This is a genomic window from Nocardiopsis sp. CNS-639, from assembly GCF_000381685.1.
Lineage (GTDB): Bacteria > Actinomycetota > Actinomycetes > Streptosporangiales > Streptosporangiaceae > Nocardiopsis > Nocardiopsis dassonvillei.
Genome location: NZ_KB906882.1, coordinates 1 through 52,443 on the forward strand (window position 1 = coordinate 1; position 52,443 = coordinate 52,443).

Annotated in this window: 44 protein-coding genes and 1 pseudogene; 29 read left to right on the top strand and 16 right to left on the bottom strand. The window is 72.6% G+C overall.

Annotation, left to right across the window (positions count from 1 at the left end; genetic code table 11):
- A partial coding sequence (locus G011_RS0126780) for an HNH endonuclease signature motif containing protein (protein ID WP_019611154.1) occupies nucleotides 1-741 on the top strand: 741 nt, incomplete at its 5' end.
- Between the two features lie 655 nt (nucleotides 742-1,396).
- On the opposite strand, the gene G011_RS0126785 is transcribed toward G011_RS0126780, so the two are convergent.
- Nucleotides 1,397-2,332 (bottom strand): serine aminopeptidase domain-containing protein, encoded by a 936-nt coding sequence (locus G011_RS0126785; RefSeq protein ID WP_026338696.1) that lies wholly within the window; start codon nucleotides 2,330-2,332, stop codon nucleotides 1,397-1,399.
- 453 nt (nucleotides 2,333-2,785) lie between these two features.
- On the opposite strand from G011_RS0126785, the gene G011_RS0126790 reads away from it, so the two are divergent.
- Nucleotides 2,786-3,196, top strand: a complete 411-nt coding sequence (locus tag G011_RS0126790; RefSeq protein WP_026338697.1) for a ChaB family protein — start codon at nucleotides 2,786-2,788, stop codon at nucleotides 3,194-3,196.
- Between the two features lie 268 nt (nucleotides 3,197-3,464).
- On the opposite strand, the gene G011_RS0126795 is transcribed toward G011_RS0126790, so the two are convergent.
- Nucleotides 3,465-4,319, bottom strand: coding sequence for an SDR family oxidoreductase (locus G011_RS0126795; RefSeq protein WP_019611157.1), 855 nt, complete (start codon nucleotides 4,317-4,319; stop codon nucleotides 3,465-3,467).
- Nucleotides 4,320-4,605: 286 nt separating this feature from the next.
- On the opposite strand from G011_RS0126795, the gene G011_RS0126800 reads away from it, so the two are divergent.
- The gene (locus G011_RS0126800; protein WP_019611158.1) at nucleotides 4,606-6,714 is read left to right on the top strand and encodes a catalase; all 2,109 of its coding nucleotides are present in this window, start codon (nucleotides 4,606-4,608) and stop codon (nucleotides 6,712-6,714) included.
- 55 nt (nucleotides 6,715-6,769) lie between these two features.
- Nucleotides 6,770-7,735: a TIGR03557 family F420-dependent LLM class oxidoreductase gene (locus tag G011_RS0126805; protein WP_019611159.1), complete on the top strand. Its 966-nt coding sequence runs from the start codon at nucleotides 6,770-6,772 to the stop codon at nucleotides 7,733-7,735.
- A 237-nt stretch (nucleotides 7,736-7,972) separates the two neighbouring features.
- Here the strand turns inward: G011_RS0126805 and G011_RS0126810 are convergent, their stop codons facing one another.
- Nucleotides 7,973-9,316 carry a cytochrome P450 gene (locus tag G011_RS0126810; RefSeq protein ID WP_019611160.1) on the bottom strand — a complete coding sequence of 448 codons (1,344 nt, stop codon included), beginning with the start codon at nucleotides 9,314-9,316 and terminating at the stop codon, nucleotides 7,973-7,975.
- A gap of 387 nt (nucleotides 9,317-9,703) precedes the next feature.
- Between G011_RS0126810 and G011_RS0126815 the strand changes: the two genes are divergently transcribed.
- The 11 genes from G011_RS0126815 (at nucleotide 9,704) to G011_RS31430 (ending at nucleotide 23,370) form a co-directional block, all read left to right on the top strand.
- The gene (locus G011_RS0126815; RefSeq protein WP_026338698.1) at nucleotides 9,704-10,951 is read left to right on the top strand and encodes an SWIM zinc finger family protein; all 1,248 of its coding nucleotides are present in this window, start codon (nucleotides 9,704-9,706) and stop codon (nucleotides 10,949-10,951) included.
- Nucleotides 10,948-12,450, top strand: coding sequence for a DUF5691 domain-containing protein (locus tag G011_RS0126820; RefSeq protein WP_019611162.1), 1,503 nt, complete (start codon nucleotides 10,948-10,950; stop codon nucleotides 12,448-12,450). Before G011_RS0126815 ends, G011_RS0126820 begins: the two co-directional genes overlap by 4 nt.
- Nucleotides 12,447-13,562, top strand: coding sequence for an AAA family ATPase (locus G011_RS0126825; protein ID WP_013155574.1), 1,116 nt, complete (start codon nucleotides 12,447-12,449; stop codon nucleotides 13,560-13,562). The genes G011_RS0126820 and G011_RS0126825 overlap by 4 nt, the downstream gene beginning before the upstream one ends.
- The gene (locus G011_RS30330; protein ID WP_019611163.1) at nucleotides 13,562-16,234 is read left to right on the top strand and encodes a DUF5682 family protein; all 2,673 of its coding nucleotides are present in this window, start codon (nucleotides 13,562-13,564) and stop codon (nucleotides 16,232-16,234) included. The genes G011_RS0126825 and G011_RS30330 overlap by 1 nt, the downstream gene beginning before the upstream one ends.
- Complete coding sequence (locus G011_RS0126835; protein WP_019611164.1) at nucleotides 16,231-17,403, top strand: VWA domain-containing protein; 1,173 nt, start codon at nucleotides 16,231-16,233, stop codon at nucleotides 17,401-17,403. Before G011_RS30330 ends, G011_RS0126835 begins: the two co-directional genes overlap by 4 nt.
- 61 nt (nucleotides 17,404-17,464) lie before the next feature.
- Nucleotides 17,465-18,886: a DUF6177 family protein gene (locus tag G011_RS0126840; RefSeq protein WP_019611165.1), complete on the top strand. Its 1,422-nt coding sequence runs from the start codon at nucleotides 17,465-17,467 to the stop codon at nucleotides 18,884-18,886.
- 170 nt (nucleotides 18,887-19,056) lie between these two features.
- A complete protein-coding gene (locus tag G011_RS0126845; protein ID WP_019611166.1) occupies nucleotides 19,057-19,461 on the top strand; it encodes a hypothetical protein in 405 nt (134 codons plus the stop codon).
- Nucleotides 19,458-19,793: a DUF6507 family protein gene (locus tag G011_RS0126850; RefSeq protein WP_019611167.1), complete on the top strand. Its 336-nt coding sequence runs from the start codon at nucleotides 19,458-19,460 to the stop codon at nucleotides 19,791-19,793. Before G011_RS0126845 ends, G011_RS0126850 begins: the two co-directional genes overlap by 4 nt.
- A gap of 47 nt (nucleotides 19,794-19,840) precedes the next feature.
- Entirely contained in the window at nucleotides 19,841-22,432 is a 2,592-nt protein-coding gene (locus G011_RS31925; RefSeq protein ID WP_019611168.1) for a hypothetical protein, read from the top strand.
- Nucleotides 22,429-22,572 carry a hypothetical protein gene (locus G011_RS32240; RefSeq protein WP_013155566.1) on the top strand — a complete coding sequence of 48 codons (144 nt, stop codon included), beginning with the start codon at nucleotides 22,429-22,431 and terminating at the stop codon, nucleotides 22,570-22,572. The genes G011_RS31925 and G011_RS32240 overlap by 4 nt, the downstream gene beginning before the upstream one ends.
- Before the next feature lie 255 nt (nucleotides 22,573-22,827).
- Nucleotides 22,828-23,370 carry a pentapeptide repeat-containing protein gene (locus G011_RS31430; RefSeq protein ID WP_081643043.1) on the top strand — a complete coding sequence of 181 codons (543 nt, stop codon included), beginning with the start codon at nucleotides 22,828-22,830 and terminating at the stop codon, nucleotides 23,368-23,370.
- Between the two features lie 62 nt (nucleotides 23,371-23,432).
- Here G011_RS31430 and G011_RS31435 read toward each other — a convergent pair whose 3' ends face one another.
- Complete coding sequence (locus G011_RS31435) at nucleotides 23,433-23,612, bottom strand: DUF397 domain-containing protein (RefSeq protein ID WP_081643041.1); 180 nt, start codon at nucleotides 23,610-23,612, stop codon at nucleotides 23,433-23,435.
- Between the two features lie 388 nt (nucleotides 23,613-24,000).
- Between G011_RS31435 and G011_RS30335 the strand changes: the two genes are divergently transcribed.
- Nucleotides 24,001-25,386 carry an MFS transporter gene (locus tag G011_RS30335; protein ID WP_019611170.1) on the top strand — a complete coding sequence of 462 codons (1,386 nt, stop codon included), beginning with the start codon at nucleotides 24,001-24,003 and terminating at the stop codon, nucleotides 25,384-25,386.
- Between the two features lie 94 nt (nucleotides 25,387-25,480).
- Here the strand turns inward: G011_RS30335 and G011_RS0126875 are convergent, their stop codons facing one another.
- Nucleotides 25,481-25,846: a DUF3140 domain-containing protein gene (locus tag G011_RS0126875; RefSeq protein ID WP_019611171.1), complete on the bottom strand. Its 366-nt coding sequence runs from the start codon at nucleotides 25,844-25,846 to the stop codon at nucleotides 25,481-25,483.
- Between the two features lie 33 nt (nucleotides 25,847-25,879).
- Nucleotides 25,880-26,932: an SDR family oxidoreductase gene (locus G011_RS0126880; RefSeq protein WP_019611172.1), complete on the bottom strand. Its 1,053-nt coding sequence runs from the start codon at nucleotides 26,930-26,932 to the stop codon at nucleotides 25,880-25,882.
- A 155-nt stretch (nucleotides 26,933-27,087) separates the two neighbouring features.
- On the opposite strand from G011_RS0126880, the gene G011_RS0126885 reads away from it, so the two are divergent.
- Nucleotides 27,088-28,959 (top strand): glycoside hydrolase family 15 protein, encoded by a 1,872-nt coding sequence (locus G011_RS0126885; RefSeq protein WP_019611173.1) that lies wholly within the window; start codon nucleotides 27,088-27,090, stop codon nucleotides 28,957-28,959.
- Nucleotides 28,952-29,482 carry a DUF1360 domain-containing protein gene (locus G011_RS0126890; protein ID WP_013155558.1) on the top strand — a complete coding sequence of 177 codons (531 nt, stop codon included), beginning with the start codon at nucleotides 28,952-28,954 and terminating at the stop codon, nucleotides 29,480-29,482. Before G011_RS0126885 ends, G011_RS0126890 begins: the two co-directional genes overlap by 8 nt.
- Before the next feature lie 338 nt (nucleotides 29,483-29,820).
- Here G011_RS0126890 and G011_RS33055 read toward each other — a convergent pair whose 3' ends face one another.
- Nucleotides 29,821-30,474 (bottom strand): DUF1440 domain-containing protein, encoded by a 654-nt coding sequence (locus G011_RS33055; RefSeq protein ID WP_231391602.1) that lies wholly within the window; start codon nucleotides 30,472-30,474, stop codon nucleotides 29,821-29,823.
- Nucleotides 30,475-30,751: 277 nt separating this feature from the next.
- Between G011_RS33055 and G011_RS31445 the strand changes: the two are divergent.
- The 4 genes and pseudogenes from G011_RS31445 to G011_RS0126910 form a co-directional block, all read left to right on the top strand.
- Nucleotides 30,752-31,333: pseudogene (locus G011_RS31445) on the top strand (alpha/beta fold hydrolase); the annotation flags it as partial.
- Nucleotides 31,334-31,472: 139 nt separating this feature from the next.
- Nucleotides 31,473-32,648, top strand: a complete 1,176-nt coding sequence (locus tag G011_RS0126900; protein ID WP_019611174.1) for an aromatic acid exporter family protein — start codon at nucleotides 31,473-31,475, stop codon at nucleotides 32,646-32,648.
- 29 nt (nucleotides 32,649-32,677) lie between these two features.
- Nucleotides 32,678-33,823, top strand: coding sequence for a sorbosone dehydrogenase family protein (locus tag G011_RS0126905; RefSeq protein WP_019611175.1), 1,146 nt, complete (start codon nucleotides 32,678-32,680; stop codon nucleotides 33,821-33,823).
- 291 nt (nucleotides 33,824-34,114) lie between these two features.
- The gene (locus G011_RS0126910; RefSeq protein WP_231391603.1) at nucleotides 34,115-34,966 is read left to right on the top strand and encodes a DUF1206 domain-containing protein; all 852 of its coding nucleotides are present in this window, start codon (nucleotides 34,115-34,117) and stop codon (nucleotides 34,964-34,966) included.
- A gap of 146 nt (nucleotides 34,967-35,112) precedes the next feature.
- On the opposite strand, the gene G011_RS0126915 is transcribed toward G011_RS0126910, so the two are convergent.
- Both G011_RS0126915 and G011_RS0126920 read right to left on the bottom strand, forming a co-directional pair.
- Entirely contained in the window at nucleotides 35,113-37,707 is a 2,595-nt protein-coding gene (locus tag G011_RS0126915; protein ID WP_019611177.1) for a glycoside hydrolase family 9 protein, read from the bottom strand.
- 205 nt (nucleotides 37,708-37,912) lie between these two features.
- A complete protein-coding gene (locus tag G011_RS0126920) occupies nucleotides 37,913-38,662 on the bottom strand; it encodes a hypothetical protein (protein ID WP_013155551.1) in 750 nt (249 codons plus the stop codon).
- Nucleotides 38,663-38,921: 259 nt separating this feature from the next.
- On the opposite strand from G011_RS0126920, the gene G011_RS0126925 reads away from it, so the two are divergent.
- Together G011_RS0126925 and G011_RS0126930 are read left to right on the top strand one after the other, a co-directional pair.
- The gene (locus tag G011_RS0126925; RefSeq protein WP_019611178.1) at nucleotides 38,922-40,250 is read left to right on the top strand and encodes a cytochrome P450; all 1,329 of its coding nucleotides are present in this window, start codon (nucleotides 38,922-38,924) and stop codon (nucleotides 40,248-40,250) included.
- Nucleotides 40,232-41,332: a cytochrome P450 gene (locus tag G011_RS0126930; RefSeq protein WP_019611179.1), complete on the top strand. Its 1,101-nt coding sequence runs from the start codon at nucleotides 40,232-40,234 to the stop codon at nucleotides 41,330-41,332. Before G011_RS0126925 ends, G011_RS0126930 begins: the two co-directional genes overlap by 19 nt.
- 199 nt (nucleotides 41,333-41,531) lie before the next feature.
- Here G011_RS0126930 and G011_RS0126935 read toward each other — a convergent pair whose 3' ends face one another.
- Nucleotides 41,532-42,602: an AraC family transcriptional regulator gene (locus G011_RS0126935; RefSeq protein WP_026338699.1), complete on the bottom strand. Its 1,071-nt coding sequence runs from the start codon at nucleotides 42,600-42,602 to the stop codon at nucleotides 41,532-41,534.
- 81 nt (nucleotides 42,603-42,683) lie between these two features.
- On the opposite strand from G011_RS0126935, the gene G011_RS0126940 reads away from it, so the two are divergent.
- Nucleotides 42,684-43,340, top strand: a complete 657-nt coding sequence (locus G011_RS0126940) for an NAD(P)H oxidoreductase (RefSeq protein WP_019611181.1) — start codon at nucleotides 42,684-42,686, stop codon at nucleotides 43,338-43,340.
- A 175-nt stretch (nucleotides 43,341-43,515) separates the two neighbouring features.
- On the opposite strand, the gene G011_RS0126945 is transcribed toward G011_RS0126940, so the two are convergent.
- The 4 genes from G011_RS0126945 to G011_RS0126960 all read right to left on the bottom strand — a co-directional run bounded on the left by G011_RS0126945 (nucleotide 43,516) and on the right by G011_RS0126960 (nucleotide 47,248).
- On the bottom strand, nucleotides 43,516-44,097 hold the full coding sequence (locus G011_RS0126945) for a hypothetical protein (RefSeq protein WP_019611182.1): 582 nt from the start codon (nucleotides 44,095-44,097) through the stop codon (nucleotides 43,516-43,518).
- Nucleotides 44,098-44,147: 50 nt separating this feature from the next.
- On the bottom strand, nucleotides 44,148-44,855 hold the full coding sequence (locus tag G011_RS0126950) for a hypothetical protein (protein ID WP_026338700.1): 708 nt from the start codon (nucleotides 44,853-44,855) through the stop codon (nucleotides 44,148-44,150).
- 357 nt (nucleotides 44,856-45,212) lie between these two features.
- On the bottom strand, nucleotides 45,213-46,586 hold the full coding sequence (locus G011_RS0126955; protein ID WP_019611184.1) for a HAMP domain-containing sensor histidine kinase: 1,374 nt from the start codon (nucleotides 46,584-46,586) through the stop codon (nucleotides 45,213-45,215).
- Complete coding sequence (locus tag G011_RS0126960; protein WP_013155543.1) at nucleotides 46,583-47,248, bottom strand: response regulator transcription factor; 666 nt, start codon at nucleotides 47,246-47,248, stop codon at nucleotides 46,583-46,585. The genes G011_RS0126955 and G011_RS0126960 overlap by 4 nt, the downstream gene beginning before the upstream one ends.
- A 172-nt stretch (nucleotides 47,249-47,420) precedes the next feature.
- Between G011_RS0126960 and G011_RS0126965 the strand changes: the two genes are divergently transcribed.
- From G011_RS0126965 to G011_RS0126975, 3 genes are all read left to right on the top strand, one after another.
- Complete coding sequence (locus tag G011_RS0126965; RefSeq protein ID WP_019611185.1) at nucleotides 47,421-48,143, top strand: PepSY domain-containing protein; 723 nt, start codon at nucleotides 47,421-47,423, stop codon at nucleotides 48,141-48,143.
- Between the two features lie 273 nt (nucleotides 48,144-48,416).
- Nucleotides 48,417-49,382 carry a LuxR C-terminal-related transcriptional regulator gene (locus tag G011_RS0126970; RefSeq protein WP_019611186.1) on the top strand — a complete coding sequence of 322 codons (966 nt, stop codon included), beginning with the start codon at nucleotides 48,417-48,419 and terminating at the stop codon, nucleotides 49,380-49,382.
- Between the two features lie 146 nt (nucleotides 49,383-49,528).
- Entirely contained in the window at nucleotides 49,529-50,515 is a 987-nt protein-coding gene (locus G011_RS0126975; protein ID WP_019611187.1) for a hypothetical protein, read from the top strand.
- A gap of 359 nt (nucleotides 50,516-50,874) precedes the next feature.
- Here the strand turns inward: G011_RS0126975 and G011_RS0126980 are convergent, their stop codons facing one another.
- On the bottom strand, nucleotides 50,875-51,108 hold the full coding sequence (locus G011_RS0126980) for a hypothetical protein (RefSeq protein WP_026338701.1): 234 nt from the start codon (nucleotides 51,106-51,108) through the stop codon (nucleotides 50,875-50,877).
- Nucleotides 51,109-51,377: 269 nt separating this feature from the next.
- On the opposite strand from G011_RS0126980, the gene G011_RS30345 reads away from it, so the two are divergent.
- Nucleotides 51,378-51,761, top strand: a complete 384-nt coding sequence (locus G011_RS30345) for a tyrosine-type recombinase/integrase (RefSeq protein ID WP_369757423.1) — start codon at nucleotides 51,378-51,380, stop codon at nucleotides 51,759-51,761.
- Nucleotides 51,762-52,098: 337 nt separating this feature from the next.
- On the opposite strand, the gene G011_RS0126990 is transcribed toward G011_RS30345, so the two are convergent.
- Nucleotides 52,099-52,443: IS5/IS1182 family transposase (locus G011_RS0126990; RefSeq protein ID WP_019611190.1), on the bottom strand; the 345-nt coding region annotated here is incomplete at its 5' end.

Below are 52,443 nucleotides of genomic sequence, written 5' to 3' on the forward strand. Positions count from 1 at the left end.
TACCGTTTGGACCCCCACCGCCTGGACCGCGACCACGAGGCTGCTCACGCCGCCCGTGGCCTGGTCGTGCATGACACGTTCCAGGGCAGCTACCAGTTGCAGGCCTGGGGTGGGTCTGGGGATGCGTTGATCGTGCGCGCGGCCATCGACACCTTCACCACCCCACCCTCGGACGAGGACACCCGGTCCCGGTCGCAGCGCGAGCACGACGCGCTCATCGCCGCGCTGCGCTTTGCCACCACCCACACTGGATGTACTCGTGCCCCCGCTCCGTTGGCGCAGATCCGCATCGTCGTGCCGGTACAGACCTACCTGGACGCTCAGGGTCAGGAAAGGCCCGCGCTCGATGAGAACGGTCGGGTGATCCCGGTCGGGCTGGTCCACGAACTGGCCGCCGATGCTGAGGTGGTGCGGATGCTCACCGCCCCACCCACCGGCCAGGTGCTGGATGTGGGCCACAGCCGCCGCCTGGCCTCAACCCGCCAACGCACAGCAGCGTTCCACGGACACGCCACTTGCGCCCACCCGGGCGGGTGTGAGGTGCCGGTGGCGTTGTGCCAGGCCGACCACGTGCGGTCGTTCTCCCGAGGAGGGCGCACGGTGGTGGCCAACCTGCAACCGTTGTGCGGGCCGCACAACCGGGCCAAGTACCAACGCGAACTGCGCACACACCACCAAGGACGAGCACGGGAGTGGGGCCACCCGCCCAGCAGGGACCCAGATCCCCCACCCCGGAAATGACCCCCGAGTCATGCCGAGCCCCGGCATGCCCGTGCCCGGCAATCGGCCCGGGCCCCGCACCACCGTGGTCGCTGCCACCGTCGCCCACCCCCACCCCAGGGGCCGGGACCGCTGCCCGAAGCCGGAGGGCCTGCTCGCCTTTGGTGCCAACGCAGCAGAGGCCGATCACCCTCCGACCTCAGGCGTTGGTCGCCCTTCCAGGCCACTTCGCGGCAGCTGGCGACGCAGCCACCGGCCACCACCCGCAACCAGGGCGTTGAACGGAGCCCCCGGACACCCGCCGCCTTCGCTGCCAACGCAGCAAAGCCCCACCACCCCCGAACACCAACCGTTGGTCACCCTCCCGCACCACTACGCGGCAGCTGGCGACGCAGCCACCGGCCACCACCCGCAACCAGGGCGTTGAACGGAGCCCTCAGACCCCCGCCGCCTTCGCTGCCGACGCCGCCACCGCCACCACCCCCGGCTTGGGCGTTGACCGGAGCCCGTGGACGGTGTTCCCGTCCGTGCTCGTCGGTGAGGACGGCCTTCCCTGTCCGGACACACGGGCGGCGGCCCGGGGGAGCGTCCGCCGGGCCACCGCCGTGTCGCTGTTCCGGAGGCTGCCGTTCCGGACGACGCGGGACCGGAGGGGCCCCGCGGCGCCGGTGCGGGGTCAGGTGATGTGCGGGCAGGAGTCTCGGTAGTCCGAGAAGTCGGAGAAGAACCCGGTGTCGGGCGGCGGGCACAGGAACTGCTCGTAGCGCTCGTCCTCGTCGACGAAGCGCTTGAGCCAGGAGATGCTGTACCTGGCGATGATCGTGTTGGAGAGGTTGGGCGCGAAGTGGCTCGCTCCCTCCAGCTCCAGGTAGGCGCGCTCCAGGTCGCCGTCCAGGCTCTCGTAGAACGGGATGGAGTGCGACCTGACCGACGCGATGCTGTCGTTCTCCGCGCCGATGATCATCGTGGGCACCTCGACGTCCGACCAGTCCTTCTGGAGGTGCCAGGGGGTCAGCGGAATCGCCGCGCGCAGCTCCGGCCGGTCCTCGGCGGCCGCGAGCGTGCCGCCGCCGCCCATCGAGTGGCCCATGACGGCCAGGCGGTCGCCGTCCACCCGGTCGGACACGTCGCTGTCGTCGACCAGGTAGTCCAGGGCGGCCTCGATCTGGGCGCCCCGGCTGTCGGGCTGGTCGTAGCGGGTGTTGGTGTCGATCGTGAACACCACGAAGCCCTGCGAGGCGATCCGGTGGCCCATCCACGCCATCGAGGACTGGCTCGCCGTGTAGCCGGGCGCGATGACGACGCCGCCGAACGTTCCCTCGCTGGTGTCGGTGGGGTAGTAGATCGTGCCGCCGCCGAACCCGCTCACCAGCGAGGACACGCTGTCTTCGTCGGTGTCGAAGTAGCCCTCCTCGGCGGTGACGCTCGACTCGGTCGGCGCGGGGCCGCGCTCGTACGGGTTGGCGGCCTGGGCCGGGGAGACGACGACGCCGGTCAGCCCGGCGGTGAGCGCCAGGGTCATACCCGCGCGGGCGGCGAACCGGGCCACGCGGGAGCGGGGGCCGTGTTGTGCGCCGTCGGTCTCTTCGGGGGAAAGGGGGTATGTTCGCACGGTTTTTCCTTTTTCTCGTGCAGCGGGAATCCGCACACCTCGCGGTGTTCGCGGACCAAGGGTCTCCCGTGGGGGGAAAGCCGACATTACCGTAAGGTAACCGCATGGGTACCCGCAGTGGTCGGCGGTGGCCGCCCCGCCTCTCGGTGGCGGAGGAGGGGGCCGGGTGACCGGCTCCCTTCGGCCGTGGACTCACTATGGTGTCGTTTCGGTAAACGTGCATCCGTTGAATCACCAGTAGTGACGGAGCCCAGCTCGCGGGGGGAGAGGGGGACGTGCGGCCACCCGGTGACCCGGGTGCGCTCGTGGTGCCCTCGGGGCGCCGGTTCCCGTAGCACTGGCTCCCATAGCACCGGCGTCCCGACCCCTCCCCGCACCGGCGGGCCGCGGTGTTTCGGCGGTCCCTCCCCGGGCAGGCGGACCGTGTAGGCGCACGACGAGGGAGTGATGACCATGCCCGGTGCAAGCGAACTTCCGTCGACCCTCCAGCGGTCTCCGAAGAAGGCCCAACGCACCTGGATCAAGGCGCACGACTCCGCTGTGGAGGAGTACGGGGAGGGCGAGCGCGCACACCGCGTCGCCTTCGCGGCGGTCAAGCACGAATTCGAGAAACAGGGCGACCGCTGGGTGCCCAAGCAGCGCTCGGGCCCCTCGGACGAGCAGGCGTCCAACCCCAAGGCCGCGCGCGGACGCGGTGAGGACAAGAAGACCGCCGGGGGAGTGGACGCCAACGCCAGCAAGGAACACCTCTACGAGCAGGCGAAGAAGCTCGGCGTCCAGGGGCGCTCGAACATGAACAAGGACCAGTTGGTCGAGGCGCTGCGCAAGGAGAACGACCGGCGCACCGCCAAGGCGCGCTCCTGACACCACCCCGGCCGCACGCGCCGTCGGCTCATCCCAGGCAGCCCCTCCCGAGCTCCGTCCGGGAGGGGCTTCTTCCTGCGTTGGGGAGGCACCCGTCGCGAAGGCACGCGCGGGGAGGGCGGGCGAGCCGGGCGGGCCAGCCGGGCGCCCGCGACCTCCCGGGCGCCCGCGTCTCCCCTGGCCGCCGGCGCGGAGAGGCCGCGCGTTCCGCCCCGTGCCGCCGGGCGCGGGAGGGGACGGGAACCGCGGCCCCGCCCCCTCCCCCGGCTCAGCTCGCCTGGATCTCCCCGCCGGTCGGGGCCAGGGTCTCGCCGGTGTAGTACGACGACAGCCGTTCGCTGGCGAAGAAGACGTAGGAGGGCGCGATCTCGTCCGGGTCCGCGGCCCGTCCCATGGGCGACTGCTGGCCGAAGCCCTCCGCGCCCTTCTCCCCGAGCGTGGAGGGGATGAGCGGCGTCCACACCGGACCGGGGGCCACGCAGTTGACCCGGATGCCCCGGTCCATGAGCGTCTGCGCCAGCGAGTGCGACAGGTTCATCACCGCGGCCTTGCTGGACGCGTAGTCGATCAGCGACTTGTTGCCGCGCAGGCCGTTGATGGAGCCCGTGATGATGATCGACCCGCCCTCGGGGATGTGCTCCAGCGCCTCGCGGACGGTCCAGAACACCCCCATCACGTTGACGTCGAACGTGCGGCGCAGCTGCTCGGTGCTCAGGTCGGTGAAGTCGTCCACCGGCGCCTGGGTCGCGGCGTGCTCGACCAGGATGTCGATCCCGCCCAGCTCCTCGACCGCGCGGTTCACCAGGTGGGAGCAGAAGGACTCGTCGGCCAGGTCGCCGCGTACGCCCACCGCCTTGCGCCCCTGCTCCTGGACCAGCCCCACCGTGTGCTGGGCGTCGGCGTCCTCGCTGAGGTAGCCGAAGACGATGTCGGCCCCCTCCTTGGCGAAGGCCACGGCGACGGCGCGGCCGATCCCGGAGTCGGCCCCGGTGATCAGCGCCCGCTTCCCCTTCAGCAGGCCGCGGCCCTCGTAGCCGCGCATCTCGTCCCTGGGCTGCGGATCCATCGGCTCGGTCCGGCCGGGGTAGGGCTGGCTCTGCGCCGGAGGCGAAGTCTCGGACATGGTCGTCTCCCCCTGTCGTTTCGGTTCCGCGGGCCCGGCCCGGAATCCGTCCGGGCGTCCCGCGCTGTGCGCCCGGGCGTGCCCGGGCGGTCCTTCCGCGTGCCCGCCCCTACCCCGTTCGCCTCCGCTGACTCGGGCCCGGCGCGGGTCGCCCCGGCCCGGACGGCACCGCGGTGAACGCCGCTCCAAAAGGCGGTCAACGACGTTTGCCCCGAACGGACGTCGGTCAGGTGGAACCGGGGGGAGACCCCGGCACGTGGTACCCGCAGATCGACGGAGGCCTGCTGTGAGCACTGAAGGACGTGGGGGAAGCGAGGGGCGCGACGCCAAGGACCGCCAGCTCGACGCGGTCAGGACCGACTCCGACCAGCCCCTGACCACCGAGACCGGCGTCCGGGTGGGCGACACCGACAACTCGCTCCGGGCCGGGGCGCGCGGCCCCACACTGCTGGAGGACTTCCACGCCCGGGAGAAGATCACCCACTTCGACCACGAGCGGATCCCCGAACGGGTGGTGCACGCGCGCGGCGCGGGCGCCTACGGCCACTTCCGCCCCTACGAGGGGCTCTCCGAGCTGACCGCGGCCCACTTCCTGAGCGGCCCCGACGTCACCACGCCGGTCTTCGTCCGCTTCTCCACGGTCGCCGGGTCGCGCGGATCCGCCGACACGGTGCGCGACGTGCGCGGGTTCGCGGTGAAGTTCTACACCGAGGAGGGCAACTACGACCTCGTCGGCAACAACATGCCGGTCTTCTTCATCCAGGACGGCATCAAGTTCCCCGACTTCGTCCACGCGGTCAAGCCCGAGCCCCACAACGAGATCCCCCAGGCGCAGTCCGCGCACGACACCCTCTGGGACTTCGTGGGCCTGCAGCCCGAGACCACGCACATGATGATGTGGCTGATGTCGGACCGGGCGATCCCGCGCAGCTACCGGACGATGCAGGGCTTCGGCGTCCACACGTTCCGGTTCGTCAACGCCGAGGGCCGCGGCACCTTCGTCAAGTTCCACTGGAGGCCCCTGCTCGGCACGCACTCGCTGGTCTGGGACGAGGCGCAGCGCGTCCAGGGCAAGGACCCCGACTTCAACCGGCGCGACCTGTGGGAGGCCATCGAGCGCGGCCAGTACCCCGAGTGGGAGCTGGGCGTGCAGCTGGTACCGGAGGAGGACGAGCACGCCTTCGACTTCGACCTGCTGGACGCCACCAAGATCATCCCCGAGGAGCAGGTTCCGGTCCGTCCGATCGGAAAGCTGACCCTGAACCGGAACCCGGACAACTTCTTCGCGGAGACGGAGCAGGTGGCCTTCCACACCGCAAACGTGGTCCCGGGCATCGACTTCACCAACGATCCGCTGCTCCAGGCCCGCAACTTCTCCTACCTGGACACCCAGCTGCTGCGCCTCGGCGGCTCCAACTTCCAGCAGATCCCGATCAACCGTCCGGTGGCCCCGGTGAGCAACAACCAGCGGGACGGCTTCGCCCAGCACCGCGTGCACCGGGGCGGGACCTCCTACCACCCCAACAGCCTGGGCGGCGGCTGCCCGGCCCTGGCGCACGGGGAGGGCGTCTACCGCCACTACACGGAGAAGGTCGAGGGCGACAAGATCCGGGTCCGCAGCGAGAGCTTCGCCGACCACTACTCCCAGGCCACGCTCTTCTACAACAGCCTCGCCGACTGGGAGCGCGAGCACGTGGTGGAGGCCTTCCGCTTCGAGCTGGGCAAGTGCGAGGAGCTGGAGGTGCGCCAGCGGGTGGTGGCCAACCTCAACCACGTGGACCACGGGTTGTCCGTCCGGGTCGCGGAGGGGATCGGCGTCGAGCCGCCGGAGCGGGAGGCCACGCCCAACCACGGCCGCTCCTCGCCCGCCCTGAGCCAGCTCAACACCGCGTTCGGCTCCGTCGTCGGCCGCAAGGTGGCCGTCCTGGTCGCGGACGGCGTGGACGAGGCCGCCGTCGAGGCGTTCCGCGAGCCCCTGATCGGGGCCGGTGCCGTGGTCGAACTCCTCGCGGCCGCCGACGGCGCGGTCCGCACCTCGCGGGGCGGCGTCGTCACCGTCGACCGGGCCTACCCGACGGTCTCCTCGGTGCTCTACGACGCGGTCGTGGTGACCGGCGGTCCCGACGCCGCACGGACGCTGGCGGGCGACGGGCTCGCGCGGCACTTCGTGCTGGAGGCGTACAAGCACCACAAGCCGGTGGCCGCGGTCGGCGCGGGGACGGAGCTGCTCGCCCCGCCGCTGCCGGAGGAGCTGACCGGGCCCGTGGACGCCCTGCGGGTGGAACTGGGCGTGGTGGCCTCGCCGGACGCGGGTGAGGACGGCGTCGCCGAGTTCACGAGGCTGCTGGGCGGGCACCGGTTCTGGGACCGGCCGACGGCGTCCGTGCCCGCCTGACGGCGGGGGAGCGACCGACACGGAGCGAAGACGGAGTGAAGGGAGAACAGACGCGATGAAGGTGGGCTACAAGCTCTTCGCCGAGGGTTTCGGCCCCCGCGAGATCGTGGAGCAGGCGGTCCGCGCCGAACAGGCCGGGTTCGACTTCGTGGAGATCAGCGACCACTTCCACCCTTGGCTGTACAGCCACGGCCACTCCGGGTTCGTGTGGTCGATGCTCGCCGCCATCGCCGAACGCACCGACAGCGTCGAGCTGGCCACCGGTGTCACCTGCCCGATCCTGCGGGTGCACCCGGCGATCGTCGCGCAGGCGGCGGCCACCACGGCCATCCTGTCCGAGGGGCGGTTCACGCTCGGGCTGGGGTCGGGGGAGCGCCTCAACGAGCACGTGGTGGGCCAGGGGTGGCCCAACGCCACCCGGCGCCACGAGATGCTGCGCGAGGCGATCCAGATCATCCGCCTGCTGTGGTCGGGCGGCTACCACTCCTACGACGGCAAGTACCTGACCCTGGAGGACGCCCGGGTCTTCGACCTGCCCGAGGAGGCGCCGCCGATCGTCGTGGCCGCGGGCGGCGAGGAGGCCGCCCTGCTGGCCGCCGAGTCGGGTGACGGCCTGTTCTGCACCGAGCCGAGCAAGGCGCTCAACCGGGTCTACGAGGACAACGGCGGCTCCGGCCCCCGCTACGCCGAGGTGCCGCTGGCGTGGGCGACCAACGAGGGCGACGCCCTGGAGTCGGCGCGCGAGCTGTTCCGCTTCGCGCTCACCGGGTGGAAGGTGCAGGCCGAACTGCCCAACCCGGTGAACTTCGAGGCGGCCACCGCCCTGATCGACAGGGACGCGATGCGCGACGTCTTCGCGTACGGGCCGGACCCGGACCGGCACCTTGAGGTGGTGCGGGAGTTCGCCTCCGCGGGGTTCGACCACCTGTGCCTGATCAACGCCGGACCCGACCCGGAGGGGTTCTTCGGCTTCTTCGAGCGGGAGCTGGCCGGACCGATCCGGGCGATGGGCGCCGGTTAGCCCCGGCGGTGCCCGCTGGACGGGCGCCGTCCGGGGCCGGGACCCTCACACGGACCGGGCGTACCCGCGGAGGGAGTCGTGGACGAACACGGCTCCCTCCGCGCTTCCGCGGAGGCCCTCGTGGTCCGGACCCCACGTGGACGCGGCCCGGGTCGCGCACGGGCTCGACGGAGCGCCGCGCGGGGCGCGGCGCTCACCCCCGCGCCGCCGACGCCGGGACCCGACGCCGCGGCGGGGTCAACTCCGTCCGCGCCACCAGGCGAGCAGACGGCTGAGGAGGTCGTCCTCGTGGCCCTCGTCGCTGTCGTCCCGGTCCCCCCCGCGCGCCCCGGCCTCCGGCTGTCCGCCCCCTCCGGAGCCGCCCCTTCCCGCGCCCTCCCGGGGGCCGAGGGCGAGGGGCTCGCCCGGGGTGAAGACCACCGGGAGTTCGCGCAACCCCCGCAGGAACGGCGACGGGACCCAGCGCAGGTCCTCCGGCTCCACGGCTAGCCGTAGCCCGCCCAGGCGCTCCTGGAGCGTGGTGACCGCGATCGTGGCGGTCAGCCGGGCCAGCTCGCGGGCCGGACAGGCGTGCGGCCCGGCGCCGAACATCAGGTGGGCCCGACTGCCCCCCGCCTGGTCGGAGTGGACGGCCGGATCGCGGTGGGCGGCGTCGAAGCCGATCAGCAGGGCGTCGCCCGCGCGGATGTCGACGCCGCCGATGCGCATGTCCTGGAGGGCGATCCGGGCGGGCAGGATCTGGAAGGGCGTGTCGGTCCACATCACGTGGTCGAGCAGCTCGTGGACGGTCATCTGCGCGTCCGTGTAGGCGGCGCGGACCGCCTCGTCGGTGAACAGGGTGCGCATCGTGTTGCCGATGAGGTGTGTGGTGGTCTGGTGGCTCGAATTGTTGATGAGCGCGGCCTGGTGCGCGACCTCGTGGTCGCTCAGCCCCGCGGGGTGCTCCAGCATCCACGACACCAGGTCCTGGCCGGGGATCCTGCGCTTGCGGGCCACCAGTTCGGAGAAGTACTGGTGGATGCGGCCGACGGCGTCCTCGGCGCGTTCGGCGTTCTCGCTGAAGACGATGGACGTGAGGTCGCCCAGCATGTACCCGTAGCTGTCGGAGAGCCCGTACAGGCTGTTGACCACGAGCACGGGCAGGGGGTTGGCGTACTCGGAGATGAGGTCGGCCCTGCCGTCGGCGACGAAGGAGTCGACGAGTTCGTCGGCGATCCGCCGGATCGTGCGGGCGGTGGCGTTCATGTCCACCTTGGCCAGGCTGTCCGCGATGGCCGAGCGCAGCCGGGTGTGCTCGGCCCCGTCGGCGTACAGGGCGTTGGGGCGCCAGGACAGCGCGGGCCGGGCGCAGGCGAGGTCGACGCGCCCCTCGACCACCTCGCGCCAGCGGCGGGTGTCGCGCGAGAAGAGGTGCTGGTTCTGTAACACGGCGAGGTTCTCGTGGTAGCCCAGCAGAAGCCAGGCCCGTACGCCGGTCTCCAGTTCGACCGGGGCCACGGGTCCGTGGCGTTCGCGCAGCGCGGCCCAGAGGCCGTCGCGTCCGGTGGCGGGTGTGGTGCCGTACAGCCGTGTGGTCGTCAACGAACCGAGTCCTTCTCTTCGGGGAGATGGTGTGCCGGTGCGGTGACGGAGGGGAGAAGCGGGATCGCTCATTGTAGAAGGGGCCGCGCTCTTTTTTCAACACGGCGGAGAAAGGGCGCTCGCGTATTAGTGATAAATGGTATTAATGCGCACTTTTTCTGGGGCTCCCGAGCGCCGGAACCCGGGGTCGCGCGCCGCGCGGAGCCGCTCCGCGGCCGGAGTCTGCCACGGGGATGCGACAGTTCCACGGGTGTTCGCAAGCAGGTTCGAAAAGGCCGCTTTTTGTCATAGGGAGTCCGTAGTGTTCTCTGTGTGAGCGATCGATGGAGTACCGACGACGTATGGGCTCTGGCTCCGGACGCCTCCTCCCGCAAGGCCGCCCTGAAGGTGGCCAAGGAGTCGTCCTGGCCCGAGCGCGGAGCGGTCGCCGCCCCCTCCGGCGGCACCTCCGCCGTCTGGGGCGAGTGCAAGGGCAGCGGTTCCAAGCCCTACCTGGCCGCCGTCCACCTGGACGGCGCTGGCGGGACCGCCTACAAGTGCAGCTGCCCCAGCCGCAAGATTCCCTGCAAGCACGTCCTGGGCCTGCTGGCCCTGTGGACCCAGGACAGCGTGGCCGACCGGGAGGAGCGGCCCGAGTGGGTGGCCAAGTGGCTCTCCGGAAGGGCCGCCCGCCAGGAGAAGGCCAACAGCCCGGCGGCCCCCGCCGACCCCGAACGGGCGGCCGCGACCCTGCGCAGGAGGGAGGAGGCGGTCCGGGCCGGGGTCGACGAACTCGGCCTCTGGCTGCGCGACCAGATCGACACCGGGCTGGCCGAGGTGCCCAAGCACGGCTACGACCACTGGGACCGCATGGCCAAGCGGCTCGTGGACGCCAAGGCGGGCGGCGCGGCCTCCCTCGTCTCCCAGCTGCCCTCCGCGGCGCGCGGGGACAGCTGGCCCGAGCGGATGCTCGAACGGCTCGGCCTCCTCCACCTGCTGGTCAACGGCTACCGCGCGGGCGACGCCCTCGACGAGCGCGTACGCGGCGCCGTCCGCTCCCGGGTGGGCATCACCGTCAAGGCCGAGGACGTCCTCGCCGGCGGTGAGCGCGTCCGCGACACCTGGCGGGTCCTGGGCTGGCACGACGCCCCCACCCTCGAAGCCGACATGCGCGTGCGCCGCCTGTGGCTGCGCGGCACCGCGACCGGGCGCGTGGCCCTGTACCTGGCCTTCGCCCGACCCGGCCAGGCGCCCACCACCCCCTTCCGGGCCGGCACCGACGTGGAGGCCGAGTTCGCCTTCTACCCCGACGGCCACCGGGTCGCCCCCGTCGGCGACGGCACCACGACCGAGGCGGCCCCGCCCGAGGGCGGCACGGTCACGCAGGCCCTCGACGCCTTCGCCGCCTCCCTCGCCGAGGACCCCTGGCGCGACACCTGGCCGGTCGTGCTCGACCGCGCCGCCCCCGCCCACGACGGCCGGTGGTACCTCACCGACACCGAGGGCCACGCGCTGCCCCTGGCCTCCCCCGAGCCCTGGCGCCTCCTCGCGGTCACCGGCGGCCACCCCTCCACCGTCGCCGCCGAGTGGTCGCCCGCGACGGGACTCACCCCCATCACCGTGTGGGACCGGAACGGAAAGGCGGTCTCCCTGTGACCCCCGACCCCCTCGCCGCCGTGGACTCCTGGGACCGCCTGGTCTCCACGGCCCTGGTCGGCACCTCCAAGCGCTCCGTCCCCGACACCCCCGACCTGCCCCCCACCCCCGAGGACGAGGACTCCGTCGCCCTCCTGGACCGGGCGGCCCTGATCGCCGTCCGCCGCGCCGCCGGGTACACCCCCGTCACCGGCGTCGAGCCCGTCGAGCCCGGCGCCGAGGACGAGCGCCCCGAGACCGGACAGGCCGCCGCCAACCGGCTGGAGGACATCCTCACGGGACGGACCGAACTCCTCCCGGAGTGGCTGGAGCTGGTGGCCGCCTCGGGGCGGCGCGTCGCGCACTCCAGCGTTCCCGCCCTCCTCGACCAGGGCGCCCGCGACAGCGAGCTGCGCCCCGCGCTCGCGGCCGCGGTCGGCACGCGCGGCCACTGGCTGGCCGGGCTCAACCCCGCCTGGTCCTGCATGCTGGCCGAGTCGGTCCACGCCGACCGCTTCAGCGAGCGCGACTGGGGCTGCGGCACCCCGGGAGAGCGCCGCCGCGCGCTCGCCGCGCTGCGCGTCACCGACCCCGACCGCGCCCGCGAGCTGCTGGCCGCCGTCTGGACCAACCTGGCCAAGGCGGACCTGCGCCGCCGCCTGCTGGAGACCTTCGCCACCGGGCTCGGCCCGGCGGACGCGGACTTCCTCGACCGGGCGCTGGACGACCGCAGCGCCAACGTGCGCGGGATCGCGCTGTCCCTGCTCACCCGGCTGCCCGACAGCGCGCACGCCGAGCGGCTGCGCGGTCACGTCCGCGCGCACGCCTCGCTCAGGGAGGACGGCGCCCTGTGGGTGGACCCCGTCCGCACCCGCGACGCCGCCGTCCACCGCGACCTGGCGCTGGCCGCGCCCTCCAAGGACGACGAGAACGTGCACGAGCGGGCCGAGCGGTTGTGGGCGCTGCTCACCCACGCGCCGCTGGACGTGTGGCCCGGGCTGCTGGGCACCGACCCCGCCAGCGTCTTCGAGGCGGCGAACCGGGAGGCCGTGCAGAACGCCCGTCTGGTGGGCGCCCTGGTCAACGCCGTCGTCGTCCAGCGGAACGTGGAGTGGGCCAGGGCCGTCCTGGAGTTCCTCGGTTCGCGGGGCACGGGACCGGGGTTCCAGACGAGCAGGCTGCTGGAACTGCTGCCGGTCGAGGAGCGCTGCGCGTACGCCGAAGGCGTCCTGACCGACAAGGCCTCCCTCAACCGCTGGGGCGAGCAGCTCCGCGACACGCCTGGCCCCTGGACCCCCGAGCTGAGCGCGCGGGTCATCGCGCGCCTGCACGCCAAGGACCGCAAGAAGGACTACCACGGCTACCGGCTGCTCTGCGAGGCCGCGGCCGTGCACATGCCCCCCGGGCACCTCACCGACCTCCACCAGACCCCTCCGTACAACGACGCCTCCGGCGACGCCTACCTCCGGCTCCGGGACACCCTCCGGTTCCGACTCGACATGCACAGGGAGCTCAGTTGACCACCTCCACCCCCTCCATCGGCACCGACGCCGCCCAGGCCCTGCGCCCGCACGCGGAGCAGACCTACGCCGCCGAGCTGGAGGCGCTGGCCAAGGCCGACGACCGGCAGCGGCCCCCGGGCTGGAAGCTCTCCCCGTGGGCGGTCACCCAGTACCTGCTGGGCACCACCCTGTCCGACGGCACCGAGATCAGCGCCAAGTACATCGGCGCCCGCCGCGTCGTCGAGGTCGCCGTGGCCACCCTGGCCACCGACCGCGCCCTGCTGCTCATCGGCGTCCCCGGCACCGCCAAGACCTGGCTGTCCGAACACCTGGCCGCCGCGATCTCCGGTGACTCCACGCTGCTCGTCCAGGGCACCGCCGGAACCTCCGAGGAGGCCGTCCGCTACGGCTGGAACTACGCCCGGCTGCTCGCCGAGGGCCCCTCCGAGGCGGCCCTCGTGCCCAGCCCGGTGATGACCGCCATGTCGCGCGGCTCCATCGGTCGCATCGAGGAGCTCACCCGCATGCCCTCCGACGTGCAGGACGGCCTCATCACCGTGCTGTCGGAGAAGGCCCTGCCGGTGGCCGAGCTGGGCGTCGAGGTGCAGGCCCAGCGCGGCTTCAACATCATCGCCACCGCCAACGACCGCGACCGCGGTGTCAACGACCTGTCCAGCGCGCTGCGCCGCCGGTTCAACACCGTGGTGCTGCCCGTCCCCGACAGCGCCGAGGACGAGGTCCGCATCGTCACCCAGCGAGTGGAGCAGCTCGGCCGCGCCCTGGACCTGCCCGAGGTGCCCACCAGCCTCACCGAGATCCGGCGGGTGGTCACCGTCTTCCGCGAGCTGCGCTCGGGGGTGACCGAGGACAACGGCACCAAGGTCAAGTCGCCCAGCGGCACGCTGAGCACCGCCGAGGCGATCTCGGTGATCACCAACGGCATCGCGCTGGCCGCCCACTTCGGCGACGGGCAGCTGCGCCCGGCCGACGTGGCCGCGGGCATCCAGGGCGCCGTCGTCCAGGACCGGGTGTCCGACGGCGTGGTGTGGCGCGAGTACCTGGAGACCGTCGCGCGCGGGCGCGACGGCTGGGGCGAGTTCTACCGCGCCTGCCGCGAGGTGGGCGCCTGATGGGTCGGCCCCGACTGGACACGAGCGGGCTGCACGTCCTGGGCGTGCGGCACCACGGCCCGGGGTCGGCCCGGGCCGTCCGGGCGGCGCTGGAGGAGATCAAACCCGACGCCGTGCTGATCGAGGGACCGCCGGAGGCGGACGCCCTCACCTCGCTGGTGGGCGAGCTGGAGCCGCCGGTGGCGCTGCTGGCCTACCTCGCCGACACCCCCAAGGGGGACGAGCCGAGAGCGGGTGACGGTAAGGAAAAGACTGCGCGCGGAGCGCGACCGTTGAGGGTGGCGGAGGGCGACGGGTGGGCGTTCTGGCCCTTCGCCAGCTTCTCCCCCGAGTGGGAGGCCCTGCGCTACGCGGTGGAGAACGACGTGCGGGTGCGCTTTTGCGACCTGCCCGCCGCGAACACCCTGGCCGAGCGCGTCGCCGAGGCCGAGGAGAGGCGCCGGGCCGAGGAGGAGAGCGCCCGCACGGAGGGGGACTCCGAGGACCCGGGGGTCGAGGAGGCTCCCGGGAACCCCGAGGCGGCCGGATCCGGTGGGAACACCGGGCCCCAGGATGGCACCGAGGCATCTGAGAACGGTGTGACCTCCACGAACGGTGGTGGACAAACCTCCGGGAACGACGGGAACACCGGGACCGGAAGCGGCGATGAGACCCTCGGGGCCGCTGGGAGCACGGCGGCTTCCGGGGACACCGAGGCGGCTGGATCCGGTGCGGCTGTCACGGCGGAAGGAAGCGGCGGGACCGACGGGGCCGGGACCCCGGAGGCCGCTGACGGGACGGACGGCGGCGAGGTCGGCGAGCCGGAGCGGATCCGGCTGGACCCCCTGGGGGTGCTCGCCGAGGCGGCGGGCTACGACGACGCCGAGCGCTGGTGGGACGACGTCGTCGAGCAGCGCCGGGACGGGGAGCCCTCCCCGTTCCCGGCGATCGCCGACGCCATGGCCGCCGTCCGCGCCGAGTCCGGCCCCGAGACGGAGCGCGACGCGCGCCGGGAGGCGTACATGCGCCAGACCCTGCGCGCCACCCTCAAGGAGGGCCACGAGCGGATCGCCGTGGTCTGCGGCGCCTGGCACGCCCCCGCCCTGCGCGACCTGGCCGACTACTCGATCAAGGACGACACCGCCCTGCTCAAGGGCCTGCCCAAGGCGAAGGTCACCGCCACCTGGGTGCCCTGGACCCACGGGCGCCTGGCCGCCTCCAGCGGTTACGGCGCCGGGGTCGCCGCCCCCGGCTGGTACCACCACCTGTTCACCGCGCCCGACCTCCCGGTGCACCGGTGGCTGACCGACGCCGCCCGCATGCTCCGCGAGGAGGGGCTGGCGGTGTCCTCGTCCCACGTCATCGAGGGCGTGCGGCTGGCCGAGAGCCTCGCCGTGCTGCGCGGGCGGCCGCTCGCCGGACTCGACGAGGTGGCCGAGGCGCTCACGGCCGTCCTGTGCGAGGGCGAGCCCACCCGGGCCGCCCTCGTCCACCGCCGGATGTCCGTCGGCGAGCGGATGGGCTCGGTGCCCCCGTCCACGCCCATGGTCCCGCTCCAGCGCGACCTCATCGCGATCCGCAAACGCCTGCGGCTCAAGGCCGAGCCCTTCGACAGCGACCTCGACCTGGACCTGCGCAAGGACAGCCAGCGCGAACGCAGCGTGCTGCTGCACCGGCTGCGGCTGCTCGGCGTCGAGTGGGGCGTTCCGCGCACCCCCGACGGCGGGCAGAAGGGCACCTTCCGGGAGTCGTGGCGGCTGCGCTGGGACCCCGACATGGACGTGGCGCTGATCGAGGCCAGCCGGTGGGGCACCACCGTCGCCTCGGCGGCCACGGCCAGGGTGGCCGACCTCGCCGAGGACGCGGCCCTGCCCGCGCTGACCTCCCTCACCGAGCAGTGTCTGTTCGCGGACCTGGGTGGGGCCCTGCCCCGCGTGCTGTCCCTGCTCACCGACCGCGCGGCCACCGACAGCGACGTCACCCACCTGATGGAGGCGCTGCCGCCGCTGGCCCGCTCCGCCCGCTACGGGGACGTGCGCGGCACCGACAGCGCCTACCTGAGCACGGTGGCCGAGCAGATCCTGCGGCGTGTGTGCGTCGGGCTGGCACCGGCCGTGCACGGCCTGGACGACGACGCGGCGGAGCGGTTCGTCCGGCAGATCGACGCCACGCAGGGCGCCGCCACCCTCCTCGGCGGGGAGGGCGCCCGGGCCTGGACGGCGGCCCTGACCGCCCTGGCCGTACGCGACACCCTGCCCGGCCGCATCGCCGGCCGGGTCAACCGGATCCTGTCCGACTCCGGGCTCGTGGACGCCGACGAGCTGCGCCGCCGCCTCGGCCTGGCGATGTCCCCGGGCGCCGAACCCGCCTCGGCCGCGGCCTGGCTGGAGGGGTTCCTCCAGGGCAGCGGGCTGATCCTGGTGCACGACGACCGGCTGCTCGGGCTGATCGACACCTGGCTGCTCTCCCTGCCCGAGGAGCGCTTCACCGCGGTGCTGCCGCTGCTGCGGCGCACCTTCGGGGCCTTCAACGGCCCCGAGCGCCAGGAGATCGGCTCGGCCGCCCTGCGGCTCGGGACGGCGCCCGCCGCCGACCGGGCCGCCCCGGCCCGCGTGGACGTGGACGTCCGGCGCGCGGCCCCGGCCCTGGCCACCGCGCTGGCCATCCTCACCGACGGAAAGGTGCGCACATGAACGCCGTGGACGAGCGGGAGCGCCGCTGGAGGCTCGTGCTGGGCCGGGAGGCGCAGTGCTCCGGCGGAGTCGGCGCCTCCGGACTCAGCGCCGCCGACCAGGGGATGGACGGGGCTCTGGAGGCGCTCTACGACAGCGCCGGACCCGGCAGGACCAGCGCCCAGCGCTCCGCCGGGCTCGGCGGTTCGGCGCCCCGCGTGGCGCGCTGGCTGGGCGACATCCGCGAGTACTTCCCGTCCTCCGTGGTGCAGGTGATGCAGAAGGACGCCATGGACCGGCTGGGGCTGCACCAGCTGCTCCTGGAGCCGGAGATGATGGAGGCCGTCGAGCCGGACGTGCACCTGGTGGGGACCCTGCTGTCCCTCAACCGGGTGATGCCCGACCAGGCCCGCGAGTCGGCCCGCGCGGTGGTGCGCCGTGTGGTGGACGACCTGGAGCGCCGCGTGGCGCAGAAGACGCGGTCCCTGGTGCAGGGGGCGATCGACCGGTCGTCCCGCACCCACCGGCCGCGCCGGGTGGCCGACATCGACTGGAACGCCACCATCCGCCGCAACCTGGCCCACTACCTGCCCGAGCACAACACGATCGTGCCGCAGACCCTGGTGGGGTACGGCCGCCGCAGCCGGGGCGTGCAGAAGGACGTGGTGCTGGCGATCGACCAGAGCGGTTCGATGGCCTCCTCGGTGGTCTACGCGAGCGTGTTCGGCGCGGTGCTGGCCTCGATGAAGACCCTGCGCACGTCGCTGGTCGTGTTCGACACCGCGGTGGTGGACCTGACCGAGCAGCTGACCGACCCGGTCGAGGTGCTGTTCGGCACGCAGCTGGGCGGCGGCACGCACATCAACAAGGCCATCGCCTACTGCCAGGGGCTCATCACCAAGCCGAACGACTCGGTCTTCGTGCTGATCAGCGACCTGTACGAGGGCGGTGTCCGAGCGGAGATGCTGAGGAGGGTGGCCGCGATGCAGGCGGCCGGGGTCCAGGTGGTGGTGCTGCTGGCGCTGTCGGACGAGGGCGCGCCGTTCTACGATCGACAGAACGCGTCCGCGCTCGCCGAGATGGGGGTGCCCGCGTTCGCCTGCACCCCCGACATGTTCCCCGAGCTGATGGCGGCGGCCATCCAGGGGCAACCCCTCACGTCCTGGGTCGAGAAGCACCAGGACGCCTGATCCGGGCGGGCGGGGCCGTGGCGGTCCCCGCCCGCCCCCCCGACCCCCCTCAGGAGAGCCGTTGAGCTACGACGTGGTGGCCCTGGTCGCCGACGAGCCCGACGAGAAGGCGGTCGTTCACGCCCTGGGAGGCGTGGACCCCGAGCTGCGGCTGCACTGGCACGGCGACACCCGTGTCCTGCAGATCCGCGACGGGGACGCCCACCTGCTGGCCACCCTCGAACCCGGGCAGCCGGTGGAGCGTTCGGACGCGGTCGTGCGCCTGCTGGGGCCGGAGGTCGTGGCGGGTCTGCCGGAGACCTTCTGGTGGGTGGAGACGCGCGCCCGCCCCGACGAGCGGGGGCGGGAGGTGGCGCACCGGTTCGCCGACGGGCTCGCGCTGCGGCTCGGCGGGGCGGTGTGGACCTCGGGGCAGGCCGACTTCGGGCTGTGGGAGGAGTCGGAGCACCCGGCGGTCGAACGCACCGCGACCAAGGCGCTCCTGGTCGCCCAGGACCGGGCGGTGGTGCCGTTCTCGTCCTGGCTCAGCGACGCGATGGCCACGCACGTGGGGGAGAGGACGCTCCAGGTGCTCACCCCGCCCACCGCCCGTCTGACCTACGCGGTACGCACCTTCGCGGCCGGGACGCTGGGACGCTGGGTGGTGCGGGGCGAGGACGGCGGCCACTACGACGGCATCACCGGCCTGCCCGTGCGCTGGGACGACGAGCAGGGGTTCCGCGCGGACAGGGAACCGGCCGGGCTGGCGTGGGCGGCCGGGCATCCGGACGCCGAGCCGGTTTCGGGGTTCCTCGCGGACCACGCCGAGAGCGCCGGAACGCAGATCGTGGTGGACGTGTCCGTGCTCCACGGCGACCCCTTCACCCCGGACCTGGGCCGCGTGGCGGAGGTCGTCTCCGAGCACGTGGCGGGGACCGCGCCGTCGGCGTGGGGTCCGCACGAGCCCGCGCTCATGGCCTGGGACCGCGACCGGATGGCCGGTTACGTGCGTGAACGCGGATCCAGGCCCTCGATCCTGTACCTGTCGGGTCCGCTGGGAGAGGGGCGCCCCTTCTCCGGACAGCTCCACCTGGCCCGGCGCGGGAGCAGGGTCCTGGAGCGGGTGTCGGTGGTGACCGGGTTCGAGAACGGGGACGCCGTGCCCTCCGACGCGTTCACGGCCCTGGTGGAGGCGTTGGCGGCCGAGGGACTGCTGGACGGGTTGCGCGTACGCCGCGTCCCCGGGCGCGCCGATGTCACCTACGCGCCGGTGTGGGCGGGGCCCGTGGTCCCGGTCGGACTCGCGGTCGGGCCGGACCGGCTGCGCCGGATCGGTACCGGCCGCGCCCAGGCGGGGCCGATCCCGGGCACGCTCGTCGGCGAGGACGGGGCCCGGGCGGTCTGGTACCCGGTGGTGGAGGACGCGGCGGCGCCCCTGCGCGCCCTGGACCTCATGAGGAGGCAGACGGAGTACCTGTCCGCGGCCTCCGCGAAGAGGGCCTGAGCCTTTCCCGGGGGAGTCCCGTCGCCCTTTTCCGGAGTAGGAGTGACGCACGTCACTTCCACTGTTCCCATCTGGGTGTTCCGCTCGGCTCGACCGCTGACCCCGCGCCTGACCACCGCCGGAGCGGGGTCTCCCGCGGAACCGGGACCGATCGTGGAACGTCACTCCATATGCGCATACTGCTGTTGGAGTCCGCCAGGCGGACCGCGGAGTCGACGAGGGAGGGCAGCGACCGGATGAAGTTCGAACTGGTGGAGCCGTCGGACGAGTCGGACGGGAACGCCGCTGTCGCCGAACCGCGGGACCCGGCGCCCACCGACGGGATCGTGGTCCTCAAGGAGTCGGACGCGGCCTTCCCTAGGCCCGTGCGGGAACGCAGGGCCAGGGCGGTCGAGGGCGTGCGCGCCTCGCTGGAGCTGCTGCGGGCCCGCGTCGCGGAGCAGAGCATGGCCGAGGCCCGTGTCCGTGCCGCCGATGCCCGTGTCCACGCCGCCGAAGCCCCGGAGGCCGGGGCCGGGGCGCTGTTCCACGCGCACCGGTTCGCCGCCGACACCCCCGGAAAGGAGAACCGATGAGCCGGTGGAACATCGACGTCTACGGGGTCTCGCTGGTCCTGGGTGACCTGGGTGACCAGCTCGGTCTCGAAGGAGGCGGGTTCTCCGACACCATCGACTCCACCGCCGACGGGATCGAGATGGCGCTGACCAACGCCAAGAGCCCGCCCGTGGAGGCCGCCCTGTCCGGGTTCTTCGAGCACTTCACCGGCGAGACCGACGCCATGTTCACCCGCACCCTGTCGTGCCTGCAGGGCGCCAACGACGCCACGCTGGCCTACAACCAGGGCCAGGAGGAGATGGCCGCCGAAGCCCAGAGCCAGGCGGGCACCGGCGAGAACCTCGACCTCTGACGTCACCCCCCCGCCCCCCGTACCCCGCCCCCACGGAAGGCCCCCTGGTGAGTTTCGAGCCCACCGAGCCCCAGAACGGCGTGGATCCCAACCCGTTCACGCTCATCGACCCCGACACCATCCCCTACCCCCTCACCGACGTCTGGTCCCTCAACTACGCGGCCGAGACCCTGCGCACCGGCGGGGAGGACCTCTTCGGCGGGGCCGAGGACATGTCCTCCACCTGGCATGGTGTGCAGGCCCACTACAGCGCACCGGAGAGCGAGACGCTCTTCGCCGCGATGGACCCCGTGGTCACCCGGGGAGAGGGCATCCAGGGCGACCTCGCCACCGTCGCCAGCGCGCTGGAGGACCTGGCCGAGGCGGCCACGACCGCGCGCGGCTCGCTCAACACCCTGCGGATCGACGCCCAGAGCCTGTGGAACGCCAACCACGACAAGAAGGTGTGGTGGCTGAACAAGGACGACGAGACCGACGAGTGGGCGCTGGCGGAGAACATCCGCATCAAGGACGCGGTCAACACGGCCTGGTCCACGTTCAACGAGGCCGAGAACGCGTGCGCCACCCGGATCTCGGCGGTGTTCGGCGGCCCCGCCTACGTCTCCCCGGACCAGGCCGCCGGGGACGGCGCGCTGGTCTACGGGCTGCCCACCGACGCCGGTGAGCGCGATGTGTCCCTGGAGAACGCCCTGAGTTTCGAGGGCGTCAACAGCAACATCAACGACTTCACCGCGTGGGCGGGGAGCGAGTTCCACCCCTCCCTGATGGACTGGGGCAATCCCATCGGTCAGGCGCTGTGGGACACGGGGGCCACCGACCTCCTGTGGGGCTCGGCGGTGGGGCTGACGTCCAAGCTCGGGTTCTGGCACCCCGACAACGGGTGGCGGTTCGATCCGCGGGGCCGCTGGGATAACGCCACGGCGGCCTGGAGCGACGCGTGGATGGACACGGTCACCCTGGTCGGTGTCCACGACGAGCACGGGTGGCTGTGGGAGCCGGGGGAGGGCGGCCAGGAGGGCTGGGGCGCCGGATGGGACCGGTGGACCGGCAACGCCTGGGGCAGCCTCACCGAGATTTGGGAGGGGCACACCGCCTGGTCCACGCGGGACGACGGCGTCGCCTACTCCAACACCACCATCGGTGCCAACGCCGCGCTGATGACCGTCGGGTTGCCCCTCAAGGCCCTCAAGATCATCGCCGGGGCGGGGGTGGTCAGCTCCATGGACGCCCCCGGGGGTCCGGGCGACGCGGAGTTCGACGGCTCCGGCTCGGGTTCCGGAGGGGGTTCGGGCTCGGCCTCGGGCTCGGACAGCTTCACGTCGAGGGGCGGAGCGGGAACGCGGGGCTGGCCCAGCAGTCCGCTGCCGGGTGCCGGGGAGGGGCAGCGCCCCACGGGGGAGCGCTTCGAGAACCCGCTCACCATGCTGAACAACTCACTGCTGGACCCCGACCGGTACCGCCCGCCCGCCTCCACCCCGACCACCCCCGTGCCAGACGGCGGCGGGGACCGGCCCTCGCAGAACCCGCCCGCGCCCCAGCCCCAGGACAGCGGCACAACGCCTAACTACCCTCGCGACGATGATTCCTTGGACCACTTCAGTGAGGACGTTCATAACGGCGCTCACCTGGAACGAGAGAACTGGCCCGAAACGACTACGGGAAGTAGCGATGAACTCGGCACCTCTGCCTCGTACACGCGGCCGGACACAGAACTCCAGCGCGGTAACAACCAGGGCGGTGCCTCCCCGATAGTCGACGCTGACTTGACTATCGGCACGGGTGATCTCAGAGGGGAACGGATTGCCGTAAACCCTGACGATGAGAATGTTGACCTTGGAATGCACAGTGAAGGGGGTGCCTCCAGGTCGGCGTATGGAAGCGGCGCAGATGGTATTGCTGATGATGCTTCCGATTCATCGATGAACGCGGACCCAAGGTCAGGTCTCGAATTCGATTCTGACGCGAACAACACGCCTCTTGACGGTCATCGCGACCATTCTGTGCTGGTGGGTGGAGAATCGGATGATTTCACTTTGGAAAGTCGAACCGATTTCCCTAGTGATATTTCTGGCGACATGCCGAGGGAAATCCTTGTCGAGATTGACGAGGCGATTGAACTTGTTGGTCAAGTGCATAGATTTCCTGCGGCGATGGAAACGGTCACTTTCGAGCTTCGGGAATTGGGTGCTGGGCGTGCCGGTAGATATGAACCGGGAAGCCGTACCATTTTGTTGAACCCAGTGAACCCTAATCTCCGAGAAACCTTGGTGCATGAGATTGGGCATGCGATTGACCATGCCATAACAGGATCGCCAAGGCGACTGGCATCAATCATGCCATCGACGCCAGCGTTGAGGGCTTGGGCGTCTACAGTGAGAAGCTCGCCGCAGTATAAAGCACTGTACGCGGAGCCTTCCACTGACTATGTAGACTACATGATTGGTCAGCCGGAGCTGTTCGCGCGCTCGTATGCTCAGTGGGTTGCCGAGCGGACAGGGGATCGTCGTCTCCAGGAGGAGATCCGTAGTCACCTTGACAGGGGAGGGGTTGATCAGTACCGACAGTGGAGGGATGATGACTTCAGGCCGATAGCCCAGGCGCTCGACGAGGTTTTTGCTAATGATTGGAATCTACGATGATCGCTGTTGTTGATGACCCGGAAAACTACACGCTCGAAGAGCTAATCCAGATGTATCTCGATGATGGGTACGACGAACGAACGGCGCGGGCATACGCCAAGATTTTGAAGGACCCCGAGGTGGAGGGTTTCATTAATTAAATTTACTTTGGGGAACTTGGTTCTCTTTGGCTGCCTACTGCTTTCCTGTATTGAGGGCGAGTGATCAAGGGGCTCCATTTTCGAGCCCTTTCCCTGTTTCGGAGAGATTTGGCTACTTGTTCGGGGGCTTCGTGCGAAGGGGGCATGTTTCATCTGTCGCCGCGCCGCCCGAGAGTTGGTGCGTGTCGGACATTCTGTCGCATTGTTGTCGGTCTGAACGCGCCTTGGGGGTAGGGCGAGGGGTTGGGGGTGTCCATGGTGGATTTGCGAGGGGCTGACCTGTCAGGAATGTCCATGGCATACCTTCATTTTATTCAGGCTGATCTCAGTGAGTGCGTATTTAACGAATGTGACTTCTCCAAGTCGGAGCTCAGTGCGGCTGTACTGAACAATTCTCGTTTCGTCGGATCAAATTTCCGCAAGGCTGACCTCTCGGAGTGTGAGGCGCGGGGATCTGACTTCAGTAGGGCCTCGTTCGTTGGTGCCAAATTCTACCGTTCTGGAATCGTTGGATCATGTCTCAGAGGGGCATACCTCAACGCGGCATGGATGCACGAGACGGACCTGCGTGAATCAGATTTGTCGGGCGTGTGGTTCGGTCCGGGTGAAGCTTCCGGAACCACTGTCTTCAAGGAGGCCAAGGTCCTCGGGTGCACAGTGACCGGAGCCGGTGGCTGGGTCAGGGGGACCGTGGACGTCGGCACGGAAAGGGAACCCCGCGTCATCGGTGGGCCAGAGCTTGCCGAGTGGTTCCGGGACAACGGGGCGCCGGATGTGAGAGTCGCGGACGAGGCCTGACCGGGCGGGCTGGTGGTGGCGCCCGCCCACTCTTTCCGTGCGTCGGGGGCCAAGGCGGAGGTTCAGCGGGTGCCGCGAGCGGTGGTGCTGAGGAAGACGCGCCACTCGCCGGGGCCGAAGGTCGGCGTGCCCGGGCCGCGGTCCCAGGTGTCGCGGACTGCGGAGAATGCGGGAGTATCGGTCGCCTTCACGCAGTTGCCGTTGCCGCCGCTGTAGGACGACTCGCGGAATGACGTCGGCATGTGCCCGCCCCCTGCACGGGCGGTCTCGCCCCGTGAGCGGCCGAACTCGGATCAGCTCGCCGAGCGGTCGCCGACGAACATCGCGTTCGTTCCTTCCTGCTCCTGTGCGCCGACTGTCTGGCGGAGCGCCGCCTCGGCCAGGGGCGGCCCGGGCCCGAGGCTCTGCGCTTTCACTCCAGGTGCCGGCACTGAGGCGAGTCCGGCAGCGGCGCGGAAAACCGCTGGCCCGGACCGCCGGGAACCGGTTAGGCTCCCGCCCGTGCCCGAATCGGATGACGTGGCCGCCTAGCGGCGGCCGACCCCAGAGTCCTCCCGCCGCATCAGCGACCACGCCGGTGCGGTACCGCGTGCTGCCCGGCTCCGCCTTTCCGATGCCACGGAGCCCCTCTTGTCCACACGCGACCGCGGCGGGATACTCCTCCTCGCCGTCCTGCTCTCCACGCTCACCTTCCCGCTGGCCATCACCGGCGCCTCGGTGGCCCTGCCCGCCGTCCGGGCCGAACTCGGCGCCACGCTGACCGCCGCCCAGTGGGTCGTCAACTCCTACAATGCCTGTTTCGCCGCCTTCCTCGTGTGCGCGGGGTCGGTCGCCGACGCGGTCGGCCGCCGCCGGGTATACGCCTTCGGCCTCGCCCTGTTCTGCGTCAGCGGTCTGCTGTGCCTGTTCGTACGGGACGTCGCCGCCCTGAACCTGCTGCGCGCGGCGGGCGGCGTCGGCGCCGCGGCGGCGGTCGCCGGGGGCAGCTCGATGATCGCCGCGGCCTTCGAGGGCCCCGCGCGGGCCCGGGCCTTCGGCCTGCTGGGCACGGTGCTGGGCGCCGGTACCGCCTTCGGCCCGGCCGTGGCCGGACTGCTCGTCGAGAACTTCGGCTGGCGGGCCGCGTTCGCCTCCCCGGCCGCCGTGGCCGGGCTCGTCCTCCTCCTCGTGCCCCTGCTGCCCGCCGCGCGCGGCACGGGCAGGCCCGTGGACCGGCTCGGAGCCGTCCTGTTCACCTCGGCGCTGCTCGCCTCGATCGCCGTCCTGGTGGAAGGACCCGCGCGCGGCCTGCCGACGGCGCTCGCGGGACTGGTCCTGGTCGTGGCTCTGGCGATCGCCTTCGTACTCGTCGAACGCCGGGCCGGCGACCCCCTGGTGGACCTGGTCCTGCTGGCCAACCGTCGGTTCGTCGCCCACACCCTGGCCGCCGCCGCGTTCATGGCGGTGCTCGTGCCCCTGCTCGTGTACCTGCCGTCGTACCTGATCGCCGTGGTCGGGCTGGGCGCGGGCCAAGCCGGGCTGTGGCTGATGATGCTCACGCTGCCCACCCTTCTGCTGCCCGCCCTGGGCGCGGAACTGGCCGCGCGCCTGCCCCACACCGCGGTCGTGGTCGGCGCCCTGCTGCTGTGCGCCGCCGGGGCCACGGGGCTGCTCGCGCTGGGCCCCGACGCCACCCCGTGGCGGCTGCTCCTGCCGTTCCTGCTGGTCGGAGCCGGGGTGGGTCTCACCAACGGCGTCGTGGACGGAATGGCGATGGGCGCGGTGCCCGCCGAGCAGACGGGCGTCGCGGCCGGGGTGTTCAACGCCTCCCGGATCACCGTGGAGACGGTCGCCCTCGCCGCGGCCGGGACGCTCCTGGCGGTGCTCACCGGTGGACGCCTGGAGGGCGAGCGGTTCACGGACGCGTTCCACGTCGTGGGCCCGGCCCTGGGCGGGTTCGCCCTCCTGACGGCGGTCGCGGCCTGGTATCTCGGAAGAAGGAGGACAACGGAACCGCACGGCCCGTCCCTTCGTTGAGCCGTCCCGTCCGCGGCTGACCGGCGGGTTCGCGGTCGGGCGCCGACGCGTGCCGGGGCGGGCATCCGCGCCCGCCCCGGCCTCACGGTGACCGCTACCCCGCGAGGTCCTCCTCGTCGGGGCGCGCCGAGTCGGGGCTGAGCGGGTCGTGTCCCACCGACATCAGCCGGTGCCGCCACCGCGCGTCCTCGCGGTGCGGGTCCGCGAGCTGGCCGCGGACGTACTCGGTCACCTCGCGCATCAGCTCGACGTCGGCCTCCGTCACGTCCACGCGGCGTTTGTTCAGCAGGTTCACGACCGCCTCGCCCCTCCGGGACACCGTGTGCCCCGGCTCGGTGCGGAAGGCGTCCTCGCCCGAGGCGTTCGTGAGCAGCCACTCGCGCAGCTGCTCCCCGGTCATGTTCACCACCGCGTGGAACTCCTCCCACGCCTCGTCCACGGCGGGATCGTGCTCAGCCATGCTCTTCCCCCTCGGTTTCGGCTTCGTCGCTGTTCAGGGCCGCCGGTGCGCTCCCCGTGCGACCGCGTAGCCCGCGGCCCCCACCGCGAACCCCGCGGCGCCCAGCAGGGCCACGGTGCTCCGCCGCTGACTCAGTTCCTGGAGCAGGCTGGACTCGCGCGACTCGTCGTCGAACTCGCCGTGCGCGCCGAAGTCGTGCTCGCCGTCCAGGGGACGGAACAGGTTGTCGCGCGCGGGCGGGTGGGCGTCGCGCACCTGGCTCCTACGTCCGGTGAGTCCCAGCTGCCAGTCGAGCACCCTCGGTGCGAACCGCTGGCCCAGGACGGTGGCCACCGTCGAGACCCCCACCCAGTACCGGCGCCGCCTCGGGTGCTCGGCACCCCAGACGATCGCCCGGGCCGCGACCTCGGGCTGGTACACGGGGGCCACGGGGCGCGGGCGGCGGCCGTCCAGGTGCGCGCGCGTCCAGGTGAACTGCGGGGTGTTCACCGCGGGCAGGTGCACCTCCGTCACCCGGACGCCCGATCCGCGGTGGATCAGCTCGGCGCGGACGGAGTCGGTGAACCCGCGTATCGCGTGCTTGGCACCGCAGTACGCCGCCTGTAGGGGAATGCCGCGGTAGGCCAGGGCCGACCCGACCTGCACGATCACCCCCCTGTCCCGGGGCAGCATGCGCTCCAGGGCGGCCTGGGTGCCGTAGACGTAACCGTGGTAGCAGACGTCGGTGACCCGGCGGTACTCCTCCGGCTCCACCTCCATGAACGGCGAGATGACCGTGGCGAGCACGCAGTTGACCCACACGTCCACCGGCCCCAGCTCCGACTCGACCTGGGCCAGGGCCCCGCGCACCGCCTCGGCGTCGCTCACGTCCACCCGCAGCGGCAACGCGGCCACGCCCTCGGCGCGGGCCTCCTCCGCGGCGGCCTCCAGCCCCGCCTGCCCCCGCGCGAGCAGCGCGACGGTGTACCCCCGCCGGGCGAACTCGCGAGCGGTCGCCCTTCCGACGCCCGCGCTGGCTCCGCTGACCACCGCGATCCGGCCGTTCGGTCTCCCGGCCACCTCGGCCACCCCCACACGGGTCGACACGGCCGCTTCCGGCCCTTCGCACCCTCCGCTACCCGGGAGCGCCGCCCGGTATGTGCGTGCCGCGGCAAGCTTCTGAGCTGTCGTTTCGCCGGGGGCGCCCCGGGGCAGTCGCACATGAGGGGTTCCCGGGAACACGACACGACTCGGAGGTGCGGATGGCACAGGGCACCGCGAGCATCGGCGACCACGGCTTCCTCTCGGACTGCCACACCGCCGCGCTCACCACACCCGACGGCACCGTCGACTGGCTGTGCGTTCCCCGGTTCGACGGGCCCGCCCTCGTCTCGGGGATCCTGGACCCGCGCGGAGGCGGATGGACCCTGGAGGTCGAGGGGGCGAGCCCGGCCGGACGCGCCTACGTCGACGACACGCTCGTCCTGGAGACGCTCTGGCGGGGCACGGACACGGAGGTGGCCGTCCGCGACCTGCTCGCGGTGCGAAGGCCGGAGGAGGGCGGGGCGGGCCTGTACCGGCAGGGTTTCCTCCTGCGGGTCGTCGAGTGCCGCTCCGGGAGCACGTCCGTGCGCTCGCGGCTCGACGCCAGACCCGACTTCGCGCGTGCCGAACCCGTGTGGGAGCGGGTGGACGGCGGACTGCGCGAGGCCTCGGGGCCCATGCTGTCGGGTTCCCCCGCGCCCGTGCTCGCACGGGACGGCGTGCCGGAGTACCGCGTGGAGCTGGCCGAGGGGGACACCGCCGTGTTCGCCCTGGACTACCTGGAGGGCGGACGCCGCGTCGGCCTGGGGGAGGGCCGGGCGCTGCTGCGGGAGACCCTGGACGCCTGGCGGGAGTGGTCCGGGCGGACCGACTACGACGGGGTCGGCGCCACGCACGTGCGCCGCAGCGCCCTCACCCTGCGCGGTCTGCTCCACGAGGAGAGCGGCGCCCTGATCGCCGCACCCACCACGTCCCTGCCCGAGTGGCCGGGAGGCCCGCGCAACTGGGACTACCGCTACGTCTGGCACCGCGACGCCGCGCTCGTCGTCCTGGCCTTCCTGCGGCTCGGGCACGCCGAGGAGGCGGGGCACTACCTGCGCTTCCTGCTGCGGATGTGCGGCCAGCCGATCGACTGGGTCCCCCCGGTGCAGGCGGTCGACGAACAGCCGCCGCCTGAGGAGGAGACCCTGGACCACCTCGCCGGACACGCCGGGTCCAGACCGGTCCGCGTCGGCAACGACGCCTACTCACAGCACCAGCTGGACGTGTACGGGCACGTGCTCGACGCCGCGCTGTCCTACGAGGAGGCCACCGGCGGGCTCGGGCGCGGGGACGTCGAACAGCTCTCCTCGATGGTCGACGCGGCGTGCCGGGTCTGGCGCGAGCCGGACGAGGGCATGTGGGAGGTGCGGTCGCGGCCGCGGCACTGGACGAGTTCCAAGGTCTACGCCTGGGTGTGCCTGGACCGCGGGATCCAGCTGGCCACCGAGTCCGGCAAGGCGGGCGGGGACGTCCCGCTGGACAAGTGGCGCAAGGAGCTGGACGCCGTGCGCCAGGAGGTCCTGGACCGGGGCTACGACGCGGAGGCCGGGACCTTCACGCAGTCCTACTGCTCGTCCCACGTGGACGGGTCGCTGCTGCGGATCCCGCTCCTGGGCTTCCTGGAGGGGACCGACCCGCGCGTGCTCGCGACCCTGGAACGGGTGGACGCGGAGCTGGGCGGGGAGGGCGGACTCGTCCACAGGTACGACCCCGAGACGACCGACGACGGACTGGGCACCCCGGAGGGCGCCTTCCTCCTCTGCTCCTTCGACATGGTCTCCGCCCTGGTGCTCGCCGGGCGGGCCGAGGAGGCGCGGCGGAGGTTCGAGGAACTGTGCGGGAGCTCGGGAGAGCTCGGCCTGCACGCGGAGGAGATGGCCGCCGACGGCACCATGCTGGGCAACTTCCCCCAGGCCTTCACCCACCTCGCGCTGATCGAGGCGGCGGTCAACCTCGACCAGGCGGGGGACGGGGAGGCGCTGCACTCGTGGGTGCGCGACAGGTCGAGCGGCGCGACACGACGAAGGAGGACTGGAGCAGATGGCTGACCACAACACCACCGGGGACATCAAGGAGACGATCCAGGAGGAGGCGGAGGCCTACCGGGGCGACAGCGACCAGCCCCTCTTCGGGTACACGGCCGTGGCCTCGGGCTACCTGGCCCTGGTGGGAGTCGGGCTGCTCGCCGCGCGCCGGTTCCGGGGCAGACGCAGGGCCGAGAGCGTGGGGCCGTGGGACCTGGCGCTGATGGGACTGACCACGCACAAGCTGTCCCGGATGCTGGCCAAGGACGCGGTCACCAGCCCGCTCCGGGCGTTCTTCACCCGCTTCCAAGGGGTCTCGGCCCCGGCCGAGCTGGCCGAGGAGGTACGCGGCCAGGGCGCCCGCCGGGCGGTCGGCGAGCTGATCACCTGCCCCTTCTGCACCGCGCAGTGGATCGCCACGGCCTACGCCTTCGGCCTGGTGTTCGCGCCCGGTGTGACCCGGGGGACCGGGGCGGTGTTCAGCGCCGTGGCGGTGTCCGACTGGCTCCAGCTGGCGTACGTGCGCCTCCAGAAGGCCCAGGAGTAGCGCCTCCGTGTCCTTGTCGGCGTCGCCACGCCTCGGCGGTCGATGGGCACCGGTACCGCCCGGCCGTGGCGCCGTCGCGCCCGGGTTCCCGCGTCAGGTCCGGCCGGGAGGGTCCGCCGGGGCCTCTTCCCCCTCCGCGGTGGTCTTGCGGCGTGTCCCAACCGTCCGAGCCCGCCGAGTCGCGGGTCAGAACCCTCGCGCCGCAACGGTGACGCTTCCTGCCAGTCCGTGGGGGCGCCGTGGCCGTCCCGGACACCGCCTCGGACCGGACCGCGGAGAGCACGCAGCGGAGGCGGGGCCGGGCGACCGACCGGTCGCCCGCCCCCGCCTCCCCGCCGTCAGGGCCGGTGGCGCTTTCCCCGTCTCCCGTGCTTCCCGCGGTCGCCGTGCTTCGCGTGATCACCGTGCTTCCCGCGGTCACCGTGAACCTCAGAGCCGTGGTCGTCCCCGTGGTCGCCGTGACCGCAGTGGTTCCCGTGTCCCCCGTGCTCCCGGCGGCTCCGACGGCCCCCGCGCCCTCGGCGTCCCCGGTGGTCCCCACGGCCCCCGGCGCTCCCGTGGCCCCCGCAGCAGCACCCCTCCTGCGCGTCGTCCCCGGAGCCCCCGGTTCCGGCCACCACGCTCTCGGGCGCCTCCCCGACCATGAGCCCGAAGACCACGTGGTCGAACAGGAACGCCCACCGCTCCCGGGGCCGGTGCCCGCGCGCGTGGGCGAGGCCGAGCGCGGGGGCGACGGCCAGCTCGTACGCGCTCCAGACCGCCACCCCGAAGACCGGACCGGCCAGCCGCCACCGCCTCACCCGGCGCGGCAGCAGCGCGAAGACGGTACCCGCCGCCGCCCCGTACCCCCAGTGCGCCAGCTCGATCGCGGCCTTCCTCCGCTCCGGGGGGACGCTCTCCAGCAGGGCGGGCACGCCCTCCGCCAGGACGGCCTCGGGCGGTGTGCGCCGCACGAACCCCGCTCCGACCTCCACCTGCCGCATACCGCTCATGGCCATCGCACCCGCGACACCCCGCACGGCCCCCCTCAACCACGGGTGCTTCGGAGGCGAATCCGACTTCCTGCCCATCTCCTGGCTCCCTTCGCGCGCACACCCTTGCGTGTACCTCCCTGACCGCCCCGCGCCGTCTCCACACGCCTCGACGGGGGAGTGGGTTGAAGGCAGGGGCCCTGGGTAGTTGTGGCGACCACATGACCGGTGCCGAGGAGGCCGTTCGGGGGTAGGCATGGAGGCCCGCAGGGGCACGGACGGGGTCGGACGCGCGTCGATGGCCTGGTGGCACGTACCCGGACAGGGGCCTCCGGTGGTCTGCGTGCACGGCGCGGGGATCTCCTCGCGCCAGACGCTGCCCGTGGTCAGGGCCCTGGAGGGAAGGACGCCCGCCTGGGCCGTCGACCTGCCGGGGTTCGGCGCGAGCACCGCACCCGACCACGCGCCCACGGTCACCGGACTCGCGGACTCCCTCCTCGCGTGGCTCCGCGTCCGCGGGATCGAGCGGCCCTGCCTGCTCGGGCTCTCCCTCGGAACGCAGGTGGTCGCCGAGGCCGCGGTGCGCGCGCCCGACGAGGTGGGGTCGCTCGTGCTGGCCGGGCCCACGACGGACCCCGGTGCGCGCTCGCTGCCCGAACTGGCCGCACGCCTGCTGCGCGACGCCACGCGCGAGGACCTCTCGGTGATCCGCTCCGTCGTCGCCGACTACTGGGACGCGGGAGTGCGCAGGGACGTCTGCAGTCTTCTGGCCAGCCGCGAGCACCGGATCGAGACGGTCCTGCCGAGGGTGGGGCAGCCGACCCTGGTCCTGCGCGGGGGCAGGGACCCCCTCTGCCCCGCTCCCTGGGCGCGGGAGGCCGCCCGGCTGCTGCCCCGGGGACGGCTCGTGACCCTGCCCGGACAGCCCCACGCGCTCACCGCCGCCGCCCCGACCGGGTCGCCGACCTGGTCGGGGAGTTCGTTCGGGAGACGGCACGGGACCGGAGGGCGGAGGCCGAGTGGTCGCCGAACGTGTGAGGAGGACCGCGGCCAACGCCCGCGAGGTGCTGCGCCGGATCGTCGAGCGGCGCGGCTACGAGCGCGAGACCGCGGTCATCATCGCCAAGTGCGTCATCGCCTCCACCGGAGCTTGGGCCCTGGGCGCGTTCATGGTGGACTCCGCCCAGGTCGGCTTCGCCCCCTTCTCCGCCCTCCTGGTGGTGCGGCCCAGCGTGTACGGGTCGGTGCTCCAGTCCCTGCGCTACGTCCCCGCGGTCTTCCTGGGCGCCCTGATCGCGGGCCTGACCGGGCTCACCGTCGGGCTCAACGTGTGGTTCTTCGCCCTGGCCGTGCTCCTCGCGGTGACGGTGGGGCAGTTCACGGTCTTCGGGGACCAGGGCAAGCAGATACCCGTGGTGGCGTCCTTCGCGCTCGCGGGAGGTACCGCGGGCAGCCCCGTGGACCTCGGAACCCTGCTGCTCATGGTGCTGGTGGGGGCTGGGACCGCCGTCGTGACGAACACGGTCTTCGCGCCCGCCATCCGCTTCCGCGACGCCGAGAGTGCTGTGCTCGACTTCGCCGACGGCCTGCGCGATCTCACCCGTGAGATGGCCGAGGCGCTCCGCGAGGGCGGCGGGGGGCTCAAGGACACCGGCTACTGGGCCCGGGTCGCGCAGGGGTTCGACAACACCGAGCGCAACGCCCGGGAGTCGGTCTCCCAGCAGGAGTACCGGGCGCGCCTGAACCCGCGGCGGCTCCTGGCCGGTCCCTCGCCGAAGAGGGCGCCGAAGGCCTACTACGGCTGGATCCTCGCCCTGGGCCGGTCCGCGCACCACCTCCAGTCCCTCGTCCGCACCCTCCGCGCCGCCGACAGCGGCCGGTCGCGCTTCCCCGAGCCGAGTGACGCCTTCCTCCGCGAGTTCTCCCCCCTCCTGGACGCGGCGGCGGACGCCTTCGACGCCGTCCACCAGGCCGGGGAACCCGAGCGCGACACCGTCTCCGCCGACCTGGACTCCCGCCTGGAGGAGGGGCTCCGGCGCATCGACCGGGCGCGGGAGCACATGAGCGAGGACTGGGACTCCGAACGCTGGCCCGTGCACAGCGCACTCCTCACCGACCTGGAACGACTGTTCGAGGAGTTGCGGGAGGGGCACGAGAACAGCGAGGAGGGGACGCCGGGCGCTACGGCGGGGTGACAACGGCGGTGCCGGGGAAGGGAAGCGGCATGGAACCTTCAACGCGCGCGAGCGCGGCGCTCCGCGCCGCCGCCGTCCTCGGCTCCCTCGTCCTCCTCGCCGGGTGCGGCGCCCAGGGGACCACCGGCGCGGAGGGGGACGGGACGGGCGGAACGGACGGCCAGCGGGAGCCGGACGGACAGGACGGCTCCGCCGGTGCCGACCCCGGCCGGCCCGAGGAGGTCGCCGCGGGCCTGGAGGCGCCGTGGGGGCTGGCCTTCCTCCCCGACGGCTCGGCCCTGGTCGCCCAGCGCGATTCGGCGGAGGTCGTGCGCGTGTCCCCCGACGGCTCGGTCACCGGCGTCGGCACCGTCGAGGGGGCCGCACCGAACGGTGAGGGCGGTCTGCTGGGGCTCGCCGTGGACCCGGACTTCCCCGGGGAACCGTACGTGTACGCCTACCACACCGCGGCCTCCGACAACCGGATCAGCCGTCTGGAGTACGACCCCGACGGCGGGGGCTTCGGGGACACCGAGGTCGTCCTCGACGGCATCCCCTCCGCCTCCTACCACAACGGCGGACGGATCGAGTTCGGCCCCGACGGCCTGCTGTACGTGGGCACCGGGGACGCGGGCCGACAGGGACTGTCCCAGGACACCGGCTCGCTGGGCGGCAAGATCCTGCGGATCACCGCCGACGGGGACCCGGCGCCGGACAACCCCTTCGGCAACCCGGTCTACAGCTACGGCCACCGCAACGTCCAGGGGCTGGCGTGGGACGACGAGGGGAACCTGTACGCCACCGAGTTCGGGCAGAACGAGTTCGACGAGGTCAACCTGATCGAACCGGGCGGCAACTACGGCTGGCCCGAGGTGGAGGGCACCGGGGGAGGCGACGAGTACGTCGACCCCCTGCTGACGTGGAGGCCCGCGGAGGCCTCGCCCAGCGGCGCGGCGGTCGCGGGCGGTTCCCTGTGGGTGGCGGCGCTGCGCGGCGAACGCCTGTGGGAGGTGCCGCTCGCCGGTGACGGCGGCGTGGGCGAGCCCGTGGACCGCCACCAGGGGGAGTACGGCCGCCTGCGCACGGTGGTGACCGCCCCCGGCGGCGACGCGCTGTGGCTGGCCACCAGCAACCTCGACGGGGTCGGGGAACCGACCGAGGGAGGCGACAGGATCCTGCGGGTGCCGCTGGAGTAGGCGCTGCGTCCGCCCCGCCCACCCGGTGTGCGTGCCCGCGCGCCCGGGCGGGACCCGGTGTTCCACGCGGGACCCGGCGTCCGTGCCGTCCCGGGCCGGTCCGCGCTGTTCCACGCTGTCTCTCCCGGACCCCGGCGTTCCGCGTTCGTGTCGGCGCACCCGGAACACCGCGCGTCAACCCGTCGTCCCGCACGGGCGTCCCGGAGGGATTCCACGTCGCTGAACAGCACAAAAGGGAGTATTAACGGTAAACATCCGTTTTCCCGCCCTCCTCGCGGGCACGGGCCGGACATGTCCTCCTCAGACTTACCAGGTAAGGCGCGGCGCTCCGCGAAGGACGCCCGGGCGGCGGGCCGACGTGCGGGACGCCAGGCGGCCCACAGCACCTGGCTGCGCAGGCTCGCGGGCGTGGGCTTCGCCGCCACGGGCCTGCTCTACCTCATCATCGGCTACCTCGCCCTGCGCATCGCCTTCGGCGACAGCGGCGGCCAGGAGGCGGACAACAGCGGCGCCCTCCAACTCGTCGCCCAGAACACCGGCGGCATGCTGCTGCTCTGGGTCGCGGCGGCGGGGCTGGTGGGACTCACCGTGTGGCAGGCGGTCTACGCCGCCGTGGGGCTGGAGAAGGCCACCAAGCGCATCGCCTCCGGGTCCCGCGCGGTGGTCTACGCCGTGCTGGCCTCCAGCATCGCGGGCTTCCTGCTGGGGCAGGGATCGTCCCAGTCCCAGGACAGCCGGTCGGAGGCGCTGACGGCACAGGTCATGGCGCTGCCCTTCGGCCGGTTCGCCGTCGGCGCGGTGGGCTGCGGCGTGATCGCCGTGGGCCTGTACCAGATCTGGAAGGCAGTGACCCGCCGCTTCACGCAGGAGCTGGCGCTCGGCGCGCTCACGCCGCGACGGCGCAGGGCCGTCGTCACCGTCGGCGTGCTCGGCATCGGCACCCAGGGCCTGGTCCTGGCCGCCGTCGGCGTCTTCTTCCTCCAGGCCGCGATCGCCTTCGACAAGGACCAGGCGGTCGGGCTGGACGGCGCGCTGCGGGCCTTCTCCCAGACCCCGGCCGGCCCCTGGGCGCTGGTGGCCGTCGCCCTGGGCGTGGCCCTCTACGGCGCCTACTGCTTCTGCCAGGCGCGCTGGCAGCGCTGACCGTAGGACACCGTCCTCCCCTCCAGCGCCGAACCGCCTCCCCTCCCCGGACATACGGACGGGGCCCCACGCTCTCCTGAGGGGCCCCGTCCTCCAAGGGGGTCCTACAGCGTGGGCGGGCGCGCCGTCGTCGCCCCGCCCACGGGTCAGCTGCAGACCGAACCGTTGAGGGCGAACCTCGCGGGCACGGCGTTCGCCCCGGACGTCAGGGTGCCGATGAAGCCGAACGTCACCTCGTCGCCGGGCTCGATGGTCCCGTTCCAGTCCGCGTTCACGGCGGTCACCGCGTGCCCGGCCTGCTCCAGCGCGCTGCTCCAGTGGCGCTCCACGGTCTGGCCGCCGGGGAAGGACCACACCAGCTCCCAGCCGTTCACGGGCTCGTCACCCGTGTTGCGGACGGTCACCTGGGTGTTGAAGCGGTCGTGCCACTCGCCGTGGACCACGTAGTCCACCTCGCAGGAGGACCCGGCGGGCAGGGAGGCGTCGCCCTGATCGGCGACGAACCCGGACACCCAGGCCAGCGTGGAGTTCCAGTTGATGGTCAGCTCGTTGGTCGCCCACGAGTCGATGTGGTCGATGTAGCAGAACTGGGGGGCGCACCCGTCCAGGTTGGACTGGGCGACCGGGTCCCAGGTGCCGGTGTCGGAGTTGGGCCCGCCGGACAGGGTGCCCTCGGGCGGGTTGGGCAGGCGCGGGTCGAGCTGGTGGGCGTACCAGCGGCTGTGCTGGTTGACCGCGTCGTTCTCGCCGTACCCGGTCACGTACGACTGGTTGAGGGCGTTGCGGCCCAGGATGTAGTCCATGCCCTCCAGGACCGCGTCGCGGAAGCGCGTGTCACCGCCGATGTCGTAGGCGCTGGCCATCACCACCATGTTGTTGAGCACGAGGTTGTTGGAGCCCCAGGCGAAGACCCCGCCCTCGGGGTCGTAGGCCAGCCCGTAGGGGTGCTCCGAGACGTCGGCCAGGTACTGCTCGGCCCCCTCCACGACGGAGGCGCGGACCTCGTCGCGCCCGTCGAGCCCGCTCGGCACGGTGGCGAGCTGGAGGCGGCCCAGGGGTGCGGTCCAGCGCCAGTCGAACCCGGCGGAGGTGAACACGTCGGCGGTGTGCAGCTCGGATGAGACCACCGCCTCCTCGTAGTCCCCGTGCCCGGTGGCCAGGTACAGCTCCGCGGCGGCCCAGTAGAACTCGTCGGCCACGTTGTCGTCGTCGTAGGCGCCGCCGCCCTCGCCGCCGACGGTCGCGTAGCGCTCGGGTTCGGCCACCGCGGCGTCCCAGGCGGTCTCGGCCGCCTCCAGGCAGGTCGCGGCGAAGTCGGCGTCGTAGGGGGCGAACACGCGGGAGCACTGGGCGGCGGTCGCGGCCAGGTTCAGCGTGGCCGCCGTCGACGGCGGGTGCAGGTAGCGGGGCTGGGGGTCCTCGGAGGGCAGCAGGGGCAGGCCGGTCCAGCGCTCGTCGTGGACCTTGTGGTGGGCCATCCCCGCGAGTTCCTCGCCCTCGGGGACCCGCATGGACAGCAGGAACTCCATCTCCCAGCGGGCCTCGTCCAGGACGTCGGGCACGCCGTTGTCCCGCTCGGGGACGGACAGGGTGGAGTCGGCGACCCGGGCGGGGTCACCGGTGGGCGCGGTGTGCGCGCGCTCGTAGACGCTCATCAGCTGGTGGACGGAGATGCCGCCGTTCACCACGTACTTGCCGTGGTCGCCCGCGTCGTACCAGCCGCCGGACACGTCGAGCGAGTAGTCGCACGGGGCGGAGGGGTGGCAGGTGACGTCGGTGTCGCCCTGGTTGGGTTCCACGCCCGAGTGCCCGGCCTCGCGCCCGTACCCGGGGGCGAGTTCGTCGAGGATCTCGATACCGCTGCGCTGGGTGTAGTAGAAGTCCAGGGCGTCCGTGGCCAGGGCGGCGTAGGGGTCGGCGGTGATGCCGAAGGGGTGGCTGGTCTCGCCGTCGGCGGTCAGGGTGTAGCCCTCGCCCGTCCCGGTGAAGCCGCTGAAGTCGACGGTGTGCACGTTCTGCCCCGAGGACTCGTCCAGGCCGTACGGCACGGTGTCGCCCTCGGCCACGACCGCGCCCCCGGCGTCGGCCAGCCGCCAGGGCAGGGCCTCCTCGGCGTCGGTGACCACGGTGGCGTTCTTGGGGCCCTGCGGGAGGTAGCCGACCTGGTTGACGCGGACGCGCGGGCCGGTGTCGGGTTCGTGGACCGGGGGTTCGGCGCCGCCGAGCAGCGACACGTCGTCCAGGCAGAACGTCCAGTCCTCCTCGGCTCCGCCGATCTGGAAGGCGAGCTGGGCGTCGGCCATCTCGGCCGACGCGGTGAAGACGTACTCGTACCCGGTCGCCGTCGGCGTGAGCACGGGGCGCTCGTCCAGTTCGGTGCGCCAGGGGTCGACGGGCTCCTGGACCAGCGCGCGGACGGGCAGGCCGTCGGCGCCGGAGGCGGTGAACGTGAGGGAGTAGGACTCCCCCGCCACGAGGGGGATGTCGTTCTGGCCGACGATCTGGTCCCACGGGTCGCTGGTGCCGCCGGGGACCGCGACGCACAGGGCTCCGTCCTCGCTGACGGCGAGGTCGATCCCCTCGGTCGCCCACCAGCCGGTGGTGCCGTCGGAGAAGTCGCCGTTGGTGATCTGCTCGACCGGTTCGTCGTCGGCCTGGGCGGGGGAGGCGACGAGGAGGCTCGTGCCGAGTGCGGCTGCGGCGCCGAGCGCCGCCGCGCGGTTTCTTCGTGCCGGACTCAACGGGGGGTCCTTCCGCTGGGGGGTAAGCGGCCGGAAGCACTGGGAGCGCTCCCAATAGTATGACCATTGTTGTGTCGTGTATCACAGCTGTCAATGGGGGCAAACGCACGAACCGGCGGGCGGCGGAGGAGGCGAAAGCAGTCCGGAGTGAAACCGGTGAACAGCGGGGCGGGCCCGGCCCCGGGGACCGGGCCCGCCACCGGCGTCAGTCCTTGAGCAGACCCGGCGCGATGACCTCCTCGACCAGGGCGCGGCGCACCTCGTCGGCGTCGCCCGTGTGCCCCAGGTGGCCCGTGGCGGCGCGCAGCTGCGCGCGGACCGCGTCCACCACGGCGTCGCTGCGCAGCACCTCGGCGACGGGGGCCGCCTCGACGGCCTCCTTCCACCCGCGCAGGGTGTCCAGTCGACCGCGGTCGACGGCCTCGCGGGTGATGTGGAACAGGGCGTCGATGTTGCGCTGGTAGGCGTCGGCGTCGGTGAGGTCGACGTCGATGACCTCCACCGGCCGGTTGCCGCCGCCCTCGTCGGGGCGCAGGTGGTAAACCTTCCAGAGGCGGCCGTTGGTGAGGATCACCCACTCGGCGCCCTCCTCGACGGCCAGGCGCCGGGACACCTGGATGTTGCGCTGGTCGAGCTCCTGGCCGACCCGGCGCACCTCCACCGGCGCGAACAGCTTGCCGTCCAGCACGATCGCGTAGTCGATCGAGTCCCCGCTGGTCCGGTACTGGGTGGTCATGTCCTGGTACTTGCTGAAGTTCAGGCCGACGCTGAAGAAGTCGGCGACGAGCATGCGGGTGTCGCCGTCGTTGGCGTCGCGCTCCAGCAGGTCGGACAGCGGCCCGGAGAGGCGGTCGACCGCCGCCGCGACCCGACCCCGGACCGAGGTCTCCCAGCTCAGGGTGGTGCTGGTGAACTCACCCGTCCTGGTCATGACCTGGGTGTCTTCAGCGTCCATGAACGTCCGTTCCCGTGTGTGTCGAGGAAGCCCCGCCGCACGGCCTTCGCCGGGACCGGAGGAGCGGGTTGCAGGGGGGAGGAATCCGGCCACGATGCTACAACTCGCGCCGCTGACCGGGCACCTCCGGGACTCCGGGAGGAGGGCGGGCGCTCCCCCCGTTCCGCGGGGGTGGAACAGATGGGACGGAAGGAACAACGGACATGTCGCGGTACTAGACTGGCGCGGCTCTCGAACCCCCCTGTAGAACAGGAAAACGTTGGCTTCCCGCTGCCCCTACGCCGAACTCCACGCCCCCGAGTTCCACGCCGACCCGCACGACGTCTACGCGCGGATGGCCGAGGAACACGGCTCCGTCTTCCCCGCCGAGATCTCCCCAGGGATCAGCGCCTGGGTGGTCGCCGACTACGCCCTCATCACGGCCTGGTGCAGGGACAGCCGCACCTTCCGGCGCGACTCCCGGCTCTGGCTCGACTGGTCCGAGGGGCGCGTCCCCGACGACGCCCCCGTGGCCGCGATGATGGCCTACCGCCCCAACCTGCTCTTCGCCGACGACGACGCCCACGCCCGCCTCAAGCGGTCGGTGGTCGACTCCCTGGGCCGAGTGCCCGAGAGCCGTGTCGGCGAGAGCACCCGCCGCCACGCCGACAGCCTCATCGACGCCTTCGTCGAACGCGGCAGCGCGGAGCTGGTGTCCGAGTACGCCCGCCTGCTGCCGCTGCTGGTCATCTGTGACCTGTTCGGCTTCTCGCGCGACGTCGGCGAGCGCGTCCTGACCTCGCTCGTGGACCTGTGGGACGGCAACGACGTCGTGCGCGCCAACGCCGAGTACGAGCGCGCCCTGTCCGACGCCATCTCGCACAAGCACGCGTCGCCGGGGGAGGACATCACCACCTGGCTGCTCCAGCACCGGGCGGGGCTCACCGACGAGGAGATGCTGCACCAGCTCGTCGTGACCATCGGCGCCGGCGCCGAGCCGACCGCCAACCTCATCACGGCCGCCACGCACACGATCCTCACCGACCCCGAGGTGAGCCGGGCCCTCAACGGCGCCCTCGTCGGGATCGACGAGGTGGTCGAGCAGGTCCTGTGGCGCGAGCCGCCCATCACCAACTACCCGGTCCTCTACCCGGTGCGCGACGTGGAGATCAGCGGCGGACGGGTCATCCGCAAGGGCGAGCCCATCCTCCTCGGCTACGCCGCGGCCCACAGCGCGATGGCCGAGAACGGACCCGACATCGAGCACGTCACCCGCGCCCACCTGGCCTTCGGGGTCGGCCCGCACCGCTGCCCGGCCCACGGGTTCGCCCAGACCATGGCCCAGGTCGGCGTGGAGGTCCTCACCAGGCGCCTGCGCGGCCTGCGCGTGACCGACCCGGCCCCGCGCTGGCGCGTCTCCCCGTTCGCGCGGGCCCTGGCCGAACTCCCCGTGGAATTTCCGCCCGACTCCCCGAAGGGAACACCGCCATGGCAGCAGACATCCCCGTCCTCCACCCCTACGACCTCCACCGACAGACAGCCGGACTCCGTGACCGCGGCCCCGTCGTCGAGGTTGAGATCACTGGTGGCGTGGTTGTTCGGGCGCTGACCGGCCACGACGTCATCATGGAGGCCCTCGCCCACCCCGGCGTGCGCAAGGAGGCGCGGCACTGGCGGGCGTGGGCGCAGGGCGAGATCCCCATGGACTGGCCGCTGATCTCCTGGGTGGCCCCGGACAACATGCTCACCGCGGACGGCGACCGCCACCGGCGCCTGCGGACCCTGGTCTCACAGGCGTTCACCCCGCGCCGGGTGGAGGAGCTGCGCCCGAGGATCACCGAGATCACCGCCGAACTGCTCGACGGCCTCGCGGCCGCCGGGCCGGGACCGGTGGACCTCAAGGCGGCGCTGTCGCTGCCGCTGCCCATGACGGTCATCTCCGAGCTGTTCGGGGTCGGGGCGGAGCACCGCGGCACCCTGCACACCCTGATGCACCGGGTCTTCGACGCGACCACCACCCCGGAGGTGGCGGCGCAGACCAACGCCGACATGCAGGCCTTCCTGGCGGAGCTGGCCGAGCGCAAGTCCCGTGAGCCGGGCGACGACCTCACCAGCGCGCTGCTCCAGGCGCGGGCCGAGGGCGACGAGCGGCTCTCCCACACCGAACTGGTGTGGACGCTGATCCTCATGATCGGCGCGGGCTACGAGACCACGATGAACCTCATCACCAACGCCGTGCACGCGCTGCTCACCCATCGGGACCAGCTGGAGCTGGTGCGGTCCGGCGGCGCCTCCTGGGCCGACGCGGTCGAGGAGACCCTGCGCTGGGACGCCAGCATCCAGTACCTGCCGCTGCGCTACACGGCCGAGGACGTCACCCTGGCGGGCACGCGCGTGCCCGCGGGGGAGGCGCTGCTCATGGGCTTCGGCGCGGCGGGGCGCGACCCGGGGCGCCACGGCGAGGACGCGCACGCCTTCGACCTGCGGAGGGAGCAGCGGGGGCACCTGGCCTTCTCGCACGGTCCGCACTTCTGCCTGGGCGCGGGGCTGGCCCGGCTGGAGGGCGTGACCGCGCTGGAGGCGCTCTTCACGCGCTTCCCGGACCTGCGCCTGGCCGAGGGGGCGGAGGTGGAGCAGGCCCCGTCCATCGTGGCGAGCGGTCGGGCCGCGCTCCCCGTCGTCTGGGGCTGAGGCCGTCCGGCCCGGGGAGCGGTCGCGGCCCCGGGCCGGGTGCGGCTCCCGGTCGGTCTGGTTCCTGGGGCGGGTGTGGCCCAGGCCGAACACGTCGTGGACCGACAGGTCGAAGTCGTCGGCCCGGCTCGTGGAACGGGTGCAGCCGCTGGTGCTGGTTCGGCTCCCGGGTTGGCTTCGGTCCCGGGCCGGGCCTGGATCAGGGGCTGGACCCGGCGCCGGTTCCAGGGGCGGTGCCGGTCTCGGGCAGCAGGTTCCGCAGGCGGAACTCGCGCGGGCTCAGCCCCCGCAGCCGTTTGAAGGCCGTGCTGAACGAGGAGGGGTCGGCGTAGCCCACGGCCCCGGCCACCTTCGCCACGCTCAGGTCGGGGTCCGACAGCAGCTCCTCGGCGGTGTACATCCGCCACTCGGTCAGGTAGCCCAGGGGCGACTGGCCCACGACCTCGGTGAAGCGCTTGGCGAACAGCGCGCGCGACACCCCCGCCCGGGCGGCCAGCGCGCCCACCGTCCACGGCTCGTGCGGACGCCGGTGGACGGCCTCCAGAGCGGGACCGGTCACCGGGTCCACGGCCCCCCTGTACCAGGCGGGGGCGTCGGCGCCCTCCTGCTCGAACCAGCAGGCCAGGCTGCACACCAGCCCCATGTCCACGACGCGGTCGACCAGGGCCTGGCCGCCCGGCAGGTGGCGCCGGGACAGGGCGTCCCTCGCCGCTTCGAGCCAGAAGACGCTCTCGGCGTCCTCGGTGAGGACCAGCGTGCGCGGCAGGGTGCGCAGCAGCCGCTCGTGGCGGCTCCGGGTGGCCCGGTAGGCGGCGACGAGGAGGGTGGTGGCGCCCTCGGGAGCCCCGTCGGGGAGGCCGCCGTCCGGGGCCCCGCCGTTCGGGAGCCCGGTGGGGAGTCCGCCGCCGGGGTCGCCGTCCCGGAAGCCGTCGAGCCGGGGGAGGCCGACCGGGTGAGCGCTGAACGGCCCGCCCCCGGCGTCCGGGTCGAGGCAGTCGATCTCGTGGTCCCGGTGGGGACGGCGCGGCGAGGCGGGGCTGTCCGCGAGGTGGAAGGGGTCGGGTCCGCGCACGAGCGCGGTGTCGCCCGCGCTGATCGCGAGGGCCGTCCCGTCGGACATGACCACCGAACCGCCGCCGCTGATCACCGTCAGCATGGTCAGCGGCGCGCCGCCGGTGAAGCGGATCGTCCAGGGCGGTTCCAGCGAGGCCTGGCTGACGGAGGCTCCAGCGGAGCGGATGCCGCTGAGCATGTCGCTCAAAGGGTCCATGGGAACGAGTGTAGACGAACGCCAAAGAAACGCAGCTTTTCAGCTATGGAACGTCCACGCCCGCTGGTCTGTACTGGAGTCATGAACCAAGAGCCCTTCGCAGCTTCCGAGACCTCCGAGCCCCTCACGCCGACCGGACGCACCGCGCTGGTCGTGGTCTCCCACCACCGCCCGGACTCCCTGACCGCCGCCGTGGCCGCACGGGCCGCGGCGCGCCTGGAGGCGGCCGGGTACCGCGTCGACCTGCTCGACCTGCACGCCGAGGGGTTCGACCCCCGCAACAGCGAGGCCGACGAACCCGACTACGGCAACCGGGACAAGGTCTACTCCGACGAGGTGCACGCCCACATCCGCCGCGTCCACGCCGCCGAACTCATCGTCCCCGTCTTCCCCGTGTGGTGGTACGGGCTGCCGGCCCTGCTCAAGGGCTGGATCGACCGCGTGTGGAACTACGGCCTCGCGTACGGCCGCAGCAGGTCCCCCATGGCGGGCAAGCGGATGCTGTGGCTGGCCCTGGCCGGGCTCGCCGAGGGGGAGCAGAACGCGGACCTGGTGTTCGACCTGCTCGACGGGCCCCTGCGCCGGGGGATCTCGGAGTACTGCGGGATCTTCGACGTCCACACGGCCGCGCTGTTCGACAGCGAGGCCCAGGACCTGTCCGGTGCGGCCCGGGAGCGCCACTACCAGAAGCTGTTCGCCGAGGCCGAGGCGGCGGTCGACAAGCTCCTCGCCGGATGAGCCGACCGGTGGGGCAGACCGCTTCCGGTGGGCCGCCCGGGCTCCGGCCGGGGGACGGGGACCCGCGCGCGGGTCCCCGTCGGGGGGCGAGTGGCGGACGCGCGACGGGAGGGGCCGCCCCCGCGCTCGGCGGTGGGCGGCCCCTCCCGGGACGGCTCGCGGCGTCCGCACGCCGTCAGGTGTTGGTGTTGACCAGGTGCTCCACGAAGGAGCGGTAGTCGCGCAGGGCCACCCGGAGCGACTCGGTGTCCGTGCCCTCTCCCTCGTTCCACGCGGACCGCAGCGCGGAGCGGCGCTCCTCGATCTCCGCGACCACGGCGTCGGCGACCTCAGCCGCCAGCGCGTCGGCCTCGCGGACGGCGCCGTGGGGGTCGTCGACGAACTTGCCCTGCGTCGCGTTCCAGCGTTCCCGGACGCGTTCGAGCTTCGCGCCCCGCGCCCGGGGCCCGTCCGCCGGGCCCGGGCGGTCCGTTCCGGCGCCCGGCTGCTCCGGCACCCGGCCCGGCGCGGTTCCGCGTCCGCCCGGCCTGGCGTGTCCGGCGGGGCCGGTGTGGTCACCGCCGACGGGATCCGTGCGGTCGGGACCAGGAGCACCGGTGAATCCGGAGCCGGCCCCGCGTCCGGGATCGTTCACCTCCGCGTCGACGGTCACCGGCTCCGCGGTACGGGGGCCGGGCCCGGTTCCGGGCGTCCGCGCCCGGTACTGGTCCGATTCGGTCTCCCGGCTCGTGCCTGGGCCGGGTACGCGTTCCACCATGTCCGCCTCCTCGTGTCGTCGGTTCCTCGCAGAGAAGCTGCCGGGGCCGGTCACAGGCCCGCCTCCGGTCCCCTCTCACGGCGCGGCCGCTCCACAGCGGTGCGCTCCGTGCCCGCGGCCGGAGCGGTGTGGTCGACAGCGGTCCGCCCCGCGCCCGGGCTCCGGTTCGTCGTGCCGTCGGCCGTCGGCAGGCCGCCCAGCAGGGACTCCACCAGATCGCGGTAGGACACCAGTTCCTCGCGCAGGTGCTCGGTGCCGCTCCGACCCGCCTCGGCGGGGCTCCCGGTGGCGTGCGCCCGGCGGAACCCGGTGACCGCGGCGGAGTGGTCCACCGACAGGTCGTCGAGGCGCTGGTCGAAGGCCGCTTCACTGTCGGCCGCGGACGCGGGGCCGGGGTAGCCGCGGTCCGCCATGATGGCCTCCACCAGTCCGCGGGCGTCGCGGACGGCGCGGACGGGGTCGTCGACGAACTCCTGCTGCACCGCGGCCCACGTCTCGGTGTGAGCCACGCGCTGCTGGTCGCTCAGCTCGCGGAGCCTCATGTTGTCGCGGCGGCGGAGCCTCTCGGACAGGTCGTTCTCGGCGGCCGTCCTGTTGCCGTGGACCTCCACGGCGCGGTCGTACTCGGCGCCGAAACGCTTCTTCAGCCGGGCGGTGCGCCGGGCCGGAAGGATCGAGGACCGCGCGGCGATCGCGATTCCTCCGGCGATGACGACCACCACCACTAAGGCGATGATGACAATTATTCCGGTCTCCATCGGAGCACCTCCTGCCATATCGCACTGCCCCCCAAGGCCCGCCCAAAACTCGGCCACGGTCGGGTCAGGCGCCCGTAACGGGCGTACGTGCAGGTGAGGGGCGTTGCGGCGATATTACGAGACTATCACGGGAGGCGGGGATTACGGCCTCCCCGCGGAGTGTGCGCCGACGGGCCCGCGCGCCGGAGCGGAGGGGGCGTCCGCCCCGGAAAGCGCTCTTCCTTTCGGGGGAGTTCCCGTTTCCGCCCTTCGTGGTGAAGGGTTCGCGGCGAAGGGGAATTCCACCGGAGGGCCCGTGTGGACAGCGAACGCGCCCCGGGTCGCCGGACGCGCGGTCCCGGTCCCGTGCGGGACCGGTCAGGGCGTGGCGCGCGGAAGGGTGATCGTGACGACGGTGCCGGAGGGGCCGCTGTCGATGCCCACCGCACCGCCCTGGGCCTCGACCAGGGAGCGCACGACCGACAGGCCGAGCCCCGAGGTTCGCCCCGATCCGGTGGTGCGCGTGGTGACGAACGGTTCGAACACGTGGGGGAGCACCTCGGCGCTGATCCCCGGACCGTCGTCGGCCACGGTGAGGGTGATCGTGTCCTCGCCTGCGCGGGCGGTCACGGTGGCGCGGGTGCCGGGCGGGTTGTGGTCGACGGCGTTGGCGGTGAGGTTGGCCAGGCACTGCTCCAGGCGTGACTGGTCGCCGAGCAGGACGTCCGGCGGCGGCTCCTCCAGGGTGACGGCGTCGGCGTGCGGCAGGGCGTCGAGCCGGGCCCGCACGTCGTGGAACAGGTCGGGCAGGAACACGGCCTCGACGCGGACGTCGATCTCGTCGCCGCCGCGGGCCACCGCCATGAGGTCCTCCAGCACGCGGCGCAGGCGGTCGAGTTCGGCGCGCACGACCGCCGCCTCCGCGGTGCCCAGCAGTTCCAGGTGCCCCTCGGCGACGGAGAGGGGGGTGCGCACCTCGTGGGAGATCGCGGCCAGGTACCGGCGCCGGTTGCTGTCGGCCTGCTCGATGCGGGTCAGCATCTGGTTGATCTCGGTGGCCAGTTCGGCGATCTCGTCGCGGGTGGCGGGCACCGGGACGCGGGTGGCGAGGTCGGCCGGCGAGATGGCCTTGGCGGCGTCGGAGACCTCCCGCACGGGACCCAGGGTGCGCCGCACGACCAGCCACAGCACGACCCCTCCGCCGACCACGCCGATCACCCCGGCGAGACCGGCCCACAGCAGGACGGTGGCCGCCGCGTCCCGGGTGGAGTCGAGCGGGGCGGCGACGGTGACCACGGCCAGGGTGTCACCGGCGTCGTCCACGACCCGGGTGTCGAGCACCCGGAGCGGGCCCGCGTCGGTGTCGAGCGTGCGCAGGGTCCCGGGTTCGGGTTCGGGGGCGTCGCCGCCGCGCATGAGGCCCGCGACGCGCGAGGGGCCCCCGGTGCTCTGCAACCGCACGCCGTTGACGGTCACCAGCGTCACGTGGCGGGCTCCGCTGGGGCGTACGGCGAGCGCCTGGCGGGCGGCGCGCTCGGCCTCCGGACCCGAGACCACGCCGTCGAGTCCGGCGGCGGCGGGCAGCCGCCCGTCGAGGGCGTCGCCGACCAGCGCCGACTCCTCGCGCAGCAGGTGGTCGATGTCGGCCAGGCCCGACACGCGCACCAGTTCGTAGGTGAGCAGGGCGACGCCGCCGATGCCCAGGGCCATGACCAGCAGCGACCGCAGGACCACCCGGCCGGTGAGGCTCACCGTGCGCCGTCCCCGAGCCGGTACCCGGCGCCGCGGACCGTCTGGATGCGCTCGCTGCCGAGCTTGCGGCGCAGCTGGCTGACGTAGACCTCCACCACGTTGGAGGCGCCGTCGAAGTCGTAGCCCCAGACCCGATCCAGCAGCTGGGGCCGGGAGAAGACCTGCGTCGGATGGCGGATGAGCACCTCCAGCAGCGCGAACTCACGTGCCGACAGGTTGACGGTGCGCCCCTCCACCGAGGCGGTGCGCGCCCCGAGGTCGAGCACCACACCGCCCGCGGCCAGCACGTCGCCGCGTTCCTGGCCGCCGCCGCGCAGCCGGGCCCGCACACGGGCCAGCAGCTCGCTCACGCTGAACGGCTTGACCATGTAGTCGTCGGCCCCGGCGTCGAGGTTGGCGACCCGGTCGCTCACGGCGTCCTTGGCGGTGAGCACGATCACCGGCACCGAGGGGCGGCGCGCGCGCAGCCGCCGCAGCACCTCCTCACCCGGGATCCCCGGCAGCCCCAGGTCCAACACGACGAGATCGACGTCCGACGACAGGGCCATCGTCAGCCCGTCGATCCCGTCGGCCGCGGTGAGCACCTGGTAACCGGCCGTCTCCAGCCCGCGCCGCACGAAGGAGACGATCCCCTCCTCGTCCTCCACCACCAGAATCGCCAAGGCCGTGCCCCTCCCCGTTTCCCCGTGTCGCCTCCCACCGTGGCGGAGGCCGCTGAACCGTCCCTGAGCGCAACATGAAGAAGACCCTCATGTGGACCTCATGCCGCCATCATCGCGCCGCCGCATGCTGGGTGGTACACAGACCTCCGAGCATGCGAGCAAGGGATCCGCGATGCAGACCAAGACCATCATCATCCTCTCCTCCGCCGCGGCCGCCGGGCTGCTGGCCGTGGGCACGGTCGGCTACCTGGTCGCCGGCGACCCCGAGCAGCAGGTGGCCCCGATCGCGCTCACCGGCGTCACCGCCGGGGCCGACTCCGAGACGGGCGGGAACGAGCAGTCTCGGCAGAGCGGGCCCTCGACCCGGACGGTCGACGGGCTGGAGCAGCTCGTGGGCGAGCTGCGCGCCGGGGACGACGTCGACGACTGGTCCGTGTCCGGGGTCGAGGTCGACTTCGGTCCGGAGGAGTGGCTGCTGACCAACCCCGAACTGGAGGACTTCGACGGCAACGGCACCGTCGAGCCGCTCCTGGACGAGCTGCGCGGCCTGGAGGGCACCGAGGTCACCCTGGGCGTGCGCTACGAGGACGACGATGACGACGAGGACCGCGACGACGCCGACGTGTTCACCGTCAACGGCACCGCCTTCCGCGACACCGACGGCGGCCCCGCCCCCTGGCAGAACACCGGTGAGCAGGCCGCGGCCGACCGCGAGACGGTCTCCGCCAACGCCGCCGCCGCGGTCGGCGAGGGCGCGACCACCGTGGACGTCGAGCGTCAGGACGAGGACGGCTGGGACGGTTGGGAGGCCGAGGTGCGCGGCGCCGACGGCCAGGAGTACGACGTCATCCTCGACGCCGCGGGCGAGGCCGTGGACGTGCGCGCCGAGGACTGACGGCCGCGGGGCGCGTCCCGTGCGGGGACCGTCGGGGGCGGCGCCTCGGGCGCGGTCGGGGCAGGCCGCGTCCGAGGCGCCGCCCCGTTCGCGCTCGCGGGGCGTCGCGCGGCGGGGAGGGACGGGGACGGACCCGCGATCGGCGGCTCGGCTCCTGCGGGGCTGCGCACGGCGGGACGGATACGGGAACGGACCCGCGTTGCACGGCGGAGACGGATGGGGGAACGGGAACGGACCCGCGATCGGCGGCGGACCCGCCCTAGGATCGGTCCCGTGACCGACCCGAGCCGATGGGAAACCGGCCTGCCCGCCCTCGTGCTGGCCGCCGCCGCCGTGCTCGGCGGCGCGGCGGGTCTGCTGATCGCGCCCCACGCCGCCGCCGTCGTCCTGGCCTCGACCCTCGTGCAACTGGGCGCCACCGCGCTGGGCTGGCGGCTCACCGGCCGTTCCGCGGTGGTGACCGGCGTGGTCGCGGTCGTGACCCTGGGCATCGCCCTCGAACCCGCCCTGCGCGAACTGCTGCGGCTGGGCGCGGTTCCCTGGACCGTCCTAGCGCTCGCCTTCGGCACCCTCAACCTCGTGCGCCGGGCCCGGAGCATGACCGAGCTGGTGTCCGGTGTGGCGCTGTCGTCGGCGGCCGCGGCCGTGTCGGCGGTCGTCACCGCGCAGGGCGGAGCCCCCCTGGTGCCGAGCCTGCTCGCCTCGTCGGTTCCGGTCCTGGGCGGCGCCCTGGTGGCCACCGTGCAGCGGCTCGACGAGGCACGCCGGGACAGGCTGTCGCGCCCCGTCGTCCCGCCGGTCTCCACCGGGGCCGACACGGGGGACGCCCGGCAGGCGCTTCTCCTGGTGGCACTGCGGGCGGAGGGCATGTTGGCGGCCGCGCGCGACGAGACCGCCGCGGCCCAGGCACGCGACCTGCGCACGGTCGCACTACAGGGGCTCAACGTGCCCGGCGCCGCCTCCGGGCCGAGGCTGACCGTGCGCATCGACGTGGCGGACGCCGGAGCGGAGGGGGAACAGGAGGCCCCCGAACCCGACAGGGTGGAGAGGCCGACCCTGTCGGAGCGCGAGGGCGAGATCGCGCGCCTGCTGACCACGGGCGCCTCCAACGCACAGATCGCCCGCGAGCTCTACCTGAGCGAGGCCACCATCAAGGGGCACGTGTCCCGGATGATGCGCCGTTTCGACTGCGGCAACCGCACCCAGCTCGCACTGATGGCCGCCCGCTGGTTCGGCTGAGGCGCCGGGCCCGGTGCGACTTTCGTCGTGACACGGCCCCGCGGGGCGGTCCGTTCGTCGCGATCGGCCCCGCGACCCTGGAAGCGCCCGCTCCGGGTCCCTAACTTCGGTGACATCCGCCCTGTTCACCGACGTGAAAGGCCGTCATGCGCCTCATCCCGCCACTGGTCCTGCTGGTGCTCTCCCCGTTCGTCGGCGAGTACCTCCTGGGGAACATCACGCCCGAGCCCGCCACATGGGCCTTCATGCTGCTTCCGCTCGTCCTGTTGTACGGCGGGGGCGCCCTGCTCATCCGCGAGGTGACCCGCCGGCTGGGGCGCGGCTACCCCACCATGTTCGCCCTGGCCGTCGGCTACGGCCTCATCGAGGAGGGCATCGTGCTGGGGACCCTCTTCAACCGTGAGTACCTCGGGCTGGGGCTGCTGGAGTACGGCTGGACGCCCGAGTTGGGCACCAGCCCGGTGTGGTCGTCCTACGTCGTCGGCATCCACAGCGTGTGGAGCATCCTGGTGCCGATCGTGCTGGTCGAACTCCTCTTCCCCGCCCGTGCCCGCGAGCCCTGGCTGCGGGTGCCGGGCACCGTGGCCGTGGCCGTGGTCTACCTCCTGGGCGGCGCGCTGCTCGGGCTCGGCAACTACCACACCTACCGGTTCTTCGCCTCTCCCGCGCAGGTCGCCGTGGTGCTGGCCCTGGTGGCGGCCTGCGTCGTGTGCGGACTGCTCCTGCGACCCGGTCGGGCCCGGGACGGCCGCGTGCCCCACCCCCTCGCCCTGGTGGCCGTGGCGCTGGTGTGCGGCAGCGGCTTCATCCTCGTCCAGGAGAACGGGGTGGTCCCGGCCGCGGTCACGCTCGCGGTGATGTTCTCCCTGGCGCTCACCGCGGGCGCGGTCCTCCTCGTCAGTTCGGGCCGCGCGGGCTGGACGGTCCGCCACACCCTGGGCGCCGTCGCGGGCGCCGTGGCGACCTACTGCTGGGCGGGGTTCATGATCCAGTTCGGGGTGCACGGGTACAGCGCCTTCGGCCTGGTGGGGCAGGTCGTGTGCGTGGGTGCGGCCGCCGGGCTGGTGGCGCTCGCGTGGAGGCGTTCGGCAGTCACGGCCGCGTCGCCGTCCGGAGCCGCGTCACCGGCCTGAGGCGTGGGTGCGCCCGGAACACGAAGACGGCCCCCGGTGCGCGAAGCCGCTTCGCACACCGGGGCCGTCCTTGAACGGGGCCCGCGCCGGACGCGGTGTTCGGGTCCTAGAGCTTCGTGTGGTGGGCTGACCCGGGGGAGGCCGGGGACCACCCCTGGGCGAGAGCGTTTCGGATGGCGGTGGAGACGACGCCCGGTGACGCTGGTGGTGGTCACCCTTGATGGCCGTACACCACTACCGGGCGCCTCGGGATCTTCGCACGTCGGAAGCTGGTTTCTTCCGAACGGCAACCGTTCGCCCCCGGACCGGGTGCGGGCCGCCTAGGTCTCCGACACCGAAATCACTGCCATGGCTGAGGGCTACGGAGACGATTTCTCCTCGGGGGGAGAGCCCACCTGATGCTGGCTGCTCCTCTTTTGCGCGCGGTACCGGGCCGCTTCCAAAGCGATCCATACGACGGTAACTGCGGAGGAGGCCACCGCGTTGAAGACTTGGGCATGCTTGACCAGGCCGTCGCCCTCGTAGGGGGCAAAGATCGCGATCGGTACCCATACGAGCGCCATGATCAGGTTCGCGATTCCGACGATCCGCATGGGGTGCTCCTTCTCCTCGACACCGGGGGTGGGCGGATGCCGACGCCTACCGGTAAGTCCACCCCGGCCGAACGCCTCGCGCAACCGCTGGCCTGTGAGGTGGCCGAACAGGTCGCCGCCGACCACGGCGTGTACATCCGCCCCGTGTCCCTTCGACGCACGAACATCGCCACTGGTGCCACCGAGGTCATCGACATTCCGTGCGGATCCACCCTGGAATCCCGATGCTCCGCCTGTACGAAGCGCAAGGGGCCGTTTCGGCGGACCCGGTGGGAGAACAGCTGGCACCCGGGCCGGGCGGGTTCGTGTTCGTCGGGGTGCGCGGCAACCAGCTCCGCCGGAGCAACTTCACGAAGTACTGGGCCGACGCCTGCGCGGCCGTGGGCCTGGAGGACGTCCACCTCCACGACCTGAGGCACACCGGCAACACCTACGCGGCCGAGGCCGGGGCGTCCCTGCGGGAGTTGATGAAGCGGATGGGGCACTCCATTCCCCGGGCGGCGATGGTCTACCTCCACGCGCGCGACGAACGCGCTCAGGAGTTGGCTGACCGGCTGGGGGAGAGGGCCGCCGAGGAGCTGCGCCGGACCCGTGCGAGCCACGGCGAAAGCTCACCCTCTGCGGGTGCTGCGGTCCGAGCATCGGGCACGTAACGGGCACGCGGCCCGTACGGACCCCCAGAAACGCGTTAGGCCAGGTGTTCGGTTTGCACCGATCCACCTGGCCTTGCGCTGCGTGGAGCGGATGACGGGAATCGAACTGCCCAGCACCAGTGCCGTGAGCTGCGTGAATGCGGGAAGTCGCAGGCCACGCCGCTGACTGTTACCCCGTTGTCCCCTGTTCCCCCACGTTGTACTGGACCCCGTGCACCCTCCAGGTTCACGACCTTTGCCGTTCTGGTGCACCCTTACGGGTGCACCAACGGCTCCAGTGAGTCTGCCTCGACCGCTTTGCCTCTACCAGGCCATATCTCGGATCCGATTACTTGCCCTAGGCACTGTTTTTTATACGGGTGAGGTCTCGGAGCCAGATCCGGATCGAGGCCACTAACACGGTCCCGTCGAAGATCGTGGCCCGCTTGTCGTAGCGGGTCGCGACCGCCCGGTTCTGCTTGAGCAGGTTGATACACCGCTCCACGGTGTTGCGGCCCCGGTAGGCCTTCCGGTCGAAGACCGGGGGCCTGCCGCCCGCCGACCCTTTGCGGCGGCGGTGCTCACGCTGGTCCTTGGGTTGGGCGATGGTCGCTTTGATCTTGCGGCGCCTGAGGTGATCCCGGTTCGCCCGGCTGGAGTAGGCCTTGTCGCCCAGCACCCGGTCCGGGCGGGTCCGGGGCCT

Excerpts from the sequence above, each read along its gene's own strand:
- G011_RS0126790 (WP_026338697.1), top strand. The coding sequence starts at position 2,786 with ATGCCCGGTGCAAGCGAACTTCCGTCGACCCTCCAGCGGTCTCCGAAG.
- G011_RS0126795 (WP_019611157.1), bottom strand. The coding sequence starts at position 4,319 with ATGTCCGAGACTTCGCCTCCGGCGCAGAGCCAGCCCTACCCCGGCCGG.
- G011_RS0126805 (WP_019611159.1), top strand. The coding sequence starts at position 6,770 with ATGAAGGTGGGCTACAAGCTCTTCGCCGAGGGTTTCGGCCCCCGCGAG.
- G011_RS30330 (WP_019611163.1), top strand. The coding sequence starts at position 13,562 with ATGGGTCGGCCCCGACTGGACACGAGCGGGCTGCACGTCCTGGGCGTG.
- G011_RS0126835 (WP_019611164.1), top strand. The coding sequence starts at position 16,231 with ATGAACGCCGTGGACGAGCGGGAGCGCCGCTGGAGGCTCGTGCTGGGC.
- G011_RS0126845 (WP_019611166.1), top strand. The coding sequence starts at position 19,057 with ATGCGCATACTGCTGTTGGAGTCCGCCAGGCGGACCGCGGAGTCGACG.
- G011_RS0126850 (WP_019611167.1), top strand. The coding sequence starts at position 19,458 with ATGAGCCGGTGGAACATCGACGTCTACGGGGTCTCGCTGGTCCTGGGT.
- G011_RS32240 (WP_013155566.1), top strand. The coding sequence starts at position 22,429 with ATGATCGCTGTTGTTGATGACCCGGAAAACTACACGCTCGAAGAGCTA.
- G011_RS31430 (WP_081643043.1), top strand. The coding sequence starts at position 22,828 with ATGGTGGATTTGCGAGGGGCTGACCTGTCAGGAATGTCCATGGCATAC.
- G011_RS31435 (WP_081643041.1), bottom strand. The coding sequence starts at position 23,612 with ATGCCGACGTCATTCCGCGAGTCGTCCTACAGCGGCGGCAACGGCAAC.
- G011_RS0126875 (WP_019611171.1), bottom strand. The coding sequence starts at position 25,846 with ATGGCTGAGCACGATCCCGCCGTGGACGAGGCGTGGGAGGAGTTCCAC.
- G011_RS0126885 (WP_019611173.1), top strand. The coding sequence starts at position 27,088 with ATGGCACAGGGCACCGCGAGCATCGGCGACCACGGCTTCCTCTCGGAC.
- G011_RS0126890 (WP_013155558.1), top strand. The coding sequence starts at position 28,952 with ATGGCTGACCACAACACCACCGGGGACATCAAGGAGACGATCCAGGAG.
- G011_RS33055 (WP_231391602.1), bottom strand. The coding sequence starts at position 30,474 with ATGAGCGGTATGCGGCAGGTGGAGGTCGGAGCGGGGTTCGTGCGGCGC.
- G011_RS0126905 (WP_019611175.1), top strand. The coding sequence starts at position 32,678 with ATGGAACCTTCAACGCGCGCGAGCGCGGCGCTCCGCGCCGCCGCCGTC.
- G011_RS0126910 (WP_231391603.1), top strand. The coding sequence starts at position 34,115 with ATGTCCTCCTCAGACTTACCAGGTAAGGCGCGGCGCTCCGCGAAGGAC.
- G011_RS0126920 (WP_013155551.1), bottom strand. The coding sequence starts at position 38,662 with ATGGACGCTGAAGACACCCAGGTCATGACCAGGACGGGTGAGTTCACC.
- G011_RS0126935 (WP_026338699.1), bottom strand. The coding sequence starts at position 42,602 with ATGGACCCTTTGAGCGACATGCTCAGCGGCATCCGCTCCGCTGGAGCC.
- G011_RS0126940 (WP_019611181.1), top strand. The coding sequence starts at position 42,684 with ATGAACCAAGAGCCCTTCGCAGCTTCCGAGACCTCCGAGCCCCTCACG.
- G011_RS0126945 (WP_019611182.1), bottom strand. The coding sequence starts at position 44,097 with ATGGTGGAACGCGTACCCGGCCCAGGCACGAGCCGGGAGACCGAATCG.
- G011_RS0126950 (WP_026338700.1), bottom strand. The coding sequence starts at position 44,855 with ATGGAGACCGGAATAATTGTCATCATCGCCTTAGTGGTGGTGGTCGTC.
- G011_RS0126965 (WP_019611185.1), top strand. The coding sequence starts at position 47,421 with ATGCAGACCAAGACCATCATCATCCTCTCCTCCGCCGCGGCCGCCGGG.
- G011_RS0126975 (WP_019611187.1), top strand. The coding sequence starts at position 49,529 with ATGCGCCTCATCCCGCCACTGGTCCTGCTGGTGCTCTCCCCGTTCGTC.
- G011_RS0126980 (WP_026338701.1), bottom strand. The coding sequence starts at position 51,108 with ATGCGGATCGTCGGAATCGCGAACCTGATCATGGCGCTCGTATGGGTA.